The organism is Bacillus sp. B4EP4a, assembly GCF_006680105.1.
Classification (GTDB): domain Bacteria; phylum Bacillota; class Bacilli; order Bacillales; family DSM-1321; genus Peribacillus; species Peribacillus simplex_E.
The window spans coordinates 57,672-115,342 of the sequence record NZ_VHIK01000012.1 but is presented as its reverse complement, the minus strand read 5'-3'; the positions used below and the strand labels follow the sequence as shown (position 1 = coordinate 115,342).

Below are 57,671 nucleotides of genomic sequence, written 5' to 3'. Positions count from 1 at the left end.
TGGGGATTACTGATGACAATTAAAGAGTGGATTGGAAGTGAGGGAAAACCATTTTTCAAGAACCAATAGGTTAACTGTGATTCTTGGCGGCTGACTTGTATGATGGGATCTGGAAATGCCGTCTCTTTGCCTTCTATCGTTCGAATGAGCTGGTTGAAATGCGGATCAAAATAGATTGCCCCTGCAATGTTCTTCACTTCAATAATAAGCGCATATTTCTTGGAGATTAATAAGGTATCAAGTTGAAAAAATCGGGATTGATCCTGCAGCCTTAAGTCGTGGAAGATGTAATAGCTTTTCGGTTCAAGAAAGCTTAATGGAAAATCAATGGAACATTCCCCTTTATGGCCCGCTTCCCTTTTTTTGAGATCGTTCATGATTAAGGGGAGTTTAGGGTGATTCGGAGGAAGCCTGCTCGCTAATGCACGTAATTTGCGGATGGCAAGAGGAACTTTTCGCTTATTTACAATCAATTTCATCGCTCCAATCTTGGTTTCTCCCAAAGGATTCTACAGCAGATGGGAATATTCCTTTAAATGATAGCGATTGTACAATTTATCTGCGAAATCGGGATTATATCTTCGAAAATGGAGATATATCAGCGAAAACTCCTGATTTATCTGCGAATTATACGATTTATCGATTTTTCGACAAAAACAAATAAAAAAACAAATAAAAAACCACCAATATATGTATTGGTGGAGACGGTGGGAGTCGAACCCACGTCCAGACATAACGGCACTTAAGCTTCTACGAGTGTAGTCGATATATTCGCATTTCGCAAACTCATTAGCCTATCGACAGGCGGCAGAGCAGCTAGTCTGATTGGTCTCTTCCTTCATCCTCAGACGGTGGATTCCGGCGTATCCCACTTAGAGTGAGTCCCTTACCCTACCACGTGGGCCATGGAGGGAGGAACAGCTATCGACTGTTATTAAGCAGCGAAAGCTAGGTTGTTGTTTTGTTTGCCAGTTATAGGCGTTGACGTTTTAACGAGGCCGATCCCCTCGACTCGCAACTTAAGCTCGAACTATCCCTGTCGAATCCGTAACGTCCCCATGATAGAAATGGAGCGTACGAGAGAAGAATAGTCAGCAAGTTGGCTGATATTCAATTGTCATCGGTACAGGATTAATTATAACAGATTGGTTCAAAAAATCAATTGTAAGGTCTTGGCAGTTTTACATCTTCTGACGATCACGGAAAGCACGTTCAATATCACGCTTCGCTTCTTTCTTCTTTAGGTCATCACGCTTGTCATATTGTTTCTTCCCTTTTCCAAGTCCGATTAAAACTTTGGCAAAGCCATTCTTTAAATACATTTTCAACGGGACGATGGTGTAACCTGTTTCCTTTGTTTCACCGATCAGTTTACTGATTTCTTTTTTATGCAAAAGAAGCTTCCGTGTCCGCAACGGGTCATGGTTAAACTGGTTTCCCTGCTCATAAGGGCTTACATGCATATTATGAAGATAAATTTCACCATTTTCTATTTTAGCAAAGGCATCCTTCAAATTCACTCGGGCCGCACGGATTGCTTTGATTTCTGTCCCTTTTAAAACGATTCCCGCTTCAAACGTTTGTTCAATAAAAAAATCATGATAAGCTTTTTTATTTTGTGCTAGTTGTTTACCTGAGCCTTTTGGCATCTAACTCTCCCCTTTTTTACATCCAATCGCGGCGAGAGGATGAAATGATCATCCCCCGCCTCAATCTTTATCTCTTTTTTGGTTTTCTCTTGCGCTTGGCTGCTGGCGCATTTTCAAAGAATTTTTTCTTCTTTTTCGGTTTTCTATCGGAAGAAGGCGCATCTCCATTGCGGTTACCTCCGCGGCCGCCGCCTTTCCCTTCGTTACGTCCACCATTGCCGCCTCGGCCGCGTTTACGTTCACCTGAATTGGCCTTGAATATTTTCTTCTCGCCAGATGGACGCGGACGGCTTACCTTCATGCCGATGATTTCAAAATCGATGGCGCGTTCCTCTTTATTAACGTTAGAAACACGTACGTCGATCTCATCGCCAATCCGGAACACATTACCGGTACGCTCCCCGATCATTGCAAGCTGACGCTCATCGAAGCGGTAATAATCATCTGTCATGAAGCTGACATGGACAAGTCCTTCAATGGTGTTCGGCAACTCGACGAACATCCCGAAATTCGTAACCGAACCAATGATCCCGGTATATTCTTCGCCAATTTTATCCAGCATATATTCCGCTTTCTTCAGATCATCCGTTTCCCGTTCAGCATCGACTGAGCGACGTTCACGTTTCGATGTATGATCGGCAATCTCAGGTAAATTGGCATTCCATTTCTCCTTCGTAGCTTCATCCATTTTACCTTCCACCAAGTAGGTCCTGATCAACCTGTGCACGATCAAATCCGGGTAACGGCGAATCGGCGATGTGAAATGTGTATAAAACTCAGCAGATAAACCAAAGTGACCTAAGCTCTCCGGATCATATTTCGCCTGTTGCATGGAACGAAGCATGACGGTTGAAATGACCGTTTCTTCCGGTTTACCGGCAACTGCCTCAATGATTTCCTGTAACGCCTTAGGATGGACGTCATTGGCCGATCCCCGTACAATATATCCGAAATTCGTAATGAATTCGAAGAAACGCTGCAGTTTTTCCGGCTTTGGATCTTCATGAATACGGTAGATGAACGGAACGTCAAGACGGTGAAAATGCTCTGCAACGGTTTCATTTGCCGCAAGCATGAACTCTTCAATCAGCTTTTCCGCAACCGACCTTTCACGTAAAACCACATCAGTCGGATGGCCCTCTTCATCAACGATGACTCTCGCTTCATTGAAATCAAAGTCGATCGCACCGCGGTTCATCCGGTTTTTACGAAGGATGGCCGCTAACTTCTCCATGTCCTGGAACATTGGCACCAACGCTTCATAGCGTTCGAGCTGTTCTTCATCTTTATCCACAAGGATTTTGTTCACATTGCCATAGGTCATACGTTCCGTCGTCTTAATGACACTTTCAAAAATCTCATGATTGACGACTTTGCCATCTGGCGTGATTTCCATTTCACAAGAGAGTGTAAAACGATCGACTTGTGGGTTCAAGGAACAAATGCCATTCGATAAACGATGCGGGATCATTGGAATGACCCTATCCACCAAATATACGCTCGTCCCTCTTTCCAAAGCTTCCTTATCGATTGGAGATCCTTCCTCCACATAATGGCTGACATCAGCAATATGAACACCTAGCTTGTAATTGCCATTTTCAAGTTTAGAAACAGTGACGGCGTCATCCAGGTCCTTTGCATCCGCTCCATCAATTGTGACCAAAACATCATTGCGCAAATCCCTGCGGCTGCCAATTTCACTTTCTTGAATGGTATCCGAAACGGCATTGGCTTGCTCCATTACGTCTTCCGGGAACTCCATTGGCAAACCATATTTATGGATCACGGAAAGAATATCCACACCAGGGTCATTTTTATGCCCCAGAATCTCAATGACTTCGCCTTCAGCACTTATGCGTCCTTCAGGATAGGAAGTAAGCTTGACGACAACCTTATGGCCCTCTACCGCTCCATGTGAAGCGTGCTGTGGGATGAAGATATCGCTTGCGATCTTTTTATCATCAGGGATGACGAAACCAAAACTTTTACTTTCGGAGTATGTACCGACCACTTGTGTAATTCCGCGTTCAAGTATTCTGATGACCGTGCCTTCTTGCCTTGAGCCCGATGTTTCCGAAGACACTCGTACCATGACGACATCTCCATGCATCGCTGTGCCCGTTTCATTTGGCGGAATGAAAATATCATCCATTCCCGGGTTATCGTCAGGTGTCACAAATGCGAATCCCTTTGCATGTCCCGTTAATTTACCGCGGAACAAATTCATTTTTTGCGGCAGGCCGTAACGATTGCTTCTTGTTCTGACCACCAATCCCTTTTCTTCCATTTTTACTAAAGCCTTAACGAAATTCTTGAAATCTGCCGAGTCTTCGATTTTCAAAGCCTCTTCCAGTTCTTGTACCGTTAACGGCTTATACGCTTCATCCGTCATGTATGTCAGAAGCTTATTAATATGTTCTTGAATGTTATCTTCCATGAAAACCCTCCTATTCAGGGTATAATAAATTTGTTATTCGGACCAATCCAGACTTTCTAAAAATTCCAATACATCTTCATGCAACTGGTCTTTTTCTTTATCAAGAGTTATGACATGGCCGGATTCTTCATACCACTTGATTCGTTTGACCGGTGATTCAATGGAATCAATAATAATATCGGCACTTTTTGGATTGATAACATCATCATACCGGCCCTGCACGACAAATGTCGGAGCGTAAATAAGGTCGACGTGCTCTCTTACATCCGTTATCAATTCCTGAAGGGCTTTCAATGTATTCATCGGTTTATCGGCAAGGAGGTCCATTTCAAGCTCTATTTGCTCTTGAGTTTTCCCTTCATACTTCTTAAATTCTCTGGCGTACTCCAATACTCCTTTAAACATCATTTCTTCACTTTTAATATGCATAGGCGCACACATTGATACGATACCCTTTATAGGTACAGTGTAACCTAATTTAAGAGAAAATACGCCTCCTAATGAGAGTCCGGCAACAGCAATTTCTTCATGGCCTTTGCTTTTAAGAAAATCATAGGCCATCATGACATCTTTCCACCAATCTTCCGGACCCGTTTTCACCAGTTCCTCTGGCGGAACGCCATGCCCTTTATAGTGCGGGGCGTGGCAGGTGTATCCCTGTTTCTCCAAGTAACGGCCCAGCATCCGTACATCCGCCGAATTTCCCGTAAATCCATGTAAAAGTAAGACAGCCCTTTTTCCGCCTTCAAAAGTAAAGGGCTGCTGCAGCTTGATTTTCATGACTTCAAACTCCTTTATCAGTAAATAGAATTCAAAATATCCCTATCCTATAATTAAGTACTAAAATCACTATATCTATTCATGCAACTATTGTGCAAAGAAAAAAGCCTAGCTAATTAGCTAGACTCATTTTTGATCCATTACACATCAAAGAAAGCAACAAGTAAAGTTAAAGCAAAGAATAAAATCGCCAATACTATCGTTGCACGATGTAAAACTAGGTCCAAACCGCGTGCCTTTTGCTTTCCGAATAGCTGCTCAGCACCGCCGGCAATCGCACCCGATAAACCTGCACTCTTACCTGATTGAAGCAATACCGTCACAATAAGGGCGATACTGACAATCACTAAAAGCGTTATGAGAAATGCATGCATGCAATTACACCTCCTGAAGAACCAATAAACAATTACTTTAACTTTACCACACCCAATAAATATCCACAATCTTTGTTATACTATGATGGTAAGAATTCCTAAAAACCAATAGTCATTTATTTCTTTTTGAAACAAAGTTTGAGATAATTTGCATAAATAGAGAAAGAGGTGTCAACATGTTTAAGTCCATACTTCGGATTCTTGATCTCCTGACCATCCTATTCTCGGCGGTTGCCGGCTATTCTTTATGGACAGGCGGAAGCAATCTTATCAGTGTCCTATTAATCATCCTATCACCAATTTTATTGCTGCTGGCAAAGTATCACGGAAATCGATACTTATTATTTGCTGCATATATCACGACAACCGTTTATTTTACTGCTATTATTTATAATGGACTTTCCAATAGCGGTACCGATTTTTTCCAATCCAACTTCCATGTCCTCCTGATCGGGGCAGCAGCCGCCTTGCTGAGCGTCATAGCAGCGGTCATTGGGTTTGGGACAAATACCCTTACGATTCTTTGGTTATCGCTTCACGCCCTTGTCACATTCGAGACAATCAGGATGTCATCTGGTTTCCTTTCGAACTTTTGGTCTGATCCCGTAGTGCAAACCGCAGTTCGTAATGATTATCCGTTTTTATTGATGGTCGTCTGGATTGGCTTATTTCTAGATAAATATCAAAGTGAATTAACAAGGGATTACTTATCACGATAATTTTTCAAAACTACTTTTATTGGAAATCTTATATTAAAAGCAAGGGGCCTTTCAAATGTTAAAACCTATATTTGCAGCAACCGCTCTATCATCTTTCATTCTGATGGCTGGCTGTTCATCAGACCTGACAAGCGATCATGAAAAAGAGCAGAAAGAAGAACAACCGAGCTCCCAGAATACGGAGACGGAGACAGAGACAGAAACTGAAAAGAATAATGATTCAAAAGAATCGGCCCAACGCCAGGTGGAAGTTGATGAAACGGCTGAACCAGCACAGGCTGGCCTTCAGACATTAGCCAACCCGGAAAGCATACCTGTACTTGTCAATAAACAATACAGCCTGCCTGATGATTACAAACCTGATGACCTTATTTACCCAAAAGTGGATTTCATCTTTCAAGATAAAATCGAAAAAAGAATGATGCGCGAAGAAGCCGGAAAAGCTCTTGAAGAAATGTTCCAAGCTGCCGAAAAAGACAGCATGCACTTTGCCGGCGTTTCCGCTTACCGTTCACACCAAAGACAAATCGCGGTCTTTAATAATTATGTGGCTAAGGACGGGGAAGAAAAAGCGAAAACCTACAGTGCAATGCCTGGGACAAGCGAGCATGAAACGGGCCTGGCAATTGATGTCACGACCCACGATGGTGCCTGTGCTGCCCAGGACTGCTTCGGCGATACGAATGAAGCGGCCTGGCTTGCTGAACATGCACATGAATACGGATTTATCATCCGCTACCCTGAAGGCAAGGAAAACATCACAGGGTATAAATACGAACCATGGCACATCCGTTATGTTGGTGTGGCTACCGCAACTGAAATCTTTGAAGCGAAGATTACATTAGAAGAATACTATAATGCCGTACCAGTGGAAGCTGTATCGAATAAATAAAAAAAGGTGCCCGGATGCGGCACCTTTTTTTATATTAATCAAACGTTTGATTAAATCCTTTTATCAGCTCTGCGGCTAGCTTTATAAGCAAAAAAACCTCCCATTCAATGTGTATTATCACATGGAATGGGAGGTGAAAAGAAATTACTGTGCAGAATCCATCTTCTCGTCAGAAGCGGAATCCCAAAATAATTGGGTGAATGGATTTCAAAGACTGAAAGAACGAAACCTAATTTTGGAGCATTGCATATTTAAGCAACGAAAAAAGGACTCCGCATAATTGGCGGGGTCCTTCAATATTCATCGTTTTTATTTTCAACTTCAAATAGGTTGAAACTTGATGATTCATCTGGGTTGAATGCAGGTTCTTCATTTTCATATTTATATTTATGTTCTTCTACGTATTTAATTTTCTGATATTCCTCTTTTGACATACCCTCCCAAATTTTTGTTGCATTGTGGTCTTCATGGCCAGGCTGAGGATTCGTATGCGGTGTTGGGTCCAAGATAAAACTACCCAAAAAAATGGTTGTGTAGAAAAATGGCATTGCCATAATCAAAACGATTAAGCCCAATGCTCCAACTATATTTATGTATTTTTTCATTGGTGACATACCTCCCAATTTTTGAATTTTTATATTCAATTGATGTACAACCAGCATATTTTAGTCACTCCATAACCAATCACGAAACCACTTGACGGGAAGAACAGCCAATACACAAATTACAAGAAGTATGAATGCAATATACAGCATTCCTAAATCAATCAGTATGCCCATTACTACAGCTACACAGGAGATTATAATAGCGATAGAGAAACGTTCAGTCATTGTCTCACCTCCCGTTTGGTTAACTCCAGTAAATCTTTTATTAATTCATCGGTATGGATGAAAACAAACACTTGGTATTTTTTGTTGTTTCGATTGGGCATAGTATGATGAATGTCATGTCCAGCCCGTACCAGAGCCATAGACAATGATTTTTTGTAAATGTTCTTGAGCCCCATAATATCCACCTCCATTTATGAAATTGGCAAAGGAGGTAAAGTGCTTACCTCCTTAAATTCATTCCTTTTCCATCTTTTCTTTCTTTTCCATTTTATGAAGGATGATATTGGAAACAATCGCATAGACCACAAATGCCATCCAATAATAACCATAATCCTTATCGTTGCCAATGGACGAAAACATTAATATCGCAAATAACAAATATGGAATGGTCAATAACAATCGGAGTTTCCAAAGGTATCGTCCCCACATCGGTATTCCTCCTTTTAAAATCATTGGCAGTGCTTTTGAGATTTTTTCCACTCCTCAAATACTATGTCACTGGCAATAATTTCAGCATCGGTATATCCCAACCCACCTAAAGCAACTTCGATTTCATCAGCGCTCTTGCTGTCAAATAATCGTAGCTTGGGAATGAGAGCCCACGCTCGCTGTTTATCAATTTCCACAGCTACAGAGTTGATATCACCAAGCAAATCAAGGTCGTTTATATAATGGTCCAATGTGCGTTTGGCAAGAAAGTCAGTTCCTTCATTATTGTTACGGAAAAACAATCCTGTTAGCGTTTCGATGGCTGTTGATAAGATTTCTGGTTTCATGGCTTTCGTCCTCATAATTAACTAAATATTCCGTTACATCTATTACTATAGAAGTATGAAGTACCAAAATTATGCTGTCAATCTAAAAAAGACCATTCCTATTGGAACGGTCTAAAAGTTTGGCATATAAGATTTTTAGTCTGTGTTTTTAACATCCAGCTCATGACCATCTACCATGTAATCATAAACAAGCGTGGCTTGTGGGACATACTTTCCATCTATCTTTGCTTGATGTATTGCTCTGTCCACTTTACCGAAACCGTTGATTTGTCGCCTTTCTGCTAATTGCAAATTATATTTTCTAGCCACAATATCGAACACAAGTTTTGCATCATCTTGAGTTTTAGGCAGCTCTAGGCTTTCACGAACTTTACTTTCAGTTTTCGTTAAATAAGCACAGTAAGCATCATATTTAAAGCGAATGCCATAATATGCGTGGATTTCCTTGTGTTTTTTTATAAACTCCTTGGAGTTTGGATGATTGCCTTTTTTGGCTATCCAATATCCAATTCCCAATTCCTCTTTTAACAAGTTGACCTTATCGTCAATATCTTTAGCAATATCAATATCCAATGGGCCATACCATTTTGTAATTGTAGGTCTCGATAGTTCGCTTGGAATAATTTTTAATTTGTAAGTCAAATGTAAATTCTTTCAACAAGTCCTGTATTAACACGCAAAAACCCCCAATTCATAAGCGATTTCACTCACTTATAAATCAGGGGTTGATACTAAACATTTGTATTGCTAAGTTCGAGTTGATGTACTACATAACTCAAAGTGTCCAAAAGTGCCTTGTATGACAAAGTTCGGACGTATTTTATGCTTGATAATTACTTCTTCAGGTTATAGAAAGATTTCAAGCCGCCATATACAGCCAAGTCACCAAGTTGGTCTTCGATGCGAAGAAGTTGGTTGTATTTAGCGATACGGTCTGTACGGGACATTGAACCAGTTTTGATTTGTCCTGCGTTTGTTGCAACGGCAATATCAGCGATCGTTGCATCTTCCGTTTCACCGGAACGGTGGGAAACGACTGCAGTGTAGCCTGCGCGTTTAGCCATTTCGATTGCATCAAACGTTTCTGTCAGTGTACCAATTTGGTTCACTTTGATCAGGATGGAGTTACCGATGCCTTTTTCGATGCCTTCAGCCAATTTTTTCGTGTTCGTTACGAAAAGATCGTCACCAACAAGTTGAACTTTAGAACCGATGCGTTCCGTTAAAAGTTTGTGGCCTTCCCAGTCATTTTCATCCAGGCCGTCTTCGATGGAGAGAATAGGGAACTCATTCACTAGCTCTTCATAGAAAGCAACCATTTCTTCGGATGTAACGCCATTGCGGCCTTCGCCTGCAAGATCATATTTGCCTGTTTCTTTGTTATAGAATTCAGATGAAGCTACGTCCATACCAAGGTAGATATCTTCGCCTGCTTTGTAGCCAGCTTTTTCAATTGCCTCGATGATGACTTGCAGTGCTTCACGGTTTGAACCAAGGTTTGGCGCAAAGCCGCCTTCATCGCCGACTGCCGTATTCAAGCCTTTGGCAGAAAGGACAGATTTCAATGCATGGAATACTTCAGCACCCATACGAACTGCTTCTTTGAAGCTAGGAGCGCCTACAGGAAGGATCATGAATTCCTGGAAGTCAACATTGTTATCGGCATGTGATCCGCCGTTAATGATGTTCATCATTGGAGTTGGAAGTTGTTTCGCATTGAACCCTCCAAGGTAACGATACAATGGTAAACCTGAAAATTCCGCAGCGGCATGGGCAGCAGCCATTGACACGCCAAGGATTGCATTAGCTCCCAGGTTTCCTTTGTTTTCAGTGCCATCCAATTCAATCATAGTAAGGTCAAGGCCTGCTTGGTTCGTTACATCCAAACCGATGACAGCTTCAGCAATGATCTCATTTACATTATCGACTGCTTTTTGTACCCCTTTACCCAGGTAACGAGATTTATCTCCGTCACGAAGCTCAACCGCTTCGTGTTCCCCTGTTGAAGCACCTGATGGTACGATTGCACGTCCGAAGTATCCGGACTCTGTTTGGATTTCTACTTCTATTGTTGGATTACCACGGGAATCTAGCACTTCGCGTGCATATACATGTTCGATGTACGGCATTATAAATCTCTCCTTTTCCTATTCACAATTTTATTTAGATAATAGGGATTTCCCTGTCATTTCAACAGGTTTTTCGACTCCAAGCAAATCAAGCATCGTTGGAGCTAAATCGCCTAAGATACCACCTGTTCTTAATGTTACCTGATTTTTAGTGATAATGACAGGCACGGGATTCGTAGTATGGGCTGTCATGGGATTGCCTTCAAGCGTTACGACTTCATCAGCATTCCCGTGGTCAGCGGTAATGATTGCTGTACCGCCTTTTGAGACGATTAAATCGACAATCCTGCCTAGGCATTCATCCACTGTTTCAATCGCTTTAATGGTAGGCTCAAGCATCCCTGAATGACCAACCATGTCCGGGTTGGCAAAATTTAAGAGAATGGCATCAAAACGATCAGCCTCAATCTGTTCCACCAATGCATCCGTCACTTCATAAGCACTCATTTCAGGTTGTAAATCATATGTAGCGACTTTCGGAGAATTAATTAAAATCCTCTCTTCACCAGGAAACTTCTCTTCACGTCCGCCGCTCATGAAAAACGTCACATGCGGATATTTTTCAGTTTCAGCGATACGAAGCTGGGTTAGCTGGTTTTGGGAAAGTACTTCCCCTAATGTATTATCAAGATTTGTCGGATTAAATGCAACATATCCGTCAACTGTTTCCGAAAAATGTGTCAAGCAGACAAAATGGAGATGCTTCGGATGTCCAGGACCGCGGTCAAATGAGCGAAAATCCTCATTCGTGAACGTATTGGAAATCTGGATCGCCCGGTCTGGACGGAAGTTATAAAAGATTACGGCATCATCATCTTTAATCGTTGCCACCGGTTTACCGTCTTCCGCCGTTATGACTGAAGGTATCACGAACTCGTCAAATATACCATGTTCGTAGGAATCCTCGACACATTCCATTGCAGAAGAGTAAGCAGGGCCATCACCATACACCATCGAACGGTAGGATTTCTCCACACGTTCCCAGCGCTTATCACGGTCCATCGAATAATATCTTCCGGATATGGTCGCAAACTGACCAACACCGATTTCCTTCATTTTCGCTTCCGCTTCCTTAATATAACCCTGCGCCGTTTTCGGTCCGACATCACGGCCATCTAAGAATGCATGTACATATACATTTTTAACTCCTTCTTTTGCGGCCAATTTCAGCAGGGCATACATATGATCAATATGACTGTGCACGCCGCCATCTGAAAGAAGACCGAAAAGATGAAGGTCCGTGCCTTTTTCTTTGGTATAGCTCATGGCATCGACCAAAGTTGGATTTTGTGCAAACTCGCCTTCACGGATAGCCAGGTTCACACGGGTCAGACTTTGATAAACGATCCGTCCTGCCCCGATATTCAAATGCCCCACTTCCGAGTTCCCCATTTGACCTGCAGGCAAGCCGACCGCTTCCCCGCTTGCAGTTAAATGGGAATGCGGATACTGTTCCCAAAAACGGTCAAAATTCGGTTTTTTCGCATGAAAAACAGCATTTCCCTTTTCTTCGTTACGGCAGCCAAAACCGTCTAAGATGATAAGTGCCACAGGCGACTTACTCATAGTGACCAGCCTCCAGCAATTGTAAAAATGAATCGGATTTCAAGCTTGCACCGCCAACCAACGCACCATCTATATCAGGTTGTGCCATGTACTCTTTAATATTCTCAGGTTTTACACTGCCACCGTACTGAATTCGGATGGCTGCAGCTGCTTCATTTGAAAATTTGTCGGCAACAACTGAGCGGATATGCGCACAAACTTCATTTGCATCTTGAGCAGATGACGATTTTCCTGTTCCAATCGCCCAAATCGGCTCATAAGCAATAACGGCTTGTTTCAATTGATCGTCAGATAATCCTGCCAGGCCTTTTTCAATCTGACTGCCTACGAAATCATTCGTTTCGCCAGCTTCCCTTTGCTCAAGTGTTTCACCGCAGCAAACGATCGGGGTCAACTGGTGGGCAAAAGCGGCATGGGCTTTTTTATTAACGGCTTCATCCGTTTCGTTGAACATTTCCCGGCGCTCAGAATGACCAAGTATGACGTAGGATACACCAAGATCAGCCAATGCGATTGGGCTGATTTCGCCTGTGAAAGCACCGCTTTCTTCAAAGTGCATGTTTTGCGCCCCGATTTTCACATCGGTTCCTTTTGCTGCTTGAACCAGCTGATCCAAAAATAAAGCTGGAGCACATACAACCGTATCAATTACATCTTGCTTCGGAATCAAATTGCTCACTTCTTCTAAAAAGGCAGTCGCATCAGATAGTGTTTTATTCATTTTCCAGTTTCCTGCAATAATCGGTTTACGCATTTGGTTTCTCATCCCTTCTAAAGTTGAAATATGTAACGGATTGATCTTATTTATCGTTCAAGGCCACAACGCCAGGCAACTCTTTGCCTTCCATGAACTCAAGAGATGCACCGCCGCCAGTTGAAATATGGGACATCTTTTCAGCCAGGCCAAACTTTTCTGCAGCTGCGGCTGAATCCCCCCCGCCTACAATGCTGTACGTATCTTTTGCTTCCGCCAAGGCACTAGCAACCGTTCTCGTTCCATTCGCAAATTTATCGAACTCGAATACACCCATTGGTCCATTCCAAATCACTAGCTTAGAACTTTTGATTACATCCGCAAATAAATCACTTGTTTTTGGACCGATATCAAGAGCCATTTTATCATGTGGAATAGCATCGATATCGACATTCTCTGCCTCTGCATCAGGTGAAAATTCAGCCGTTACGACTGCATCGATAGGCAAATGAAGTTTTACGCCTTTTTCTTTTGCACTTTCGATGAAAGATTTGGCTAATTCTATTTTGTCTTCTTCCAATAAAGAATTACCGATTTCATGACCTTGAGCTTTAATAAATGTATAACCCAGTCCACCACCAATGATCAAGTGATCGACTTTCTCTAAAAGGTTTTCGATAACGCCTATCTTATCCTTTACTTTTGCTCCGCCAATTATAGCTGTAAAAGGACGTTCTGGGTTGAATAGGGCTTTTCCTAGTACAGAAAGCTCTTTTTCCATCAGCAATCCGGCAACAGCTGGGAGATGGTGTGCTATTCCTTCAGTTGAAGCATGTGCACGATGCGCAGCTCCGAATGCATCGTTAACATAAACATCAGCCAGTGCAGCAAATGACTTCGCCAATTCTTGATCGTTCTTCTCTTCTCCTGGATAGAAACGAACGTTTTCCAACAACAGGATCTCGCCATTTTGCATGTTATCAATGATTGATTGAACGGTCTCGCCGTAAGCTTCTTCTGCCTTTTGCACATCTTTGCCACTAAGTTCGCTTAGTCTTTCCGCAACAGGTGCTAAACGCAATTCTTCAACTACTTGTCCTTTTGGACGGCCAAGGTGGCTGGCTAAGATGACTTTAGCTCCTTGTTCTGTCAAATAGGAAATCGTCGGCAGTGCAGCTTTGATTCTAGTATCATCCGAAATCTTTCCGTCCTGCATCGGAACGTTGAAATCAACACGGCAAAATACGCGTTTCCCCTTTAATTCAATATCTCTAATCGACTTTTTATTCATAATCCAAGAACCCCCTTAGATATTGTTATCATACTTTTGATTCCTTTAGTCAAAAAGGGAGAGGGTAAATTTCCCAACTCCCCTTTTTCTCTTTTTCATTATAGTCGGTTTCCAGGAAATTATCCAAAAACAAGAAATGTAAACGCTTGACTGATTAATGACTTACTAATAATATCATCTTCTGCCAAGTTTTTTTAGAGGTGTGATAAAAAAAACCTCACCTTGGTGAGGTTTTTTTTATTATTCTAATTACAATCCTTTTTTAGCCAAATAGTCGATTAAATCAACAACACGGCTAGAATATCCAGTTTCATTATCATACCAAGATAATACTTTAACCATGTTTCCTTCCATTACCATTGTGGAAAGGGCATCAATTGTAGATGATGATGGGTTACCGTTATAGTCAGTTGATACTAGCGGAAGTTCGCTGTACTCAAGAATTCCTTTTAATTCGCCTTCAGAAGCCTTTTTGAATGCTGCATTAACTTCTTCAACTGTTGTGTCTTTTTCAAGCTCTGCAACAAGGTCGACTACAGACACGTTTGGAGTAGGTACGCGCATTGCCATACCATTTAATTTCCCTTTAAGTTCAGGAAGAACAAGTGCAACAGCTTTTGCCGCCCCAGTTGTTGTAGGAATGATATTCTCGGCAGCTGCACGTGCACGGCGGTAATCTTTATGAGGCAAATCAAGGATTTGCTGATCATTTGTATACGAGTGAACAGTAGTCATCATACCGCGTTTGATTCCGAATTGTTCATGAAGCACTTTAGCAAATGGAGCTAAGCAGTTCGTTGTACAAGAAGCATTAGAGATTACATGGTGGTTTGCTGCATCATATTTGTCTTCGTTTACACCCATGACAATTGTGATATCTTCATCAGATGCAGGAGCAGAGATGATTACTTTTTTCGCGCCAGCTTCTAAATGCTTAGCTGCATCTGCACGTTTTGTGAAACGTCCTGTAGATTCTACAACTACTTCTACTCCTAGTTCACCCCATGCTAATTGTGCAGGATCACGTTCAGCCAATACTTTGACTTTATGACCATCAACAACAAGGTACTCCCCATCAACTGTTACTTTTTCATTAAGAGATCCATGAATTGTATCGTATTGAAGAAGGTGCGCTAACATATTAGCATCCGTTAAGTCGTTAATAGCAACAATCTCTACCCCAGGATTACTCAATGCTGCACGAAATACATTACGTCCAATACGTCCAAAACCATTAATACCAACTTTTACTGCCATGAAAAATTCCTCCTTTTAAGTTCGCAAATATATTAAGGGGTGTAATTCCCCTGAATTAACTCTTGTGCCGCCGCTTCATCAGTGATCAACACTGTTGATGAAGGTGCGCCTTTCATGTAGGAACGGATAGCCTTTGCTTTAGTTTTACCACCTGCCACAGTTATCACTCGCTTTTCAGGGCTAAGATCATCTAACTGGATGCCGACTGTCAAAACTTTATGAACAACTTTACCGTTTTCATCGTAATAATAACCGAATGCTTCTCCTACAGCATTTCCATCTAACAGCTTCTTTAACATTTCTGGCGAAGAATTTCTTCTCTCAGCCATCGCCATGGCATCACCGATTCCATGAATGATCATATCGGCAGATTTGATTTGGGAAATCACTTCTTTAATTGCAGGTTCCTTCTGAAATGAAGCATAAACCTCACCGCTTAATTGATCGGGTACATATAACACTCTGTATGAGGCTTGTGCCTTCTGTGCCATTTTTTCAACAATCGTATTGGCCTGATTCTGTACTGCTTCACCAATTCCCCCGCGGGCCGGGACAAATGTCAATTTCTTCGACGCTTCATCAGGTGACAACGAATCAGCCACTTCGGCCATTGTGGATCCGCCAGTAACCGCAATGATATTCTTTGAGTTCCATTCTCGTTTCATACGGTTTGCACAAGCTTTACCCAATTCTTTTTTCACCCATGGGGTCTCATCACAATTTCCTGAGACAATAATGACTTCATCCACTTGTAACAAATCCTGCAATTGCCGTTCCATTATGTCTATACCCATTACTTCACGCATTATTCCTTCTAACTTATCCAGGATTTCAATCCCTTCATCAGTCAGCGTCATGCCAGAGCTGAATATGTTAACCAGGTTCTGACTTTTCAGAAAATCAACCTCGCCTCTAAGCGTCCGTTCTGTCAAATTAAGGCTCACGGACAGACTGCGCCTTCCAACCGGCTGCATCATTTTGATATAACGCAGGATATCATATCTTTTTTGCATAACCAGAAGGAAATCTGGTAATAATTTTCTTTGTACCTCGAGTAATGTACGCATATTTAAAACTCCTAAAAAGTTAAGTTGGACATTTAATGTCCCGCGTAGTCATTTTCTGTCCCACTTAAAACAAAAAAATATTCCTGCTACATATTTTATTCTAGCAGGAACGGAATGTTTCTTCAAATGATTTGAAAAATTATTTTTCCAAAAGCCTATTTAGAGCTGATTTATCAACATTTCCGAATTGAACGATATCATCTTTCCATTCTACGACAGGAATCATCAGCCCGAATTTTTCTAGCAAATCATCATCGGTATGGATATCGATTTCCTTATAGCCTATGCCCGACTCCGCCTTCACTTCTTCAAGTACCCGCTTGGCTTTATCACATAACGGGCATTTATCCCTACTATATAAAACAAACGCATTTGATTCCAAACCACTCATCCTTTTCAATCATATCTTTTTCGTTTAGATGAAGAAGGGATCCCTAATTGTTCCCGGTATTTGGCAACGGTTCGGCGTGCCAAGATAATTCCATGCTCCTCTTTCAACCGTTCTACCAGGTCTTGATCCGAAAGCGGCTTTTGTTTATTTTCCCCATTGATGGCTGCCTGCAGGCTCTTTTTTGCTTGCATGCCCGACATATCCTCATCAAGGCCGACTGACTGTAAAGAAGTAGTGAAAAATATCCGCATCTCTATCGTGCCAAATGGTGTCTGCACGTATTTCCCTTTAACCGCCCGGCTTACTGTGGACTCATGTATACCAATTTCGTCAGCTATTTCTTTCATCGTCATCGGCTTCAAATAGTTCAGGCCATGATGAAAGCACGCCGGCTGTTTTTCGACGATGCACTGAATGACCTTCAATATAGTTTCTTTTCTTTGTTGAATCCCTCTGGAGATCCATTGGTATTCCTGCCACTTATCCTGGATAAACCGTTGAACTCCCTGATCCTTATGGCTCTTCATTCGGTTTAAATACCCTTTATCCACATTAAGATTGGGTGTGTTACCATCATAATTCCCAACAAGCAGCATGCCATCCCGAACTTCCACGACCACATCCGGCACTATATAAGAAGGCTTTTCCTGAAAAAAGAGTGAAGCCGGACGCGGGTTCAACGTCTGGACATAATCAAAGACTTCTTGAATCTCCTTCATTGTAACACCGATTTTCTTACTTAGGTCTTTCCAACGCTTTTCAGCAAAATCGAGGAAATGATTTTCTATGATCGATTCTGCAAGCAGGTTCTCCCCTTCTGCTTTCACCTGAAGCAAAAGGCACTCTTGAAGGTTTCTCGCTCCAATGCCATGCGGCTCGAGTTCCTGTAATATCGAGAGACTCTCTTCCAAAACGGCCGGAGATATGCCTGGGACGCATATATCATCCAGTTGAGTCCTCAAGTAACCGTTTTCATCAAGGTTATGAATTAATAGAAGCATTGCCTTCTGCTGCTCACCTGAAAACTGCTGGTGATTCACCTGGGACATGATATGCTGTTCAAGCGATAAAGTATCTTCACTGATCTGTTCAATCCAATAGTTGGCATCATACGTATTTTTAAGAGTCCGTTTACCCTTTTTCCGGTCAAAAGTTGGCTGAAATATAGAAGATGTTGGCTGATCTATGGACAGTAATGGATTCTCCACCATTTTATTTTCTAGAAAAGCCGATAGCTCCTGCGAGGAGTATTGCAGCAATGTAATAGCTTGCATAAGCTCCTGGGTCATTGCCATCTTTAATGTTTGCTGTTGAAAAAGTCCTGCTTTCATATTCATACTCATCGATTCATCCCTCCCCCACTCCATTTTACATTATCAGGAGAAAATTCTACACAAAAACCCATGAAAACGCTTACGAATTTTTTCTGAATAGTTTATTTGTTTTAAATACTATATGTTAGAAACGCAAATTTAACAACTACTTTTATTGAAAAATCACCATTTTTCAATAGTGTTGGGTAATATTTTCAAGGCAGGAATAACATCACAGGATTCGATGGAATATTACGGAAAACGAGTAAATTCTCCAAAAATCTTATGGAACCGCTTAAAAATGCCCAATAAAAAATCCCCCACTTTATTAAGCAGAAGATTGGTAATGCCCTCGGCAGGAATCGAACCTGCATTTCAAGCTTCGGAGGCTTGCGTTCTATCCGTTGCACTACGAGGGCGTAATAGATAATATTTTTTTAACAGACTTCATTATATGATAGAATCCCCTTCTTTGCAAGGGTTATCAGGTTTAAAACTTTGTCTTTTGGGTATTATGGGTAATGTGGAAATTCATCCCTGTGCGGCATAATATATAAAGTAATCTATCAGGAAGGAGCCTTAGCCAGAAAATTGTCGAACAAATTATCCATTAAAGGGTTTGTTTTGTTTGACCTAAATTGACCAAAAAGTGTATCATACATACATAAAGAATTTAAATGATTCTCTTAATCGAAGGAGGAAATGAACATGAATTTAATTCCTACAGTTATCGAACAAACAAGTCGTGGGGAGCGTGCCTACGATATTTACTCCCGTTTATTAAAAGACCGGATCATTATGCTAGGAAGTGCAATTGACGATAATGTTTCCAACTCCATTGTTGCTCAATTACTATTTTTAGAAGCGGAAAACCCTGAAAAAGATATCACTCTATACATCAACAGTCCTGGCGGAAGCATCACTTCCGGTATGGCCATTTATGATACTATGCAATATATCAAACCTAATGTATCCACAGTATGCATCGGTATGGCCGCTTCCATGGGCGCTTTCCTATTGGCTGCTGGCGAAAAAGGCAAACGTTATGCATTGCCAAACAGTGAAGTCATGATTCACCAACCGCTTGGAGGAGCTCAAGGTCAAGCTACGGAAATTGAAATTGCTGCCCGCCGTATCCTTCACTTGAAAGATAAACTGAACCAAATCCTGGCAGAACGTACTGGTCAACCTATTGAAGTCCTTCAAAGAGATACGGAACGTGATAACTTCATGACTTCCGAAAGAGCTCTTGAATATGGCTTGATTGACAAAGTCATCACGCGCAGCATCCTTGATGACAAAAAAGACTCTAAATAATTATGCAACAAAAGGCTCCGGAGATCGCCTTAAGCGACTTCCGGAGCCTTTTTTACATTATAAAAGAAAAGGATGCACTTTTAGGCATCCTTTTCTTTTAACCCTCTTGCTGAACGAACTCTTCCAATGCCTCTAACGCTTCTTTTTCATCGCGTCCTTCGACGATTAACTTAACGGACACGCCAGAACTGATGGCAAGGCTCATTAACCCCATTATACTTTTTGCATTCACTTTCTTTCCTTCTTTTTCAAGAAAAACATCTGAATGAAAGCGGTTAGCTTCTTGTACAAAAAGAGCCGCCGGCCGCGCTTGCAAACCCGTCTTCAATTTTACCTCAACTTGTTTTTCCACCATCTTGATCTCCCCTATTAGCTTTATTTTTTCGCAGCAATAGCCTCTCCCCCACGGAGCCTGTCAGCTATTTCATCAATCTTTCGTAATCGGTGATTAATCCCGGACTTACTGATGGTTCCCCCGGATACCATTTCCCCAAGTTCCTTTAAGGTTATATCCTGAAACGCTATCCTAAGCTCCGCAATTTCCCGAAGCTTATCCGGTAAAATGCTTAGTCCTACCGTATCCTCGATATAATGGATATTTTCAACCTGGCGCAATGAGGCCCCGATCGTTTTGTTCAAATTGGCTGTTTCACAATTCACAAGCCGATTCACTGAATTACGCATATCACGGACAATCCGTACATCCTCGAACCTTAATAAAGCTGAATGGGCGCCAACTATACTTAAAAACTCGGCAATTTTTTCGGCTTCTTTCAAATAAATGATGTACCCTTTCTTGCGTTCAAGCGTCTTGGCCTTCAAGCCAAACTTATTCATTAGCTCACACAGGGCATCATTGTGCTCTTTATAAAGTGAGAAAATCTCGAGGTGATAGGAAGACGTTTCCGGATTATTTACCGAACCCCCCGCAAGAAATGCACCTCTCAGGTAAGAACGCTTACAGCATTTCTTCCCAACAATAGTATCGGATATATCATGGAGAATTTCAAAGCCATCGCCTAAAATTTCCAAATCGGTTAAAACCCGCTGCCCTCCGGATGACATCCTGACAATATATACATTATTCTTTTTTAGCTTCATCTTTTTACGGACCAACAGCTCGACCTGGACCTCATAACTTTTTTTCAGCAGCGTATAAATCCTTCTGGCAATCGCAGCATTCTCAGTTTGAATATCCACAACAAGCTTCCGATTAGAAAATGAAAGGGATCCGTTCATCCGGATAAGCGCACATAATTCCGCCCTACCGCAGCAATCCTTTCCCTCTAATGTAGTAAGCTCTTTTTTCGTTTCTGAAGCAAAAGACATCCATTTCACCCCCAATCGAACGCAAGTAATCTATTTTTATCAATCAAAAAACCGTCCCCGCTTAATCTACGGTATTATAGGGCTTTTAGTTTCATTTACAAGCATATTATAAAGCAAATCCGCCACTTTTTTCGTGTCATGGCGTATTACATTCCCCTCATAGCTGAAAATGCGTTCTTGTATGATTTCAAGACCCATCCGTTTTAAACTTTCCACATCATACATGACCGGTTTGGCATATTCAGCTTGATAGCGTTGCTGAATCTCGGTTGGTATTTCCTCATTATTAACAAGTATCCTGTCAATATATGCATTTCCCATATGGTCATATATCGCTTTTATATGATCGCTCGCACTATAATCCAGCGTCTCGCCGGCTTGTGTCATCAAATTGCAAATGTACACCTTCTTAGCCTTGGAACGGGCAACCTCTTCTCCTAGGCCAGGGACAAGTAAGTTAGGCAGAATGCTAGTATATAGACTTCCTGGACCTATGACAATAAGATCTGCCTGCTTGATTTCCTGGAGAGTTTCACTGAGCGGCTTTATATGATGAGGAGACAGAAAAACTTTTTTTATTTTCTTTCCTGAGAAGGGGATCTTGGATTCTCCTGTAACAATCGTTCCGTCATCCATCTCCGCATGGAGAACCACACTTTGGTTGGCAGCCGGGAGCACTTTACCGCGGACATTAAGAAATTTACTCATTTCCTGGATCGCATGGACGAAATCGCCTGTCAACGAGGTCATTGCCGCCAGTATCAAATTCCCCAGCGAATGCCCGGACAACTCATTTTTACTCTGAAAGCGATGTTGAAACATTTGTTCAACAAGGGGCTCTACATCCGATAACGCAGCCAGCACGTTACGAATATCCCCCGGAGCGGGGATATCCATATCCTCGCGAAGGCGGCCTGAACTGCCACCATCATCAGCTACCGTAACGATTGCCGTAATATCCACTGGATGCTTCTTTAACCCTCTCAACAAAACGGGAAGGCCGGTTCCCCCTCCAATGATCACAACCTTAGGTTGTTTCTTCTTATTTAACATCTGCTTTCCCCTTACTTTTTTCGATATCGCGATGTGATACTTGAACCCTGTAATCCTTTTTGAAGTGGTTTGAAATATACTCCGTCAACGCTACTGAACGGTGCTGACCGCCTGTACATCCAATCGCAACAACAAGCTGTGCCTTCCCTTCACGTTTATAATATGGAAGCATGAATGCAAGCAGATCGGTCACTTTTTCCAAGAACTTTTGCGTCTCACTCCATTTTAAAACGTAACTCGACACTTCCTGTTCCAAGCCAGTCCTTGGCCTCATATGGTCAATATAATATGGATTTGGCAGGAAACGTACATCAAACACAAGGTCGGCATCTATGGGCAGGCCATGTTTGAACCCGAACGACATGACATTGACTGTAAAACCGACACTTTTATCGGCAGAAAATTCCGAAGCGATTTTCTCCCTCAATTCGCGCGGTTTCAGTTGGGAAGTATTAAAGATCAATTGAGCCCTTCCCTTCAATTCGTCCAAAAGTTCCCGTTCCATTTTAATGCCTTCCAACGGCCGGCCTAATGGAGCAAGGGGGTGGGTCCTTCTCGTTTCCTTATATCTGCGTACCAAGGAATCATCATCAGCTTCAAGAAAAAGGATTCTTGGTGATACTGCAGCTGTATCCGTTAAATTATCCAGTGCAAGAAATAAGGAATCAAAAAACTCCCTTCCCCTTAAATCCATGACAAGGGCCACTTTATTCATCTTATTCCCGGAGTCCTTCATTAACTCCAAAAACTTTGGCAATAGCGTGGGCGGCAAATTATCGACGCAAAAAAAGCCGAGGTCTTCAAAACTTTGAACCGCCACTGTCTTACCTGCTCCGGACATTCCGGTAATGATGACCAATTGCGTTTCACTCATCTGCCCTGTACTCATAGTTTCTCCGCCCCCATGTATATCTTTTTTTATATTTTAAAATTAACCTGGATCCAATCGGTAAGAAAGTAGCTTAAATTCAGGCGTATAGGTAAATGTTCCATAGATGATCCCACTTCCATGAACCATATAGTCCAGGATGTGAAAATCACCTTCAGCCATCAACAGCTTTTTAACATCTTCAACCGGATGCCAGCTAAGTTCCCCTTCTTCACAAACATCCACATTTACACCATCGGAATCCGTTGCAAAGAAAGTGAACATCATCCATTCTGACAAAACTTTATCTCCGTCCTTCATAATGAAGGTGAAAATACCTTTGATGGAAGGGTTTTTTAAATAAACGCCCGTTTCTTCGCGATATTCCCTAATGCAAGCATCGCGTACAGATTCCCCAGGTTCCATCTTGCCGCCTGGAGCTACCCACCATCCGCGTCTAGGCTTTTTCAATAAGAGGATTTGATTATCTTTTATCAATACACAGTTTGTGACACGTTGCACGTTCTTCACCTCAATTGGATCTGCTCGACTATAGAAACCTTCCCCCCATATTGAAGAGGTTCAGTTTATATCCTTAAACCGCCGCTAGATATCCATTTAGCGATTTATAAATGCTCATAGTTCAAACAAGTTGTATTTTTCATCTTCTTACCATTATGAAAGATTATGTTTAGTATATCTTATCATTATACTATTTTTGAAATGAGCTAACAATAAAGTAAACTTCCTGCATTGGGGGAATATTCATTCGCAAGGAATCACATAGGCAAGCCTTTATCCTGCTTAACTCCTATTCTTCTCCGCTTTCGCTGCCTAAATGCAAAGGGCTGGCTTACTTCACATTAAAAACCATTTAAAAAACACCCTAAAAATTGGAACAAAAGATATAGTCTCAAAGCCGGAAAACAAAAAAAAGACACAGAAACTCAATCTGTGTCCTTAAACGTTTATAATTAAAGGGGGTCAACTTCTACCCATACTATACCCAATTATTATTTCACGCGTGTTACAACGTCGTTAAAACGGAATTACGATTGTATATTCTTGAAATCAAGCCTTTGGCTGCAATTTTTCTTGAAGTTCCTCAACAAAATGCTGAGCGGATTGAGCGGCAATGCTTCCATCGCCTGTAGCTGTAACGATTTGGCGCAATGTTTTTTCACGAACGTCACCAGCAGCAAAAATACCAGGGACGCGTGTTTCCATCCGATCATTCGTTTCAATATAGCCTGTGGAATTCAAGATGCCCAAGTTCTCAAATGGTGTAGTTAGCGGAAGCATTCCGATATAAATGAATACACCGTCTGCGTCCATCACTGTCTCTTCTCCGTTTTCAGTGGAAACTAGAGTGACACCGCCGACTTTGCCGCCTTTTTCATTGATTTCCTTCAAAGTATGATTCCAGATGAAGTTAATTTTCTCATTGGCAAATGCACGATCTTGAAGAATCTTTTGAGCACGAAGTTCGTCACGTCTGTGAACGATCGTCACTTTTGAAGCAAAACGGGTTAAGTACACACCCTCTTCAACAGCAGAGTCTCCGCCGCCGATAACGAACAGTTCTTTTTGCTTGAAGAAAGCACCATCACAAACTGCACAATACGATACACCGCGGCCGCCTAATTCTTTTTCGCCAGGAACGCCGATTTTCTTGTATTCGGCACCAGATGAAATGATGATTGAACGTGCTTTGAATTCCTTGGAACCGGCTTTGATCGTTTTATACTCTTCACCGTCAATGATTTCCTTAACATCCCCATAGGCATACTCTGCACCGAATTTCTTTGCATGATCAAACATTTTCGTTGAAAGTTCAGGTCCGAGTATTGTGTCAAATCCAGGATAATTTTCTACTTCCTCAGTATTGGCCATTTGTCCGCCCGGTACTCCGCGTTCTAACATCAATGTTGAAAGGTTCGCACGTGATGTATAGACAGCCGCCGTCATCCCTGCAGGACCAGCTCCAATAATAACAACGTCATAAATTTTTTCAGACATGTTTTCACTCCTCCATATTCCATTACAAATGGAACCTTCACTACGGTTAGTGTTCCCTACCTATTATCCTATATAACAAATAATTTTTCGTCCAAATATCTGCTCATCCCAGTAAGTTTTCAACCAACTTTACGTACTTCGATAAGGTGGACACCGATATGAAATGTTTGTCTGCGATTGCCTGTTTGCTCGCCTTCTCATTTTTAAGCTGATTCCACACGTACTCCACAGCAGATGCCCAGCCTGCTGGATTATTTAACTTCTGCTCGGATTTCACCGCTTCGATGAAGACGGAAAACCACATTAAATAGAGCCCAGCTTCATTTAATTGTATCGGTTGGAAATGCCGATATAATAACTCAGCTGTACGATCGGCAAAATCAATCGGTGTTAATTGGCGATCTTTAGCAGGAACTTGAACAAGTTCGGCATAATCACGTTCCAAATCAGTGAAATTCTGGTTTAGGTTGAGGACCTGATTTTTCAATAGCTTCTGTTTATGAACCGAATGTTTCAGAAGGAAAATGGCAAACAGCCTTTCTTCGATGAATTCACTTTCCAGTCTTTTTATAATAGAAGGAAAATGATGTTCAAAACCATCTGAAGTTGCATTCATATCTCCCCAAGGCTCCATGCCTTCCTTTTCCGGGTTCATTTCCACGACCTTTTTCCATGCCTTTTTGGCAGCCTGTTCATGGCCTAAGTGGTAAGCGGAAATGGTAAGCCAATAGTAGAAGGTTCCATCTCCCTCGAACCCTTGCTTTTGGAGTCCTTTCAGCCATTTAAATGCAGAAGCATAGTTTCCGATCAAAGCGAAGGTCGCTCCAAGCTTGAAACGATGTTCGGATAGCATCGGCCGAATTTTCTCCAGCATCTGTATGAGCTCTTCAACCTTCGCTTCATCCTGTTGATAATGATGAAAAACAACAAGGTTACAAAGCGCATGCAGGTTTCCCGGACTTTTTTCCAGTACCTCATCAAGTGTTTCAAAAGCTTCATTTACTTGACCAAGATAGAAATAGGCAAGTGCCAGGTTATTATAAGCAGACCAGTAATCCTCGTACTCGGCAATCGTTTCTTTCAGGACTTCGATTGCCTTCGGGAAATTGCCTGATTCCAGGTACTCACGGGCTTGTTCCTGTTTGGTAATGAGCCCATCATGCTTAAAGGGGTTTTCTTCTGACTCATCCGACTCAAAAGTTATCAGTTCAAGCAGATCCTCTGCGTCATCGCTGAACTCCCCGTCTTCTTCTTTATCAAGATAAGCACTGGCGTGACGATAAGCCTCCTTGAACATGCCTAAGTGGGCATAATTATTCGCCAGGAAGTAATGACATTCGGACATATAGGGATCCATCACATCCAAGATGTTTTCCAATAGGTTGTTTGAATAATTATATTCACCGATTTCCGAGCAGGTGATTGCCAATTGACAGGCTATCATCGGTTCAGCCGGTTCAAGTTCCAGCGCACGTTCCAGGTATTTTTTTGATTTAGGTAATTCTCGTCTATGATAAGCTTTTAAACCCTTGGTGAAATAATACTCACCTGTTGGGTGAAAAGTTAGAATTTTTGCCTGTTGGCCAAATTTAGAGTCTTTACTCATGTAATCCTCCATCTACAAGTTGATTAACCATAGTATTATAACATATTGGAGAATATTTGCCGAACAATTCAAGAAAATGGAAAACGGTAATTACCATGCTTTCTTTAAGAAAAAATCGGATTATATCCCTAGCCAAATGGGGATTCAGGATTAGTCGTAAATACAAAAAAAAGCCCTCCTATTGACGGAGGGCACAGTTAGTAGATAAAAGGGGTTGGAAAATATCTCTTTCATCAATGATGGTCCCGAACAAAGCAACACCTTCAAATCTCAGGTATGGTTTTCACCAAAATTTCGTTGCAGAAGTTGATTGGAGCGGGTGTGCGAGACTCCTGCGGGAAAAGCGCGTCTAGGGGAAACCCCGCAGGCACAAACCGAGGAGGCTCCCGGACCGCCCGCGGAAAGCGAGTTTCTTGAGCGGAAATCAACGTCCAAATTGAACAAGCCATTAAAAAACTGAAGACAAACTTGATTTTCATCGAGTTTGTCTTCAGTCTGAGCCCTCCTATTGACGGAGGGCAATCACCATTCATTCGGTTTCTTTCGGTTCGTCCTTATCGGCATGTCTAGCCTTCAATACATCAAGCACTGCTTGGAAAGGCAACTCCTGCTCCCGAAGAAGAACGAATAAGTGATAGAGGAGATCGGCGCTTTCCATCGAAAGTTCCTCTGCATCCCGGTTCTTGGCAGCAATGATCACTTCTGCCGCTTCTTCACCGACTTTTTTCAGGATCTTATCAACGCCCTTATCGAATAGGTAGGTAGTATATGAACCTTCAGGCATTTCCGATTTTCTTTTTTCAATCAATCTTTCCAATTCCGTCAAGAAAGACACATTCGCCTTCACGTCTTGTCCGGCTTCACTGTTTCGGTAAATCGTTTCACTAAAACAGCTTGTTGCCCCTGTATGGCAAGCAGGACCTGCAGGAGCGACCCGAACGACCAATGCATCTTGATCGCAGTCATACTTCATTTCGATGATTTTCTGGGTATTGCCGCTGGTCGCCCCTTTATGCCATAATTCATTGCGCGAACGGCTGAAGAAGACCGTTTCACCTTTTTCAATCGACAATTGCAGCGATTCTTGGTTCATGTAAGCAAGTGTCAGCACTTCGCCGGTTCCTGCATCTTGAATAATTGCCGGTACCAGGCCTTTTTCGTCGTATTTAATAGTTTCAAGATTCATCGTACAACCACTCCTTGTTGTTTGAGAAACGCTTTGACTTCTTTGACGGATGTTTCTTTATAATGAAAAATCGATGCGGCTAATGCTGCGTCGGCTTTTCCTTCTTGGAAGGCTTCCTGGAAATGCTCGGCGTTACCAGCCCCGCCTGAGGCGATGACCGGCACTGAAACGGCTTCAGATACCGCTTTTGTCAAAGCGACATTAAACCCTTTTTTCTCGCCGTCACAATCCATGCTTGTCAATAAAATTTCACCTGCACCGCGGATTACGGCTTCCTTCGCCCACTCGATCACTTCCCATTCAGTCGGTTTCCGACCGCCGTGGGTATAGACGCGCCATGACCCAAGCTCTTCATCATATCGGGCGTCTATGGCGACAACGATACATTGGGAACCAAAATAATCAGCACCTTCATTTATTAAATCAGGGCGCAGAATGGCTGCTGTATTTAAGGATACCTTATCGGCACCGGCTCGTAAGATCTTCTTCATATCCGCCAATGAATTTATGCCGCCGCCCACCGTGAACGGGATTGCCAAGCTGCCCGCTACCGCTTGAACGACGTCGACGATCGTTTCCCTGCCTTCATGTGATGCGGAAATATCAAGGAAGACAAGCTCATCGGCACCTTCTTGGTCGTAAAAGGATGCAAGTTCGACCGGATCTCCAGCATCCCTAAGGGAAACAAATTGTATACCTTTAACTACGCGCCCGTCCTTTACATCGAGACATGGAATAATTCGTTTAGTGAGCATTTAACCACGCACCTTTTCTAGTGCTTCTTCTACAGTAAAGCGATTGGTATAAATTGCTTTGCCAATGATTGCCCCTGCAATTCCTTGGGCTTCATACTCTTTGAGGGTGACAAGGTCTTCGAGTGAACTAATGCCTCCCGAAGCGATCACGTTTTTACCAGTTGCCTCCGCCATGGCCAATATACCTTTCACATTCGGACCTGAAAGCATGCCATCCGTCGCGATATCAGTCACGATAAAGGTCTCTGCACCAGCATCGGCCAGTAATTTGCCAAGATCTATCGCAAGGGTTCCAGAAGTTTGAAGCCAACCATGAGTGGCTACCCTGCCATCTTTCGCATCTATCCCGATTGCGATATGGCTTCCATATTTCCTAATCATATCTTTAGTGAAATCAGGGTCTGAAACGGCCGTGCTGCCTAGAATGACACGTTCCACTCCATTATCCAGGTAATGGGCTATATCCTGTTCCGTACGGATGCCGCCGCCGATTTGAATGCGGGCCCCTAACTCACTTGCAGCTTTAATTACGTATGAATCATTGATGCGCACTCCCTCTTTAGCTCCGTCAAGGTCGACCATATGTATCCAATCGGCTCCTTGGTCTGCAAAGCTTTTAGCCATATCGAAGGGGGAATCGCCATAAACGGTTTCCTGATTGTAATCTCCCTGGATTAAGCGGACGCATTTGCCTCCGCGCATATCAATCGCCGGGTAAATAGTAAAGTTGCTCATGCTTCTTCCTTCCCTTCTACTAATGACAGATAATTTCTCAAGAGTGACATGCCCATCTTCCCGCTTTTTTCCGGATGGAACTGCATGCCGAATACATTCCCTTTACCGACGATCGCCGGCACTTCCACATCATACGTCGCCGAAGCGGTAACGAATGATTCATCCGTATCGACGTAGTAAGAATGGACGAAATAAACATGTTCCTCTTCCAGTCCCTCATTCACTTGTGACGCCTGTTTAAATTCAAGACGATTCCAGCCCATGTGCGGCACTTTATAAACCTGGTCATTCGCATCCACTCCTTTAAAACGAACGACTTTACCTGGGATGAGGGATAATCCTTTTGCACGTCCATTTTCCTCACTTTCATCAAAGAGAAGCTGCATACCTAGGCAGATGCCTAAAAGATACCCTCCATCGGCTACATATTCCTTCAGGAATTCATCCAGCTTTTGTTTTTCCAAGAGACTCATGGCATCCCTGAAAGAGCCAACGCCGGGAAGTATGATCCCATTCGACTTTGAAAGTTCTTTTGGGTCATCGGAAATGAATGAATCGGCACCAAGGCGCTCCAGCCCTTTGCTTACGGAAAATAAATTCCCCATGCCATAATCGACGATCCCGATCATTTACAACATTCCTTTCGTCGAAGGGATGCCTTTGACACGTGGATCGATGGTCGTAGCTTCATCCAATGCACGTCCAAGCGCTTTGAATATTGCTTCGATCATATGGTGTGTGTTGTGTCCGTAATGAACGACTACATGCAGATTCATCCTGGCTTCAAGAGCGAACTTCCAAAGAAACTCGTGCACCAGTTCAGTATCGAAAGTACCGACCTTTTGCGAAGGAAATTCAGCCCGGAACTCCAGGTGCGGACGATTGCTTAAATCAATGACAACCTGGGCGAGTGCTTCATCCATAGGTACGAAAGCATTTCCGTAACGCTTTATCCCGCGCTTGTCTCCAAGGGCCTCCAATAACGTCTGCCCCAAGCAAATGCCAATATCTTCAGTTGTATGATGATCATCCACATCTGTATCCCCGTTTGCATCTACAGTCAAATCAAACTTCCCGTGTTTCGTGAACAAATCCAGCATATGCGTCATAAACGGAACGCCCGTCTTAATGGAGGAATTACCTTCCCCATCCACACCAAACTTCAAGCTTATTTCCGTTTCATTCGTCTTTCGCTCCACACTAGCAAAACGTTCCATTACAACTCCTCCTCAATTCCCAAGATGTAAAAGCATGTCAAAAGTCTTTATATCAGTGATTTCACTTATTTTAATAATTCAGGACTTTTCCCCGGATTCATTCACACCACGTGATTCAATGGCACGGGCGTGAGCCTCTAGTCCTTCCATCCGGGCAAATGCTGCGATCTTTTCTGCATTTTTGCGGAAGGCTGTTTCACTATACATGATGACGCTCGATTTCTTTTGGAAATCATCCACATTCAGCGGGCTGGAAAAACGGGCAGTTCCATTTGTAGGCAACACATGGTTGGGACCTGCAAAATAATCCCCGACGGGCTCCGAACTAAAGCGGCCAATGAAGATTGCCCCGGCATGGCGGATTTTAGCCATGATTTCAAGTGCATCTTTAGCCACAATTTCCAAATGTTCCGGTGCAAGTTCATTAATCGCTTCAACAGCTTCTGCCATATTCCCGCATACAACGATTCGTCCGTAATCCCTTATGGATGCTGCAGCAATATCATGGCGTGGAAGTAACGCCACCTGCTTGGTCACTTCTGCTGCCACTTCTTCTGCAAGTGACGTTGACGTCGTCACCAAAACACTGCATGCTCGGGCATCATGCTCCGCCTGTGATAGCAAGTCTGCCGCAACTTCTGCAGCGATGGCCGATTCATCCGCCAATATCGCTATTTCACTTGGACCTGCTATCATATCAATGGCAACATCACCGAATACTTCACGCTTCGCTAACGCCACATATATATTTCCCGGACCCACTATTTTATCCACTTTCTTAATGGTTTCCGTCCCATAAGCGAGAGCAGCTATGGCCTGGGCCCCGCCAACTTTATAGATTTCCTTCACTCCGGCAATTCTGGCAGCTGCCAAAACCGCTGGCGATAATTTCCCATCTTTTCCTGGAGGGGAAACCATAACGATCCGTTCCACCCCCGCGGCCTTCGCAGGCAACACATTCATCAATACTGACGAAGGATATGCAGCTGTGCCTCCAGGTACATAAACACCTACAGCATCAAGAGGTGTCAATTTTTGTCCTAGCATCGTTCCCGTATCATCAGTCGTAAACCATGAATTTCGAATTTGTTTCTCGTGAAACATTCGAATATTATTTGCAGCTTCTTGAATAATATCAAGCTGCTCAGCAGTTAAGGCCGCCGTCGCTTCTTCCATTTCCTGTTCCGATACAAGTAATTCCCCTGGACTGACACCATCGAAACGTTCGGTATAGGTATGTAAAGCGGCGTTTCCGCTTTTCCTGACATCATAAATAATATCCTGAACCGCTTTTCTTTGATCGGCAGTACCTGCTTCAACCGAGCGTTTCAGTGAAATCCCTTCAGCAAACCGTTCTATTTTCATACCTTCACCTCATTAGCGATTCTTTACTATTCAATAATTTCTGCTAGCCGTTCCACGATTTCGGTAATCCTTGCTTCTTTAATTCGATAGCTGACAGGGTTTGCTACCAGCCTCGAAGTCACATTGGCAATTTTCGCATATTCCACAAGACCGTTTTCCTTCAATGTCCGCCCCGTTGAAACGATATCGACGATTCGTTCGGCTAAACCGATTAACGGTGCTAACTCAATTGACCCATTCAACTTTATAATCTCAACTTGCTCCCCCTGCTCGCGAAAATAACTGGAAGCAACGTTCGGGTATTTACTGGCTATTTTGGGGGCGATGTCACTTATTTTCGTACCAGGCAATCCAGCTACAGCCAAGTAGCAGGCACTGATTTTCAAATCAAGTAACTCATAGACATCACGTTCTTCTTCTAACATGACATCCTTCCCTGCAATTCCAATGTCAGCGACACCGTGTTCCACATATGTTACGACATCCATCGGTTTTGCTAAAATGAACCGCAGATTCTCCTCTTCCACTTCAAGGATCAATTTCCGGGAATCATCAAACTCGGGAGGGAGACGAAAACCGGCCCTTCTTAACAGCTCTGCCGCTTCTTCAAATATTCTCCCTTTCGGCATGGCAATCGTTAAAAAGCTATTATTCATCTTTTCCATTCCCCCCATTCCCTACGAATAAATGAACTTCAGAAAATGTCCGTGTAAAAGCATCGACATTCTGGACGACCGTAATATCTTGAATCGTTACTATTTTCCCTTCGGCGCGTTTTTTTCTTGCAAATTGTATTGCTTCCAATCTCCGTTCGGGACTGAATAAAATGCATTCTGGCGCGACAGGCTGGATCGGCTCCCCAAGAGCTTCTGCAAGACGATCCACCCGGATTGCAAAACCTGTGGCCGAAGCATTCCAGCCGAACTTCGCAAGCAGATTATCATACCGGCCGCCATTGCCGATTGGCGAACCCACTTGCCCGGCATACACTTCAAATAAAGTTCCCGTGTAATAACTCATATGACTGACCAATGTTAAGTCGAAGCTCACATATTGTTCAACGTCAAATTCTTTCAGCTGCGCAGACAATTCCTTCAGTTCAGCCAAAGAATCTTGCCCTTTATTATTTTCAACCAACCCTAGCGCCTTGTTCAGGGTTCCTTCACTGCCCCTTAATGAGGTAAATTCGATAAGCCGTTGTTTATCAATGGATGAAAGCGGCAGTGATTTAACATGCTCGCGATAACCGACATAATTTTTTTCATACAAAAACTTCCTTAATATAGAGGCTCTTTCCTCCGTACCTAGAATGCTTAAGAAAAATTCTTGCAGAAATCCGATATGTCCAATGGAAATCTTAAATTCCTGAAGCCCTGCAGCCTTTAGAGCATCCGCAAGCAGGGCAATCATTTCAGCATCGGCACTTATAGACTTATTTCCGATGCATTCAATGCCAATCTGTTCGAATTCTGCCGGCCTGCCTCCTTCACGCTGCTGTGCGCGGTATACATTCGCGGAATAGGCCAGGCGAAGCGGAATTTGCTGTTTTAACAGTTTGGATGCTGCGACCCGTGCAATGGGAGCTGTCATCTCGGGACGGAGTACGAGCGTATGCCCCTGGGAATCAAGAAGTTTAAACAACTGTTGATCCAAGATTGCCGAAGCATCGCCAATTGTTTCATAATATTCCAAAGCAGGCGTTTCAATAAATTGATATCCCCACTTCTTGATTTCATCACTCATTTTATTTCTGGCCGACACTTTCGTTTCATACAGCACCGGCAATGTATCTCTCATGCCTAATGGTTTTTCAAACATAAATGGCTTTGTCACGACTGCACATCCTTTTGAAATTTTGATTACTATCTATATCCAATCGGTCCGCCTATGGGCAAAAACCGATGCACCCATTCCTAATTTTGTTTATCCCTTTATCTTTCCAAGGTTTCACGCTTAAATCCAAATTTCGGACAACATATAAAAATAGTATCAAATAAACTGACATAATAATATAAATAATCACAATATTCTACTAGAACACTTTAGTTCGCTAATATGGTAGTAGGTTGAAGTTATTAATAGTTTACCCCTGCCCCCACCTTACGTCAAGGAAAATATGCCTAATTCCATTACTTCAATACAACGGCGGTGTTGGATATTCTTCATGATCGGTTTAAGTCCAAATGGAAAGAGTTGTACCTTTTTACCCGAATATTTCTTACTATCTTTAGCCATTCATTGTTATTAATGTATACCTTTTGGTTTAGCTGTTTTATAATATTTAGGAGTTTGGTAATATTATAAAATTTTAGGGGGAAATGGGAGTGAAGAAATTTTTTTCATTTTTTGTGGCACTTATCGTTCTTTTTTCACTGGGTTTAAGCGGAACGAAGGCTTTTGCGGCAACTAAGATCAACCAGGATGAGCTTAATGCATACCTTTCTGAAGTTAGAATGACGCAAGAAGAATTGGAAGAGTATTTATCCTATTACGACTTATCATTGAATGAACTGAAATCGGTAGAAGAGTTGCGTGATACATTAGGACCGACCGTCACTCCTGAGACCATACAGAATCTACTTAAACAATATGAAATGACAGAAGCTGAACTTAAGGAATTATTAATAGAATACGGTGAACTGGAAGAGGGGGATTCCATCATCGATACCTTCCATTTCATTTACGACATTGAGGATATCATCGATTTAGAAATGGATTATGATGAGGAAGAGATGGAATATGATGATGAAGAGATCATCGATTTAATGGATGGTCTCTTTACTGAGATTGGCCTTACAGACGAAGAGCTGGACAGATTCATGAACCACCTTTTACCTATCGTCGAAGACCCTTCTTTTGAAGCTCGTTTAATGGCGATCTCCGATCGGATGGATCAACTCGAGTATTTTGAAACAATTGATGAATTATCTGCTGAACAAGTGGCAGAATTGCTTTCTATATATAATGATCTTCAAAGCTTGCTGCAAATTCAATTCAAATTCGCCTTAATTCAGGATGGTGTCACGACAAACCTATCCCTTGAGGCTTTATTCCAGCTTAAGGAATTGACGAATGCTAGTTTACTAGTTTCCATTTATGATTTAAACGGCAATTTTTTGCTAGATTTTACATTGACAGGTGAAATGATCGGTTCAGATTTAGTGAAAGAAACCGGTAATGACATTAAACAGTCCACTGAGGTCATTTCTAAAGTGGTTGAGGTAAAAAAAGAAAAGAAAAAACCCACAAAACCTGAACATAAAACGGAAAAAGGCGGAGTGCTTCCTAAAACGGCTGGTAATTACTTATTCGGTGCTTTAATCGGTTTAATGTTGATGGGTATCGCTTTCGGATTAATCAGAAAAGCGAGATTCACTAATTAAGATGAGCAAAAATAGGCAATCCAAGCATAAGAAAAAAACGTTACTTATCACTGCTGTTTGCATTTTAACCTTAGGTTTTTATTTTACAACGACAAATGCCTATACGCTGTTAAAAGGCTATGCCCTATATAAATGGAATAAATCTGACACACTGGAAGCGACGGCTAAGCTACCCGAACCGAAGACGAAAGCTGATATTCCCGTTGGGCTTGAACTATATGAAGAACGACCGGAGACAGGTGATTTGATGGGTGAGCTTTATATTCCAAAAATCGAGGCAACACTTCCAATTTATCACGGAACGGACGAAGATGAACTCGAAAAGGGCGTCGGTCATTATGCGGGGTCCGTCCTCCCCGGTGAAAAGGATAATTCCGTTTTATCCGGTCACCGAGATACAATTTTCAGAGATTTAGGTGAAGTCGGCGAAGGTGACTTGCTGATTGCCAAGACAGAAGCCGGTACGTTTACATATAAAGTGAGGAAGGTTCGTATCGTCGATGCAGATGACCGTACCGTGATCGTTCCCAAGCCTAAAGCCACACTTACAGTAACAACCTGCTATCCTTTTTCATATATTGGTAGTGCACCGGAACGATACGTATTGGTTGCCGATTTATTAAAATCGGAGATAGGTAAATGAGATGCGGGGCTGAAGTTATTCTGCCCCCTCTTCATAAATCTTTAATAGATGATAGGAGGACAGCTCAACATGGATGAACAGGCACAGCAAAGGTTTTTTCAAATTTTAAAAGAAACGTATGAAGCAACGGTGAACCAGGAAAATGTATCAATCAACGAAGTGATAGAGCATCTAAAGAGTGAACTGACTCCGTTATACCCAAAATGCCATTAAAAAGGACTTGCCACATATATGGGCAAGTCCTTTTTCATAAGGAAGTTTGCTGATCTCTCTCAAGCATTTCCTCTTTGGTATATATGATTTTCATTGGATTTCCCCCGACGAAGGCTCCCTCCGGAACATCCTTATGGACAAGCGTCCCCGCAGAGACAATCGCCCCATTACCAATTGAAAGTCCTGGAAGAATGGTCGAATTGGCTCCAATCAACACTTCATCACCAATGACTACAGCTCCTAAACGATATTCATGAATCAAATATTCATGAGCAAGGATCGTCGTATTATAGCCAATGACAGTATTCATTCCAACCGATATTTTTTCCGGAAACATCACATCCGGCATGACCATTAAGGCAAACGAAGTATGCTTTCCTACTTTCATATGTAAAAAAGTCTTGTATAGCCAATTCTTCATGCCCAGAAAAGGCGTATAACGCGCTAGCTGTATCACCACAAAATTCTTTACGACTTTCCAGAATGGAACGGTCTTATATACATGCCATAGTGAATTAGCCCCTTCAACTGGATAGCGGGACGTGCGTCTCATTTTCTAGCCTCCGTGAGTTTTTCAACCTCAACGATATTCAATATATCCGCCATCTGCTCAAGCATATAATCAGGGTGATAACTTTCCAAGAATTCACGGCCTTTAATGGACCATGAGACCCCTGCCGTTTTTGTACCTGTATTTTTACCGCCCATAATATCATGATAACTGTCGCCAATCATGATCGCTTCTTCAGGAACCGAACCGAGTTGATTTAAAGCTTTTACCAAAGGCTCTGGGTCCGGCTTTGCCTTTTCTACTTCATCCAGTGTGACCACCACTTCAAAGAATTGATCCAGTTTACTTAAACGCAGGCCCTTTTCGACGACATCACGCTTCTTTGTCGTAACGACTGCCAATTTATAACCGCTCTGCTTCAACGTTTGAACGGTTTCATACACCCCGTCAAATTGTGTGACAAGCAAATCATGGTTCCTCCAATTATGCTCCCGATAGTAAGCGATCATTTCATCCACTAGTTTTGGATCAATGGAAGAAAAAGTATCGACCAAAGTCGGTCCGATAAATGGAATGATATCTTCCCGATTGAACTTTCCGGGACAAAAGTGGTTTAAAGTTTCCGTAAAAGAGGCGATGATTAATTCATTTGTATTGATCAGCGTCCCATCAAGATCAAATAATAATGTAGTTATGTTACTGTTCATATACAGCTTCCTTTCTCTGTACCCTGTCAGTCCGATTCCATATATACGCAACGGCCATCGTTAAAACAATGGCAGTGAGTAGCCGAATAAGCAACAACGGCAAGACTGGAATCCCCAGCGGAATAAAAATCAGTGTGTCTTCTACAACAGCATGGCAGGCAACTAAAAAGATGAACGCAATCGTCATATCCTTCTTCGAAACATTATCTTCTTTAGCGGCTTGAATCATTACGCCCGCCCCATATGCCAAACCGAGAGTCAGGCCTGTAACGAAAGGCATGGAAGCATTCGGCTTCATCCCCAGGACCTTCATGAAGGGAGCCAGGGCTTTCGAGAAGGCTTCCAGCCATTTTAAATCTTTCATGATTTGAACCGCCACCATGAGCGGAATAACGATGACCGTCAGCTGACCGATTCCTGAAAGGGCTTGGAGGACACCATGTAGGAGGATTGCACCTGCTCCGTTAATCTCTGCAGCCTCCCCAATAGCCACTCCTTGGGCCATTTCAGATCCGCCCTGCCAGACAAGATTGATGACGATCGCTGATAAAAGGGCAAGCCCGATCCGTACTGTTAGGATGATCCACAGCTTGACACCGGTTTTCATCGCCACACCTGACTCGATCAATAAATTATGTGAAAAAGATAGCATCATAGCGATAATAAAAACTTCCTTCACAGTCAAATCAAGTGTTAATATGCCAGCGATCGCCGCGTATAAATTCAGGAAATTCCCTAACACAAGCGGAATTGCCGCATCCCCTGGAAGACCGATGAGATTCATCAAAGGCGCTATCAAGTTAATGATGAATGGCAATACAGGCGTATATTGAAGCACAGTGACGATCAAAGTGACTGGAAATATCACTTTCCCCAAAGACCAAGTTGTGTTCAAGCCTGAAAGAAGTCCCTTTTTAATCGAATCTACTATCACTATGCCCTCTCCCTTTACACATATTCCCTATGCATCTAAATATCGTTTGTTTGCATGCCCGCTGACCCTTCTATAGACCACTAAAGCAATGGCTACAACTACCAACACAATTGAGATCACTTGTGCGATACGCAGTGACTCCGTCAGCATCAAACTATCCGTCCGCAATCCTTCAATGTAATAACGGCCGATGGAATACCATATTACATAGGTTAAAAATAGTTCCCCCCTGCGCAAGTTCACTTTCCGTAAACTTAAGAGGATAATGACACCGGCGATATTCCAAATCGATTCATACAAAAAGGTCGGGTGATAGTACGTACCGTTTATGTACATTTGATTGATGATGAATTCAGGCAAATGCATATTTTCCAGGAATGACCTTGTTATTTCTCCCCCATGCGCTTCCTGATTCATGAAATTACCCCAACGGCCAATCGCCTGCCCCAACAATAAGCTCGGTGCAGCAATATCCGCCAGCTTCCAGAATGAGACTTTCTTGACCTTGGCAAAGACGATGGCAGTCAGCACCGAGCCAATCAACGCACCATGTATGGCAATTCCGCCATTCCATATTTTTATGATATCCCCCGGGTTTTGTGAATAGTACTCCCATTGGAAGATCACATAATAAATACGGGCACTAATGATCGCGATTGGGACAGCAAACAAAATCATATCCGTAAATATTTCCTTATCAAGACCTCTTCGCTCTGATTCCCTCAAAGCGATAATAAGACCCAATAACACACCGAAACCGATGATCAGTCCATACCAATGTACCTGGATGGGGCCTAGATCTAACGCGATTGGATTCAGCGGCTGTATTCCTTGTTCCATTTTGTCCCCTCTTTTCCTATAACCTTTTAAAATTCATCATGTTCCGGATCTGCAATGGCATGGTTCAAGCGATCTGAAAACTGTTCCGCAGCATTTACACCCATTCGTTTCAGGCGGTAATTCATGGCTGCCACTTCAATGATAACTGCTAAATTTCGCCCTGGACGGACAGGTACGGTAATTTTCGTCACTTCCGTATCGATGATTTTCATTTTTTCTTCATCAAGACCAACCCGGTCATACTGCTTGTTTTTTTCCCATAGTTCCAGATTGATGACAATTGAGATCTTTTTATTGCTTCGGACTGCACCAGCTCCAAAAAGTGTCATTACATTAATGATTCCCAATCCTCTTATTTCAAGAAGATGTTCGATTAAATCTGGGGCATTCCCTACTAGCGTATCTTGGTCTTCCTGCCTGATTTCGACGCAGTCATCGGCTACGAGACGATGACCCCGTTTCACCAATTCCAGGGCTGTCTCACTTTTACCGACTCCGCTTTTCCCGGTGATCAACACCCCTAACCCATAGATATCCACCAATACACCATGAACAGCAGTAGTTGGTGCCAACCTGCTTTCAAGGAAATTGGTCAGACGGCTGTATAACCTTGTTGTCTTCATATTAGATCTCATCACAGGAACGGATTCCCGCTCAGAAGCTTCGATCAATTCTATCGGCACTTCCTGACCACGCGTAATGATGATGCCTGGAGTAAAGTCCCTGCACAACTCTTCCATCCTCTGTATTCGCTCCGGTTCATTCAACCGATTAAAAAAGGACATCTCCGTCATACCTAAAAGCTGTACTCGATCCGCGGGATAATAATCAAAAAAACCGGCTATTTCAAGTCCGGGACGAGATAAATCACTCGTGACTATTGGTCGGTTAATTCCTTCTTCCCCACTGATAAGTTCTAGACCGAACGCTTCTACTATATCCTTTGTACGGACTTTTGCCATATATCTTTCCTCCTTTTGGAGCGTTGCTATTTTTCGAGATACTTTTTCTATTTTAGCATTTTTCTGTTAATAACCAAACAAAGCATTATCGATTTATTGTTTTTTTATTCACTGCACCCGGATTATGAAAGCGGGAAGGTCTCCGTGAACAGGAAAGAGATGAAACTACATGAATCCTAAGAAAGCCCGCAAGTTTATATTGGCGGGCTCACTTTGTACACAAAAGGCATCAGAAAACGTATCTTTCATCAAATGATGTTCCCAAACCAACTCCAAAGCAACACCTTCAACTCCTTAGATATAGTTTCTATCCAAATTGTACAAGCCCTAAAAAAATGTAGGCAAACTCGATTTTCACCGAGTTTGCCTACATTCAGAGCCCGCCAGTTATATCAGCGTGCTTTCTTTTTCTTCAGGAAACCGTTATCGCTGCCGTCTTGGTTTCTGCAAAAACATGGAGCACAGGAACCTCTTCCTTAACCGTCTTAAACTTAAGGACCTTCTGAACCACATCACTTTTCTCTTCGATGATGGTCATCCCTTCCAAAGTTACATTAAAGCTTCCTAAATTTGATTTCAACTCTCCTTCGATCGCCTTACCTGTTGGCAGGGTAAGCTGGACTTTTCCAGTGATTGACTTAGCATGGATCGAATCGCAATCCATCCCTGAATTCGTACAGATGATTTCCCCATTGAAAGTTTGGACATCCAATTTCTTGAAGTATCCATCGGCATTAATCGCTCCATTCAGGGTTTCGGCTTCCAAGTCATTAAAGTTGGTATCCGCAATGGTGATCATCCCGTTAGCTGTTTCAAGCTCACACGAATCACCCGTAACCTGCATGATATGAATGGCACCATTCGCCGTCTTCGCTTTAAGGTTCTCTGATTTCAATGATTCAGTCGTGATTGCGCCATTGAACATCCTTATATGGATATCCTCATATTCCTTCCTTGGAATGTACATGATCGTATCAACCTTTATGGATTTTTCACGAACCTTGAACCTCAATTTTCCATTTTCAATAGTGAAATCGACTTCTTCCAAAAAGTTCTTCCTAGCTTCTTCTATATCTTCCACACGGTATACCTTAGCTTCGCATTCAACCCTGACATCATTATGGTCCCATGCGGCGATTTTTATTTTCCCATTTGCTATATCCACATCAACTTCATTCAGGAGATCATGATCATGCTGGAAAATATGACTGACCTCCACAGATTTCCCAAAATTGAAATCAAGGTCCGTTTCTTTGATTTTCTTAAAAGCACTTTCAACGAAATCAATAATCTTTTCTTTCGATGACTGGATATTCTTCTTAAACGTATCCTGAGTGCTTCCCTCGCTTTTCTTATCCACGACTACCGTCGATAATTCATTTTGCAATTTCTGCTCTTTAGCTTCACTTTCCTGACTGGCTTTATCTAATTCTTCCAATAAGCCCATGGCTTCTTCAGCTGATAACTTTCCATCCTGAATCATTTCTAAGATTTTCTTTCTTTCCTCCTGCATGAACATTCCTCGCTTTCTTCTATCATTTTATTCATACATACGCCCAGATATCTAAAAAGTTTCATAAATACCGTTTTTCCCATCATTCGACAAAGGGAAATGACAATTTCCGAAAAGGAAGATGTATGATTTCCCCGGAAATATCTTGTTTTCCTATTCTTTAATCAAATGATTGATTAAATGCGCACCGTCATTTTTCTACAAAAAAACAAGCCTGATGGCTTGTTCCAGACTGTAGATAAACTTGAAGAAAAGCCGGTTTGCCTACAGTTTTTTATAATAACCATTCCAATTGATTTCAGAAATCCGCTCCCTTTCCGCCGACTGTCTGCCAAGCCTCCTCGACGCAAGCGCCTGTGGGGTCTTGGCTAGCCAGTTATTCGGCAGGAGTGTCGCAAATTTCTTCAATCCAATAAGGATTACAGTAAAAAAACATGAAGGATAATCTAGTCTTATCTTAAAATCATGGCTCGGGATGACGTTCCGAACCTCTGATTGTAGACAGGTTCTAAGAAAAGCCGGTTTGCCTACAGTTTTTTATAATAACCATTCCAATTGATTTCAGAAATCCGCTCCCTTTCCGCCGACTGTCCGCCAAGCCTCCTCGACGCAAGCGCCTGTGGGGTCTTGGCTAGCCAGTTATTCGGCAGGAGTGTCGCAAATTTCTTCAATCCAATGGATTACAGTAAAAAAACATGAAGGATAATCTAGTCTTTTTTTTAATGATGGTTCGGAATGAGACCGTTCCGAACCCCCTTTTTTCTACAAACAGAAACAAGCCTGATGGCTTGTTCTTTTAAGCATGTTCATGCTGAGTTTCTTTTTCTTCAATCCAATTTTCCATACGAATTTGATCACGGGTAAGTACAGGTTTTAAGTATTTTCCCGTATACGATTCGGAAACTTCACATATTTTTTCAGGTGTTCCATAAGTGACGATTGTTCCGCCCTTATCTCCGCCTTCCGGTCCCAGGTCAATAATATGGTCCGCCGTCTTGATGACATCCAGATTATGCTCGATCACCAGAACTGTATCCCCATTGTCAACCAGCCGCTGCAGAACCTGGAGCAGCCTTGCTATATCGTGGACATGAAGTCCGGTAGTTGGTTCATCCAAGATATAAAAGGAGCGCCCAGTGGAACGGCGATGCAATTCAGAAGCAAGTTTCACCCTTTGCGCTTCACCGCCTGATAAAGTGGTAGCAGGCTGTCCAAGCTTGATATAACCCAAACCAACATCATAAATCGTTTGTAGCTTCCGTTTGATTTTTGGGATATTTTCAAAGAAACTAACGCCTTCCTCAACTGTCATATCGAGGATGTCGGAAATGTTTTTCCCTTTATATTTCACTTCAAGAGTTTCTCGGTTATAACGTTTCCCATGACAGATTTCACATGGGACATAGACATCTGGAAGAAAATGCATTTCAATCTTGATAATGCCATCACCTCGGCATGCTTCACAACGGCCGCCCTTCACATTGAAACTGAACCTTCCTTTTTTATAACCGCGGATTTTCGCTTCGTTAGTCGAGGCAAATACATCACGAACATCATCGAATACACCCGTGTAGGTAGCTGGATTCGATCGTGGGGTTCTGCCGATCGGTGATTGATCAATATCAATGACTTTATCTAAATGCTCAATTCCCTTGATCTCACGGAAATCGCCTGGTCTGGCTTTTGCCCTATTCAGCTTTTGAGCCAACGATTTATGGAGGATCTCATTCACTAATGTACTTTTCCCTGATCCAGAGACTCCTGTAACGGCTGTAAAGACTCCAAGTGGGAATTTCACATTAACGTTTTTCAAATTATTTTCCTTGGCACCTTTTATTTCAATGACACGGCCATCATTTTTCCGGCGTTCCAATGGCAATGGAATGAATTTCTTCCCTGCTAAATATTGGCCCGTTAAGGATTTAGGGTTATTCATGACCTCTTCCGGAGTACCAGCGGCCACTATTTCCCCTCCATGCGCTCCTGCTCCAGGACCAACATCAATCAAATAGTCCGCAGCAATCATCGTATCTTCATCATGCTCGACAACAATCAGGGTGTTCCCGATTTCGCGCATATTCTTCAATGTTTCGATCAATCGATCGTTATCCCTCTGATGCAGCCCTATTGAAGGTTCATCCAAAATATAGAGTACTCCCGTCAATCGGGAACCGATCTGCGTAGCCAATCGTATACGCTGCGCTTCACCGCCTGATAATGTTCCCGCTGCCCTGCTCAACGTCAAATATTCCAAACCTACATTAGCCAGGAAACCGAGCCGCTCACGAATTTCACGTAAAATCAATCTCGCAATTGCAGCTTCCTTTTCAGTCAAATCAAGCTCATCGAAAAATACTAACGCATCTTCCACTGATAAAGCTGTCGTTTCACTTATATGGACCCCTTGAATGAGCACGGAAAGACTCTCTTTTTTTAATCGATGACCCTTACAGGTCGGACAGTGATGTTCTGACATATATTTCTGCATTTGCTCACGAATATAGTCTGAACTCGTCTCCTTGAAGCGCCTTTCGATGTTTCTTAACACTCCTTCAAAAGGAATATATCCTTCTTGCACTCTTCCAAAATCATTTTTATAGCGGAAATAAATCTTATCTTTACCTGAACCAAGCAAGACCTTATCCATCTTCTCTTCCGGTAAATCTTTAACGGGCACATCCATATCTATCCCATAATGGTTGGCTACCGCTTCAAGGAGCTGCGGATAATATTGAGAACTCGTCGGCTCCCATGGTGCAATCGCATGTTGGCGGAGGCTTAATTCGTTATTCGGGATGACCAGATCACGGTCCACCTCAAGCCTCGCCCCCAAGCCATCACAATCTGGGCATGCCCCAAATGGGCTATTGAAGGAGAACATTCTCGGCTCTAACTCTTCAATCGAAAATCCGCAGTATGGACAAGCATGATGTTCACTGAACAGCAGCTCTTCCTCACCCATGACGTCAATGATGACTTTGCCTTCGCCAAGCTGCAAAGCACTTTCCAATGAATCTGCGAGCCGCGCCATGATACCCTCTTTAATGACGATCCGGTCTATGATGACTTCAATTGAATGCTTTTTATTCTTTTCGAGAGTGATCTCCTCGCTGAGATCATGCATTTCCCCATTCACACGAATGCGGACATATCCTTGTTTCTTAACTTCCTCCAAGACTTTTGCATGTGTCCCTTTTCTGCCCGAGACAAGCGGTGCCAATACCTGAAGCTTGGTTCGCTCAGGATAATCAAGAATGCGGTCCACCATTTGCTCAATCGTTTGTGAGGTGATTTCAATATTATGGATCGGACAGGTCGGCCTGCCGACCCGTGCAAATAACAGCCTTAAATAATCATAGATCTCCGTAACAGTCCCTACGGTTGAACGAGGATTTCGACTGGTCGTTTTCTGGTCTATGGAAATGGCTGGTGACAAACCTTCGATCGCATCGACATCCGGTTTATCCACTTGGCCTAAGAATTGACGAGCATAAGCGGACAGTGATTCTACATAACGTCTTTGCCCTTCTGCATAAATCGTATCAAAAGCCAAGGAAGACTTTCCAGATCCGGATAATCCGGTCAGTACAACAAGTTTGTCTCTCGGTATCGTGATATCAATATTCTTTAAATTGTTGGCCCTGGCGCCTTTTATCACAATTTTATCCATTGCCATGGTTCGTCACCCTTCCGCTTTCAACTCTAGTAATAAATCACGCAGCTCGGCAGCTCGCTCGAAATCCAGTGCCTTTGCCGCTTCCTTCATTTCTTTTTCCATGCTCTCCATCACTTTTAAACGCTCTTTTTTAGGGAGCTTCGCGAGGCTTGGTGCAAGGTCTTCTTTATACTCTTCGCCTTCTTCGGCTACACGAGTCGCCCTTATGGAGTCACGGATATCCTTTTGAATGGTTTGAGGCATTATTCCATGCTCTTTATTATAATCTTCCTGGATTTCACGGCGCCGCCTCGTTTCATTGATGGCAAGTTCCATCGAATTCGTGATGCGGTCTGCATACATGATGACGTGACCGTTGGCATTACGGGCTGCACGGCCCATTGTTTGAATAAGCGAACGTTCCGAGCGAAGGAACCCTTCCTTATCGGCATCCAGAATGGTCACCAACGACACTTCCGGTATATCCAGGCCTTCCCTTAAAAGGTTGATTCCAACGAGTACATCATATTTGCCCATTCGAAGTTCCCGGATGATTTCTATCCTTTCCAAGGTCTTCACTTCCGAATGAAGATATTGGACCTTGATGCCGATTTCCTTTAAATAATCAGTTAAATCTTCGGACATCTTTTTCGTCAAGGTCGTAATGAGCACACGCTCGTTCTTTTTGACGCGCTCCTGTATTTCACCGATCATGTCATCTATCTGCCCTTCAATCGGCCGCACTTCTACCATCGGATCCAGCAATCCGGTAGGACGGATGATCTGCTGAACCATTTCTGGCGTATGTTCGAGTTCATATGGTCCCGGAGTTGCAGAAACGAATATGGATTGATGTACCTTTTTTTCAAATTCTTCAAATCTTAGCGGGCGGTTATCTTTTGCAGACGGCAGACGGAAGCCATGATCGACGAGCACTTGCTTCCGCGCCTGATCTCCATTGAACATTCCGCGGATTTGCGAAAGGGTTACGTGTGATTCGTCCACGACCAATAGGAAGTCCTCTGGAAAGTAATCCATTAAAGTGTATGGTGTCGCACCTGAGGGACGAAGGGTTAAATGGCGGGAATAGTTCTCGATCCCTGAACAAAAGCCCATTTCCCGCATCATTTCCAAATCATAACGGGTCCGCTGCTCCAAGCGCTGTGCTTCAAGGAGTTTTTCATCTTCCCTTAATTCCTTCAATCGCTCTTCCAGTTCCGTTTCGATATTTTGAATGGCTATCCGCATTTTCTCTTCGCGGGTTACGAAGTGGGAAGCCGGGAAAATCGCGATATGTTCCCTTTCACCAGTAATTTCACCAGTCAGGGCATCGACTTCACGGATGCGGTCAATCTCATCCCCGAAAAACTCGACCCGTACGCAATGTTCATCACGTGAAGCCGGGAAAATTTCGACCACGTCGCCGCGAACGCGGAAGGTCCCACGTTGGAAAGCAATATCATTCCTCTCATATTGAATATCCACGAGTCTGTGCAGCAAGGCATTCCGGTCTATTTCCATGCCTGTTCGGAGGGAAACAACCATCTCCCGGTACTCTTCAGGGGAACCGAGCCCATATATGCACGAAACACTGGCAATGATGATGACATCTTTCCTTTCGAACAAAGATGAGGTTGCCGAGTGACGCAGTTTATCGATTTCATCATTGATGCTTGCATCTTTTTCGATGAATGTATCCGTGGATGGAACATAAGCCTCTGGCTGGTAGTAATCATAATAGCTAACGAAGTATTCAACGGCATTATTAGGGAAGAACTCTTTGAACTCACTGTAAAGCTGCCCTGCCAACGTTTTATTGTGGGCAATGACAAGAGTCGGTTTATTGATTCTTTGAATCACATTGGAAACGGTGAACGTTTTCCCTGTCCCCGTTGCCCCCAATAGCGTCTGCATTTCCTTGCCTTCCTTAATCCCTTCGACCAGCATTTCAATCGCTGCCGGTTGATCTCCTTGAGGAGAGTATTTTGAGACTAACTCAAACTTATCCTTCACCAAGCATAGCCTCCTATTGAAATATTTTTATATGAAAACGGGACATGCCTATATCCCTTCTATTTATTCCGGTTTAATAAAGCATATATACACATTCTACCACATTAGCCTTAAAACAAACCAGCAATAAGCGAACATCCATTCTATTTTTTGTTTTATGGACTTCATGATGTGTTGAGGGGAATGACATGTTTGAGTACAAAAAAAGCACCTTTAGTGTCAGGCGCTCTTGGATGTACGTTTCATCATTCTTTTTGATAACCAAAATCCCACTGTCAGGGATAAGGCATCGACGATGATCAATAAGTTTGTATGCGTATAACCTTTATATGCAGAAGCTGTAATCAAGGCAACAGTTAAAACAAGGCCCACGACATTGTTATAGGTGACTCTTGAAAATAGCATGACAAGAAGACAAGGAAGGAAAAGGGCAGAAAGAATTTTAATCATTTTTTCATCTCCTTTATAAGAGAAAAATAGAGTAGTTTCAGTTTAAATGATTATCAAGTTTTTTGCCAATCAATTTCCTACTTGATTTTCAAGGCATCATCAGAAGAGCATTCCACATATCCTCCAATTATGCCCATAAAAAAAAGAGGCAAACCCCTTTAAAGGGAAGTTTGCTTCTTTTCAGCCCACTCAATATGGATCCGCTTCATGTCCTTTTCTAACGGCGTCCTCAGGGTTATCCGTCCCACCCAGAGGTTTTGAAGAGTCCGTATGTTCAGAAGCCGCGGCCAGTCCCTCTTTCAATCTGCGGCCATACTCTTCATCGGCCTCTTCGGCAAGAGCTATCATTTTTTCCTGAATGCGCTTGTCGGCAGGAGCCAATGCCGCCACTAAATTGGAAATTAAATCGTCTTTTTCCCAATCCTCGAATTCACGGAATGTTTCACCAGCCTGTTTCGTATTGTTTTGGCGATCGATTGTCTCACGAACAAGTTTCCCTTCCACCATAGGTGTATACTCCTTGCCCGTCTGCTTGGCTTCTTTCAAGCCGCCGACAGTTGATGGTTCGTAGTTGATGTGGGGGCTTTGGCTGCCTCTGCCAACTTCATATTGCATCTGTCCGCCAGTCTGATTCGTGGCTGTTGGTTTCTTTGGAGCATTAATCGGCAATTGCAGATAATTCGCACCAACACGGTGGCGCTGTGTATCGGAATAAGAGAATGTACGTCCCTGTAACATCTTGTCATCAGAAAAGTCCAGTCCATCCACTAGGACACCGGTGCCGAATGCAGCCTGTTCGACTTCAGTGAAATAGTCTTCAGGGTTTTTATTCAAAACCATCGTACCGACATGCAGCCATGGGAACTCATCTTTCGGCCAGATTTTCGTATCATCCAGCGGATCAAAATCCAACTCAGGATGATCATCATCACTCATGATCTGTACGTTGAGATCCCATTCAGGATAGTCCCCGCGTTCGATCGCTTCATATAGATCCTGTGTGGCATGATTGAAATTCGTAGCTTGAATTTCATTTGCCTCTTGCTGTGTCAGGTTCTTGATCCCTTGTTTCGGTTCCCAATGATACTTGACAAGCACCGCTTTCCCTTCCTCATTGACCCATTTATAGGTATTGACCCCTGACCCTTGCATCATGCGGTAGTTAGCTGGAATGCCCCATGGGGAAAACACAAAGGTAATCATATGGAATGTTTCAGGTGAGCTCGAGCAAAAATCGAAAATCCTCCTGCCGTCCTGAATGTTCGTGACCGGATCGGGTTTGAAGGCATGAATCAAATCCGGGAATTTCATGGCATCACGGATAAAGAAAATTTTCAGGTTATTGCCTACAAGATCCCAGTTTCCATCCTCCGTATAAAATTTAACCGCAAATCCCCTGGGATCACGTAACGTTTCCGGGGACGTCCCTCCATGAATAACAGATGAAAACCTCACGAATACCGGGGTTTTTTTACCTTCTTCCTGAAAAACCTTCGCTCTCGTATATTTTGAAATAGGCTCTTCCCCCGCTTTACCGGTCGGAACGAAATAACCATGTGCACCTGCACCACGGGCGTGCACCACCCGTTCAGGGATACGCTCCCTATCGAAGTGGCTGATTTTTTCCAGGAAATCATAGTTCTCAAGTGTACTAGGTCCTCTGTTTCCTACAGTTCTAAGACTCTGGTTATTCGTTACCGGGTGCCCTTGCCTGTTCGTTAATGTTTCTTTCGATTCATCATTTGGTTTTTTGGATTTATCAGACAAAAATATCCCTCCTCTGTTAATAAAAGCCACAATACTACTATACTTTCCCCTTTTCCCTATATTTCACTCTTCAATCTTCAAACTTAATTGAAATTAGTTAAATTCCCCCTATATATCCCTGATCATATGTTTATGCCATTAACAACTGGTGTAAATCATATAATGATAAGTAAGCTTTGAAGCATTTAGTAGAAACATGGAGGAAGCATACCCATTTTTGTATATGACAACAGCGCTCCATTATAATGAACTAAGGATAAAAAATTCAAAAAGCGGGGTGCCTTCATTGGACGAATCAATTTTAGGAAGACTTGGCAGGATGATGACTGGAAAAACCGGTCGTTGGGTTGTCATTGCTGTATGGATAATTGCAGCAATCGCATTAACCTTCACATTGCCTGCCGTAAATGATCGAACAGCAAATAATGCCGCAGACTTGCCCGAAGACTCACCTTCTGTCATGGCTGATGAACTTATTAAAGAAGAGTTTCCAAAATCCTCTGGATTACCTGCCCTCCTTACATGGCATCGGGAAAGTGGACTGACAGAGGCCGACTTGGCTGAAATCCAGTACCTTTCCAAAGAACTGACAGATAACCCATTGACACAGCAATCTTTTTCACCGCCGCTTCATGAAATTCCGTTGCCTGCTCTTCAAGGATCGGTTTCAGAAAATGGAACGACTTTCGTACAGCCGCTTTTCTTCAAAGAAAAGACCGAGACTGAAATTCTCGAAAAAAATCTTGAAAGCATTAATGAGCAAGTATCGGAACGCATTGGATCGGACCCATTCAAGGTCCCGACAGATTCAGATGAATTATCCCTTCGAGTGACAGGCCCTGTAGGGATATCCGTCGATGCAACCGGTTTATTTTCAGGTGCTGATTTCAAATTGCTATTAGCGACAATAATACTTGTACTTGTCGTCTTATTACTCATTTACCGCTCCCCGCTTTTAGCCATCATTCCTCTAATCGGAGTAGGCTTCGCCTATATTGTCACGAGCCCTATTCTTGGATTCATGGCAGACCATGGTTGGATTACAGTCGATTCACAGGCAATTTCAATCATGACCGTATTATTATTCGGTGCCGGAACGGATTATTGTCTATTTTTAATTTCTCACTACAGAAGTGAATTAAGGAATCATGAAAGCAAACGGAAAGCCATGATCGCCGCATTTAAAGATTCATCAGGCGCCATTGCGATGAGCGGACTTACGATCGTCATCTCCCTGCTAACATTGCTTGTAGCCAAATACGGAGCCTACCACCGTTTCGCTGTACCATTCAGCTTGTCCATTTTAATCATGATGCTGGCAGCTTTAACACTTGTACCGGCATTGCTTTCTGTATTCGGAAGGGCTTCCTTCTTCCCGATCGTTCCGCGTACTCCTGAAATGGAAGAAGCACGGGCTAAGAAAAAGGGAAAAGCCGTCAAAAAGCATAAAGATGGCCGCATCGGTAAATGGATTGGTCATATCGTCACGACCAAGCCATGGACTGTCATTCTTACATGCCTGATCATCTTCAGTGTTTTAGCTGGATATTCTTCACAAATAAAATATTCATATGATATTCTCTCTTCCTTCCCTGAAGATATGAACTCCCGTGAAGGCTATTCTGTCATTTCCGACTCGTACTCACCGGGCGAACTGGCACCAGCCACAGTGGTTATCGATACGGATGGTGAAGATATCGATTTAGCGCCGGCATTAGAGAGGATGAATATTGTTGAAAGTGTTTCCGATCCAGTCACAAGTAAATCCAATAAAGATCTGCAATCCTATGAGGTCACATTCAACTTGAACCCATATGCTATCGAGGCCATTGATTCCATTCCGGAAATCCGCACAATGGCGGAGAAAGAATTGAAGGCCGCCAATATATCTTCCGTTGACGAAAAGGTTTGGATTGGCGGGCAAACTGCGACGCAATTCGATAAAAAGGATACCGTAAAATCCGATGAGTTCATGATCATCCCGATCATCATCGTCCTGATTTCCCTGCTCCTCTTAGCCTACTTGCGATCTGTGTCAGCCATGGTGTATTTAATGGGGACAGTCATTCTCTCATTCTTTGCAGCAATGGGCTTAGGTTGGATAATCCTGCACTATTTCATGGGTGTCGATGCCATAGAGGGGACAATTCCACTTTATTCTTTCGTATTCCTGGTTGCGCTTGGAGAGGATTATAACATTTTCATGGTTTCAAGCATTTGGCGTAAGAAAGAAACGATGCCAATCAAGCAGGCCATCAGAAAGGGCGTTGCCGAAACAAGCGGTGTCATCACTTCGGCCGGAATAATCTTGGCAGCGACTTTTTCCGTTCTAGCCACACTTCCGATTCAAGTATTGGTTCAATTCGGGCTCATTACTGCTCTTGGTGTGTTAATGGACACATTCATTGTGCGCCCGTTCCTTGTTCCTGCAATCACCGCCCTACTTGGCCGCCGTGCTTTTTGGCCGAGTAAAGTGACCAATCAAGAAGAGAAAGAACATGTCAATTAATTAAGGTGTCAGCTTTATTCTCCTTTCTAAGAGAAAACCCTGTGCTCCATAAATGCACAGGGTTTGAGTTTGTAGACAAAAGGGTTTTACCTAAAATTTTAAAACAAAGTTGATTGGAACGGAAGGTGCGAGACTCTTGCGGGAAAAGCGCGCCGAGGAGGCTCCCGGACCGCCCGCGGAAAGCGAGTGCCTGGAGTGGAAATCGACGTTCGAGGTTTTATAAACCTTCATAAAAACTGAGACAAACTTGATTTTCATCGAGTTTGTCTACAGTCTGAAAACCCTGTGCCCAATAAAATGCACAGGGTTTTTCATGTTTTCAAAATTAAGGAAAACTTTCAGTTGACACTATTGCTTCCACCTCTTATAATTACATTAAGTTAAGATATCTCAAATTAAAGATATATAAATTCAAGATTAATAATCAGGAGGAATAAACATGACAAATACAAAATGGACAGTCGACCCGACTCACAGTGCTATTGAATTTTCCGTAAAACATATGATGATCGCAAAAGTAAAAGGAAGTTTTAATAAGTTCGATGCAAGCATTCTAGCAAACCCATTGGATCTAACAACTGCAGAAATCGATTTTACCGTTGATGTGGCCAGTATTGACACACGCAATGCAGACCGGGATAATCACTTGCGTTCCGCTGACTTCTTTGATGTAGAAAACAATCCTACTTTAACATTCAAATCAACAAAAATCGTGAAGACGGATGAAGATGAATACGATGTAACCGGAAATGTGACTCTTAATGGAATCACACAAGAAGAAACTTTCAGCATCACCTTCGAAGGCCAAGGGAAAGATCCATGGGGAAATGAAAAAGCTGGATTTAGCGGAAAAGGGAAAGTCAAACGCAGTGATTATGGGCTAACCTATAACGCGGCATTAGAAACAGGCGGCGTACTGATCGGCGATCAAATCACGCTTACCATTGAAATCGAAGCAGCTAAAGAAGCTTAATGAAAAGAAGCAGCAGCCATCCCTAGGATGACTGCTGCTTTCTACATTTATCGGATTTACGAATTCCTCGTTTTATATAGTAAATAAATGAAGTATGGTGCCCCGATGCTCGCTGTGAAGACACCAGCCGGTATTTCCAAAGGTGAGAATAAGGTCCGTCCAATTAAATCCGCCACCATAACCAGGATGCCACCAAGCAAAGCTGAAGTGGGCAGTAACACTCCAAAACTCGAGCCAACCAGCCTTCTGGCCATGTGGGGTGCCATTAATCCCACAAATCCTATTCCGCCGGCAAATGCCGTGGAACCACCAATCAAGGCCGTGCTGATCATCAATAATGCAAACCGCTGTTTTTGGACATGTCCCCCAAGCCCCGTTGCAAGGTCATCGCCTAGCTCCTGTAAATTAATATTCCTGGCATACAGGAAGGCTATTAACAGGAATAGAATCGTCCATGGTGCCAGTACAGCGATATTATTCCAGGTGGAGTTAGACACTGACCCCGTGATCCAAAGGTTGGCCTGGCTCGCTTGATAGACTGGGCCAAGAATCATCATCATCGTAGTGAGTGCCTTCATTAAAGCCATCACCCCAATCCCGATCAACACAAGCCTTATCGGGGGAACTCCATTTTTCCAGGCTAAAGAATAAACAAGAAAGGCCACGACCGTCGCCCCAATGAATGCAGCTAACGGCAGCCAATTGATGCTCACCGTTAAAGAATGATTCTTATCGCTAAAAATGGCCAGGAATCCAACGACCGCTACAGTCGCTCCTCCTGTTATCCCCAAGATATCCGGCGAAGCAAGCGGATTTCGAATCATCCCTTGAAGGATCCCTCCTGCTACTGCAAGGCCCATCCCTACTAACAGGGCAACAATTATTCTAGGCAGGCGGAAAGATTGGATAATAAGCCGATCGCTCTCCGTCCCCCCTCCGATAAAGACCTGGAGGACACTTAACGGATTTATATTCATTTCACCCACTCCAGTACTGATCACAAACACTAGTGAAGTGACTAAAAATAATATGAAAATCACGATCATAGCTTTTTTATCCATCAAGAATGATATTTTTTCATTAAATAAACGAAAGCTCTTATATGACTTCATCGGCCGCTGAACCCCTTTCTAGCTATGTAAATAAAGAATGGGGTCCCGATTATGGCTGTCATGACTCCAACCGGAACTTCTCGAGGCATCAGGATATACCTGGATATGACGTCGGCTGCAATCAAAAGCACCGCCCCGAAAAGTCCAGAGAACGGAATCAACCAGCGATGATCGATGCCAACTATAGAACGGGTAAGATGCGGAACGACGATTCCTATAAAGCCAATCGGACCCGCAACCGCCACTGATCCGCCAGCGAGCAGTATGATTGCCAGCCCCAGGACCAGTTTAAGGAAAACTATATTCAGTCCAAGGCCTTTTGCAACATCTTCACCCATTGATAACACATTCATTTTACCGGACATGATTAAGGCAAGGCCCCAACCTACGACAAGATAAGGCAGGACGGCAATTAAATTGTCTAAACTTCTGCCGGAAACCGATCCAGCAAGCCAGAACAAAACTTGATCTAATAGTGCCTCATTGGAAACAAGAAGACCTTGTGTAAGTGAAGCTACCATGGCCGTCATGGCTGCACCAGCCAATGTCAGCTTCATCGGTGTCAAGCCGCCGCGTCCCATGCTTCCAATCATATATATGCTTATCGCGGCTATGGCCGCCCCTATGAATGACAGCCATGTGAATACTTGAAGATTGCTTATCCCAAAAACGGTGACCCCAGTGACAACCGCCAATCCCGCCCCGGCGTTGACCCCGAATATATCTGGAGAGGCCAGGGGGTTTTTAGTTAGCGTTTGCATCAAAACCCCCGAGATGGCTAAACTTGCACCAATTGCCGAAGCGATCAGGGCACGCGGAAGTCTTACTGATTGAATGACAATGTGTTCATTGGTCCCATTGAAATGGGTAAAAGCATCGATGGCCATTTTCCAGGTTGTATCTGTATAACCGTATACAATGCTTGAGCACAGTAAAAACAGCAGCAAAATAATGGTAATGAACAGCCCCATCCATTTCTGCCATGTATATTTTAATAACATATCCAGTTACCTTTCCAATCACGTTTGTATAGTAATATTTTACTGGTGGTAATGGGATTATGTCAACGAATTTGAGAATCATTTTCATTTATATATTGACAGAAAAGTATATTCATTTTATGATGATGCTGTTAAGTGCGAATGATTATCATTTGCTGAAAAATTGGGAGGGATACATAGATGTTTAGATTTAAGTCATTATTAACGATTTTTACAATATTTGCAGTCTTCCTTCTAGCAGCTTGCGGGAATTCGGATGATAAAGCCGATGGAAATAAAGCTGAAGACAAGAAAGAAGATAAAAGTTACACAATTGAGCATGCCATGGGCACTACCGAGTTGAAAGAAACGCCTAAAAGAGTGGTCGTTTTAACAAATGAAGGTACTGAGGCATTGCTTGCTTTAGGAATTAAACCTGTTGGTGCCGTTCAATCATGGCTTGGTGACCCTTGGTACGACCATATTAAAGATGATATGGATGGGGTCGAAGTTGTTGGGGTTGAACATGAAGTTAACTTAGAAAAAATCGCATCACTGAAGCCTGACTTGATTATCGGAAGCAAGATACGCCAAGAGGCTGTATATGATAAATTAAGTGCAATCGCCCCTACCGTCTTTTCGGAAACGCTTAGAGGAGATTGGAAAGAAAACTTTAAACTATATGCAAAAGCCGTTAACCTTGAAGATAAAGGGAACGACGTAATTGCAGAATTCGATAAACACACAGAAGATCTTAAAGCTAAATTGGGTGATAAAGTAAATCAAGAAGTTTCCATTGTTCGTTTCATGGCTGGAACTACTCGTATTTATTACACAGATTCATTCTCTGGAGTGATTTTCGATCAATTAGGATTTAAACGTGCAGAACAACAGAAGGAACTTTTCACTGCAGACAATAAATTAGGTAACCTTGCCATTGAGGTTGGGAAAGAAGTCATCCCTAAAATGGATGGAGATATTCTCTTCTACTTCACGTACGCTCCTGAAGGGGACAAACAGGCCCTAAGCACAGCAAAAGAATGGACTAATGATCCACTTTGGAAAAACCTTGATGCAGTTAAAAATGGAAAAGCTTATGAGGTTAGCGACGCTACTTGGAATACAGCTGGCGGGGTAATTGCAGCTAATAAAATGCTGGACGATATAGAAAAAATCATGCTTGAAAAGTAATAAATTAGGATTGCGATCCTACTGAAAACGGCCTTTCTCGATATAGAATTCGAGAAAGGCCGTTTTATTTTACATTCATGCGAACTGCTGCTGTGTCATTTGTGACTTTAACCCACTTGTCCGCTTTCCTTTAATTGATCATCTACGAACAAGATGCCCAATTCGTAATGCTCCCCGTCAAAAAGAGCTCTTTGCACAAAACGTATCTGTTCATTATTATCGATGACCTCAAGCTTGCAATGTGCCCGGTTTATTTGGAGCGCCCTGTATAACTCTTCTTCTTCCCTGACGACGACCCCATTTATTTTCGAAATGACCTCGCCTTTTTGCAAGCCCATTTTATCTGCCGGAGATTGAGGGATAACGCCTAAGATCTGGACACCCAGCTTACTTTTCGAAAAATAAAAACGAAGCTTTTGATCCATTGCCTTTTGGGTATAGTGCAGGAATTCACGACCAAGGATTGCTAAAACAGCCGTTATGATTGCCAATGGTGGGTACCAGTAACCAACTGCCGCCAATATCGTAATCACAATTCCCAATGCTCCTACCTTTTTGCCTTGCGCCCTAATGGCCAGTTCCGGAAGCGTCCCATGAACTTTTTGCTTAAAGCCGATTAAAATGGGCAATACGATCGGCGATAGGGACATGTCCCCGATTGAAAAAACCGGATACCATTCGAAAGGCACTGGAAGTTGTCCTCCAGGAATCATAACGAACATGGGAATTAGCCAGATTCGCTGTGAAACATACACACCTATCGGCTGCCCCCTCTTGGATACCTCCAACTGAGGAGAGACCTTTTCACTTCCATTGCCAGCAATCAAAAACCCTTCAGCAATGAGGAATAACCCTATCAAAATAACAAGTGTCGGATATACGGACCGATCCAGCTGATTAAAGGCATCCTGAAATAAAGTCAGCTGGATATCACTATCATATAAAAAGAAAAGGATAAAGAAGGTGAGTCCCACTGTGTAAACGGGGGAAACAAACCTCTTTTTCATGGATAGCATGGACAAAACTGTAACCACTGCCATGATGAACAGAGCCGCCAAAGGAATGGCTAGTCCAGTAGCCAGCGTGACGAAGGAAAGGATCAATCCCCATATCAATCCTTGAGGTAACATGGAACGCAGCTCCATGGAAAAACTGTAAATCTTCGTATTGAAATCATGGCGTTCCCGTTTAACGCGAAGATAGCCGATGAATAAACAATAGGCAATCGAAACATAAAGCAAAGGATGAAGGAAGAGTTTTCCTAATCCCATTAAGCATGCAGTCAGCCAATCCGTTGTCAATTTCTTTCCACCATCCTCAAAAGTAATTAAAATTTTGTCAAATTTCGTTCTGGTCAGTTACCTCCTATTCTATCAAAAATGTAACCTTCATGCCTATTAAGATGCAGAAAAAGTAGCTTTATCTTAAGTTTCCCCCATACTGCCTTCATGTTCGCAGGCGGGGCTCGATCAAATGCAAAAGAGGCACCGCTCCAAGGGGAACGGTGCGATCAATTTATTTCACTAAATAATTCAAAGCCGTGCGTAACTGAATATCATTATCTTCATCCTGGATCTTATCCAGAATGGCGGATTCCAGATGTGCTGCGGTTTTAGCGTCCAGTTTACCAGTCACATCCAGGCCAAATTGTTTTTGGAATGCCTTTACTGCGATTTCTGTACTCCAATCATAATATCCAT

General features: G+C 42.8%; 57 protein-coding genes, 1 tRNA gene and 1 other RNA gene (2 of these 59 cut by a window edge). 9 read left to right on the top strand and 50 right to left on the bottom strand.

Annotation, left to right across the window (positions count from 1 at the left end):
- The 6 genes from FNK51_RS06700 to secG all read right to left on the bottom strand — a co-directional run.
- Window positions 1-473, bottom strand: partial view of a nuclease-related domain-containing protein gene (locus FNK51_RS06700; RefSeq protein WP_141992833.1) — the 5' end (the start) only. The gene continues 496 nt to the left of window position 1, outside the view; 473 of the gene's 969 nt are visible here — the first part of the coding sequence; its start codon is at window positions 471-473; its stop codon lies beyond the left edge, outside the window.
- Window positions 474-696: 223 nt separating this feature from the next.
- Window positions 697-1,058, bottom strand: a transfer-messenger RNA (tmRNA) gene (gene ssrA / locus FNK51_RS06695).
- 123 nt (window positions 1,059-1,181) lie between these two features.
- Window positions 1,182-1,649: an SsrA-binding protein SmpB gene (gene smpB, locus FNK51_RS06690; protein ID WP_057912049.1), complete on the bottom strand. Its 468-nt coding sequence runs from the start codon at window positions 1,647-1,649 to the stop codon at window positions 1,182-1,184.
- A gap of 67 nt (window positions 1,650-1,716) precedes the next feature.
- The gene (rnr, locus tag FNK51_RS06685) at window positions 1,717-4,086 is read right to left on the bottom strand and encodes a ribonuclease R (protein WP_141992832.1); all 2,370 of its coding nucleotides are present in this window, start codon (window positions 4,084-4,086) and stop codon (window positions 1,717-1,719) included.
- Between the two features lie 33 nt (window positions 4,087-4,119).
- A complete protein-coding gene (locus tag FNK51_RS06680; protein WP_141992831.1) occupies window positions 4,120-4,866 on the bottom strand; it encodes an alpha/beta hydrolase in 747 nt (248 codons plus the stop codon).
- A gap of 140 nt (window positions 4,867-5,006) precedes the next feature.
- Window positions 5,007-5,240, bottom strand: a complete 234-nt coding sequence (gene secG, locus FNK51_RS06675; RefSeq protein WP_063233970.1) for a preprotein translocase subunit SecG — start codon at window positions 5,238-5,240, stop codon at window positions 5,007-5,009.
- 176 nt (window positions 5,241-5,416) lie between these two features.
- On the opposite strand from secG, the gene FNK51_RS06670 reads away from it, so the two are divergent.
- Window positions 5,417-5,959, top strand: coding sequence for a hypothetical protein (locus tag FNK51_RS06670; RefSeq protein WP_098371540.1), 543 nt, complete (start codon window positions 5,417-5,419; stop codon window positions 5,957-5,959).
- A 55-nt stretch (window positions 5,960-6,014) separates the two neighbouring features.
- The gene (locus tag FNK51_RS06665; protein ID WP_141992830.1) at window positions 6,015-6,851 is read left to right on the top strand and encodes a M15 family metallopeptidase; all 837 of its coding nucleotides are present in this window, start codon (window positions 6,015-6,017) and stop codon (window positions 6,849-6,851) included.
- Window positions 6,852-7,144: 293 nt separating this feature from the next.
- Here the strand turns inward: FNK51_RS06665 and FNK51_RS06660 are convergent, their stop codons facing one another.
- The 15 genes from FNK51_RS06660 to FNK51_RS06595 all read right to left on the bottom strand — a co-directional run bounded on the left by FNK51_RS06660 (window position 7,145) and on the right by FNK51_RS06595 (window position 18,584).
- The gene (locus tag FNK51_RS06660; protein ID WP_141992829.1) at window positions 7,145-7,513 is read right to left on the bottom strand and encodes a hypothetical protein; all 369 of its coding nucleotides are present in this window, start codon (window positions 7,511-7,513) and stop codon (window positions 7,145-7,147) included.
- Window positions 7,514-7,516: 3 nt separating this feature from the next.
- On the bottom strand, window positions 7,517-7,681 hold the full coding sequence (locus FNK51_RS26420) for a hypothetical protein (RefSeq protein WP_157831060.1): 165 nt from the start codon (window positions 7,679-7,681) through the stop codon (window positions 7,517-7,519).
- Window positions 7,678-7,857, bottom strand: coding sequence for a hypothetical protein (locus FNK51_RS06655; protein ID WP_141992828.1), 180 nt, complete (start codon window positions 7,855-7,857; stop codon window positions 7,678-7,680). The genes FNK51_RS26420 and FNK51_RS06655 overlap by 4 nt, the downstream gene beginning before the upstream one ends.
- Before the next feature lie 58 nt (window positions 7,858-7,915).
- On the bottom strand, window positions 7,916-8,110 hold the full coding sequence (locus FNK51_RS06650; protein WP_101223709.1) for a hypothetical protein: 195 nt from the start codon (window positions 8,108-8,110) through the stop codon (window positions 7,916-7,918).
- Window positions 8,111-8,130: 20 nt separating this feature from the next.
- Window positions 8,131-8,457, bottom strand: a complete 327-nt coding sequence (locus FNK51_RS06645; RefSeq protein WP_141992827.1) for a hypothetical protein — start codon at window positions 8,455-8,457, stop codon at window positions 8,131-8,133.
- A gap of 135 nt (window positions 8,458-8,592) precedes the next feature.
- Complete coding sequence (locus tag FNK51_RS06640) at window positions 8,593-9,030, bottom strand: hypothetical protein (protein WP_141992826.1); 438 nt, start codon at window positions 9,028-9,030, stop codon at window positions 8,593-8,595.
- A 260-nt stretch (window positions 9,031-9,290) separates the two neighbouring features.
- Window positions 9,291-10,586, bottom strand: a complete 1,296-nt coding sequence (gene eno / locus FNK51_RS06635) for a phosphopyruvate hydratase (RefSeq protein ID WP_141992825.1) — start codon at window positions 10,584-10,586, stop codon at window positions 9,291-9,293.
- A gap of 30 nt (window positions 10,587-10,616) precedes the next feature.
- Window positions 10,617-12,152 (bottom strand): 2,3-bisphosphoglycerate-independent phosphoglycerate mutase, encoded by a 1,536-nt coding sequence (gpmI, locus tag FNK51_RS06630; RefSeq protein WP_098371543.1) that lies wholly within the window; start codon window positions 12,150-12,152, stop codon window positions 10,617-10,619.
- Entirely contained in the window at window positions 12,145-12,906 is a 762-nt protein-coding gene (gene tpiA, locus FNK51_RS06625; protein ID WP_141992824.1) for a triose-phosphate isomerase, read from the bottom strand. The genes gpmI and tpiA overlap by 8 nt, the downstream gene beginning before the upstream one ends.
- Window positions 12,907-12,952: 46 nt before the next feature.
- On the bottom strand, window positions 12,953-14,137 hold the full coding sequence (locus FNK51_RS06620) for a phosphoglycerate kinase (RefSeq protein WP_141992823.1): 1,185 nt from the start codon (window positions 14,135-14,137) through the stop codon (window positions 12,953-12,955).
- A gap of 249 nt (window positions 14,138-14,386) precedes the next feature.
- Window positions 14,387-15,394, bottom strand: a complete 1,008-nt coding sequence (gap, locus tag FNK51_RS06615) for a type I glyceraldehyde-3-phosphate dehydrogenase (protein ID WP_063233962.1) — start codon at window positions 15,392-15,394, stop codon at window positions 14,387-14,389.
- Window positions 15,395-15,426: 32 nt separating this feature from the next.
- On the bottom strand, window positions 15,427-16,461 hold the full coding sequence (locus FNK51_RS06610; protein ID WP_141992822.1) for a sugar-binding transcriptional regulator: 1,035 nt from the start codon (window positions 16,459-16,461) through the stop codon (window positions 15,427-15,429).
- A gap of 139 nt (window positions 16,462-16,600) precedes the next feature.
- Window positions 16,601-16,843 carry a glutaredoxin family protein gene (locus FNK51_RS06605; protein ID WP_260397945.1) on the bottom strand — a complete coding sequence of 81 codons (243 nt, stop codon included), beginning with the start codon at window positions 16,841-16,843 and terminating at the stop codon, window positions 16,601-16,603.
- Window positions 16,844-16,857: 14 nt separating this feature from the next.
- Window positions 16,858-18,195 (bottom strand): RNA polymerase factor sigma-54, encoded by a 1,338-nt coding sequence (gene rpoN / locus FNK51_RS06600; protein ID WP_353617854.1) that lies wholly within the window; start codon window positions 18,193-18,195, stop codon window positions 16,858-16,860.
- A gap of 317 nt (window positions 18,196-18,512) precedes the next feature.
- Window positions 18,513-18,584, bottom strand: a tRNA-Arg gene (locus FNK51_RS06595).
- Window positions 18,585-18,873: 289 nt separating this feature from the next.
- On the opposite strand from FNK51_RS06595, the gene clpP reads away from it, so the two are divergent.
- Window positions 18,874-19,482, top strand: a complete 609-nt coding sequence (gene clpP / locus FNK51_RS06590; protein WP_063233960.1) for an ATP-dependent Clp endopeptidase proteolytic subunit ClpP — start codon at window positions 18,874-18,876, stop codon at window positions 19,480-19,482.
- 97 nt (window positions 19,483-19,579) lie between these two features.
- Here the strand turns inward: clpP and FNK51_RS06585 are convergent, their stop codons facing one another.
- The 15 genes from FNK51_RS06585 to FNK51_RS06515 all read right to left on the bottom strand — a co-directional run bounded on the left by FNK51_RS06585 (window position 19,580) and on the right by FNK51_RS06515 (window position 33,448).
- Window positions 19,580-19,837, bottom strand: a complete 258-nt coding sequence (locus tag FNK51_RS06585) for an HPr family phosphocarrier protein (RefSeq protein ID WP_048688029.1) — start codon at window positions 19,835-19,837, stop codon at window positions 19,580-19,582.
- 20 nt (window positions 19,838-19,857) lie between these two features.
- A complete protein-coding gene (gene whiA, locus FNK51_RS06580) occupies window positions 19,858-20,811 on the bottom strand; it encodes a DNA-binding protein WhiA (RefSeq protein WP_098371546.1) in 954 nt (317 codons plus the stop codon).
- A gap of 66 nt (window positions 20,812-20,877) precedes the next feature.
- Window positions 20,878-21,864: a gluconeogenesis factor YvcK family protein gene (locus FNK51_RS06575; protein ID WP_098371547.1), complete on the bottom strand. Its 987-nt coding sequence runs from the start codon at window positions 21,862-21,864 to the stop codon at window positions 20,878-20,880.
- Window positions 21,854-22,753: an RNase adapter RapZ gene (rapZ, locus tag FNK51_RS06570; RefSeq protein ID WP_141992821.1), complete on the bottom strand. Its 900-nt coding sequence runs from the start codon at window positions 22,751-22,753 to the stop codon at window positions 21,854-21,856. The genes FNK51_RS06575 and rapZ overlap by 11 nt, the downstream gene beginning before the upstream one ends.
- Window positions 22,754-22,795: 42 nt before the next feature.
- Entirely contained in the window at window positions 22,796-23,254 is a 459-nt protein-coding gene (locus FNK51_RS06565; RefSeq protein WP_141992820.1) for an NUDIX hydrolase, read from the bottom strand.
- 549 nt (window positions 23,255-23,803) lie between these two features.
- Complete coding sequence (trxB, locus tag FNK51_RS06560) at window positions 23,804-24,751, bottom strand: thioredoxin-disulfide reductase (protein ID WP_141992819.1); 948 nt, start codon at window positions 24,749-24,751, stop codon at window positions 23,804-23,806.
- 103 nt (window positions 24,752-24,854) lie between these two features.
- Window positions 24,855-26,357 carry a tetratricopeptide repeat protein gene (locus FNK51_RS06555; protein ID WP_141992818.1) on the bottom strand — a complete coding sequence of 501 codons (1,503 nt, stop codon included), beginning with the start codon at window positions 26,355-26,357 and terminating at the stop codon, window positions 24,855-24,857.
- 529 nt (window positions 26,358-26,886) lie between these two features.
- Window positions 26,887-27,543 (bottom strand): bifunctional phosphoribosyl-AMP cyclohydrolase/phosphoribosyl-ATP diphosphatase HisIE, encoded by a 657-nt coding sequence (hisIE, locus tag FNK51_RS06550; RefSeq protein ID WP_098371551.1) that lies wholly within the window; start codon window positions 27,541-27,543, stop codon window positions 26,887-26,889.
- On the bottom strand, window positions 27,540-28,298 hold the full coding sequence (hisF, locus tag FNK51_RS06545) for an imidazole glycerol phosphate synthase subunit HisF (RefSeq protein ID WP_098371552.1): 759 nt from the start codon (window positions 28,296-28,298) through the stop codon (window positions 27,540-27,542). The genes hisIE and hisF overlap by 4 nt, the downstream gene beginning before the upstream one ends.
- Window positions 28,299-29,033, bottom strand: a complete 735-nt coding sequence (gene hisA / locus FNK51_RS06540) for a 1-(5-phosphoribosyl)-5-[(5-phosphoribosylamino)methylideneamino]imidazole-4-carboxamide isomerase (RefSeq protein WP_141992817.1) — start codon at window positions 29,031-29,033, stop codon at window positions 28,299-28,301.
- The gene (gene hisH, locus FNK51_RS06535; RefSeq protein WP_141992816.1) at window positions 29,030-29,662 is read right to left on the bottom strand and encodes an imidazole glycerol phosphate synthase subunit HisH; all 633 of its coding nucleotides are present in this window, start codon (window positions 29,660-29,662) and stop codon (window positions 29,030-29,032) included. The genes hisA and hisH overlap by 4 nt, the downstream gene beginning before the upstream one ends.
- Window positions 29,663-30,250: an imidazoleglycerol-phosphate dehydratase HisB gene (gene hisB, locus FNK51_RS06530; RefSeq protein WP_063233950.1), complete on the bottom strand. Its 588-nt coding sequence runs from the start codon at window positions 30,248-30,250 to the stop codon at window positions 29,663-29,665. It lies immediately after the preceding gene.
- 78 nt (window positions 30,251-30,328) lie between these two features.
- Window positions 30,329-31,615, bottom strand: coding sequence for a histidinol dehydrogenase (gene hisD, locus FNK51_RS06525; protein WP_141992815.1), 1,287 nt, complete (start codon window positions 31,613-31,615; stop codon window positions 30,329-30,331).
- Window positions 31,616-31,641: 26 nt separating this feature from the next.
- Complete coding sequence (hisG, locus tag FNK51_RS06520; RefSeq protein ID WP_034311625.1) at window positions 31,642-32,271, bottom strand: ATP phosphoribosyltransferase; 630 nt, start codon at window positions 32,269-32,271, stop codon at window positions 31,642-31,644.
- Window positions 32,264-33,448, bottom strand: coding sequence for an ATP phosphoribosyltransferase regulatory subunit (locus FNK51_RS06515; RefSeq protein ID WP_141992814.1), 1,185 nt, complete (start codon window positions 33,446-33,448; stop codon window positions 32,264-32,266). The genes hisG and FNK51_RS06515 overlap by 8 nt, the downstream gene beginning before the upstream one ends.
- Window positions 33,449-33,939: 491 nt before the next feature.
- On the opposite strand from FNK51_RS06515, the gene FNK51_RS06510 reads away from it, so the two are divergent.
- The 3 genes from FNK51_RS06510 to FNK51_RS26415 all read left to right on the top strand — a co-directional run bounded on the left by FNK51_RS06510 (window position 33,940) and on the right by FNK51_RS26415 (window position 35,854).
- Window positions 33,940-34,998 carry a processed acidic surface protein gene (locus FNK51_RS06510; RefSeq protein ID WP_181762199.1) on the top strand — a complete coding sequence of 353 codons (1,059 nt, stop codon included), beginning with the start codon at window positions 33,940-33,942 and terminating at the stop codon, window positions 34,996-34,998.
- A gap of 1 nt (window position 34,999) precedes the next feature.
- Window positions 35,000-35,641 (top strand): class D sortase, encoded by a 642-nt coding sequence (locus tag FNK51_RS06505; protein WP_179891062.1) that lies wholly within the window; start codon window positions 35,000-35,002, stop codon window positions 35,639-35,641.
- Between the two features lie 69 nt (window positions 35,642-35,710).
- On the top strand, window positions 35,711-35,854 hold the full coding sequence (locus FNK51_RS26415) for a YwzD family small protein (RefSeq protein WP_179891063.1): 144 nt from the start codon (window positions 35,711-35,713) through the stop codon (window positions 35,852-35,854).
- 34 nt (window positions 35,855-35,888) lie between these two features.
- On the opposite strand, the gene FNK51_RS06500 is transcribed toward FNK51_RS26415, so the two are convergent.
- The 10 genes from FNK51_RS06500 to FNK51_RS06455 form a co-directional block, all read right to left on the bottom strand.
- Window positions 35,889-36,407, bottom strand: coding sequence for an acyltransferase (locus FNK51_RS06500; RefSeq protein ID WP_141992812.1), 519 nt, complete (start codon window positions 36,405-36,407; stop codon window positions 35,889-35,891).
- Window positions 36,404-37,072 carry a pyrophosphatase PpaX gene (ppaX, locus tag FNK51_RS06495; RefSeq protein WP_141992811.1) on the bottom strand — a complete coding sequence of 223 codons (669 nt, stop codon included), beginning with the start codon at window positions 37,070-37,072 and terminating at the stop codon, window positions 36,404-36,406. The genes FNK51_RS06500 and ppaX overlap by 4 nt, the downstream gene beginning before the upstream one ends.
- Window positions 37,062-38,006, bottom strand: a complete 945-nt coding sequence (locus FNK51_RS06490) for a nucleoside recognition domain-containing protein (protein ID WP_141992810.1) — start codon at window positions 38,004-38,006, stop codon at window positions 37,062-37,064. The genes ppaX and FNK51_RS06490 overlap by 11 nt, the downstream gene beginning before the upstream one ends.
- Window positions 38,007-38,033: 27 nt before the next feature.
- Window positions 38,034-38,846 (bottom strand): prolipoprotein diacylglyceryl transferase, encoded by an 813-nt coding sequence (gene lgt / locus FNK51_RS06485; protein ID WP_141992809.1) that lies wholly within the window; start codon window positions 38,844-38,846, stop codon window positions 38,034-38,036.
- A gap of 26 nt (window positions 38,847-38,872) precedes the next feature.
- Window positions 38,873-39,808, bottom strand: coding sequence for an HPr(Ser) kinase/phosphatase (gene hprK, locus FNK51_RS06480; RefSeq protein ID WP_076368260.1), 936 nt, complete (start codon window positions 39,806-39,808; stop codon window positions 38,873-38,875).
- A gap of 412 nt (window positions 39,809-40,220) precedes the next feature.
- On the bottom strand, window positions 40,221-41,321 hold the full coding sequence (locus FNK51_RS06475; RefSeq protein ID WP_141992808.1) for a DUF4097 family beta strand repeat-containing protein: 1,101 nt from the start codon (window positions 41,319-41,321) through the stop codon (window positions 40,221-40,223).
- Window positions 41,322-42,117: 796 nt separating this feature from the next.
- Complete coding sequence (uvrA, locus tag FNK51_RS06470; RefSeq protein ID WP_141992807.1) at window positions 42,118-44,997, bottom strand: excinuclease ABC subunit UvrA; 2,880 nt, start codon at window positions 44,995-44,997, stop codon at window positions 42,118-42,120.
- Window positions 44,998-45,003: 6 nt separating this feature from the next.
- Window positions 45,004-46,989, bottom strand: coding sequence for an excinuclease ABC subunit UvrB (gene uvrB / locus FNK51_RS06465; RefSeq protein WP_141992806.1), 1,986 nt, complete (start codon window positions 46,987-46,989; stop codon window positions 45,004-45,006).
- Window positions 46,990-47,208: 219 nt separating this feature from the next.
- Window positions 47,209-47,439 carry a CsbA family protein gene (locus FNK51_RS06460; protein WP_034309928.1) on the bottom strand — a complete coding sequence of 77 codons (231 nt, stop codon included), beginning with the start codon at window positions 47,437-47,439 and terminating at the stop codon, window positions 47,209-47,211.
- A 189-nt stretch (window positions 47,440-47,628) separates the two neighbouring features.
- The gene (locus FNK51_RS06455) at window positions 47,629-49,212 is read right to left on the bottom strand and encodes a catalase (RefSeq protein WP_098371665.1); all 1,584 of its coding nucleotides are present in this window, start codon (window positions 49,210-49,212) and stop codon (window positions 47,629-47,631) included.
- A gap of 280 nt (window positions 49,213-49,492) precedes the next feature.
- On the opposite strand from FNK51_RS06455, the gene FNK51_RS06450 reads away from it, so the two are divergent.
- Both FNK51_RS06450 and FNK51_RS06445 read left to right on the top strand, forming a co-directional pair.
- Complete coding sequence (locus tag FNK51_RS06450; RefSeq protein WP_483296113.1) at window positions 49,493-51,715, top strand: MMPL family transporter; 2,223 nt, start codon at window positions 49,493-49,495, stop codon at window positions 51,713-51,715.
- Between the two features lie 439 nt (window positions 51,716-52,154).
- Window positions 52,155-52,688, top strand: a complete 534-nt coding sequence (locus FNK51_RS06445; protein ID WP_098371566.1) for a YceI family protein — start codon at window positions 52,155-52,157, stop codon at window positions 52,686-52,688.
- A gap of 56 nt (window positions 52,689-52,744) precedes the next feature.
- Here the strand turns inward: FNK51_RS06445 and FNK51_RS06440 are convergent, their stop codons facing one another.
- Both FNK51_RS06440 and FNK51_RS06435 read right to left on the bottom strand, forming a co-directional pair.
- Complete coding sequence (locus FNK51_RS06440) at window positions 52,745-53,800, bottom strand: FecCD family ABC transporter permease (RefSeq protein WP_098371567.1); 1,056 nt, start codon at window positions 53,798-53,800, stop codon at window positions 52,745-52,747.
- Complete coding sequence (locus FNK51_RS06435; RefSeq protein WP_098371568.1) at window positions 53,797-54,801, bottom strand: FecCD family ABC transporter permease; 1,005 nt, start codon at window positions 54,799-54,801, stop codon at window positions 53,797-53,799. The genes FNK51_RS06440 and FNK51_RS06435 overlap by 4 nt, the downstream gene beginning before the upstream one ends.
- A 180-nt stretch (window positions 54,802-54,981) precedes the next feature.
- Here FNK51_RS06435 and FNK51_RS06430 point away from each other — a divergent pair, with 180 nt between their 5' ends.
- Window positions 54,982-55,971: an ABC transporter substrate-binding protein gene (locus FNK51_RS06430; RefSeq protein WP_141992805.1), complete on the top strand. Its 990-nt coding sequence runs from the start codon at window positions 54,982-54,984 to the stop codon at window positions 55,969-55,971.
- Between the two features lie 107 nt (window positions 55,972-56,078).
- Here the strand turns inward: FNK51_RS06430 and FNK51_RS06425 are convergent, their stop codons facing one another.
- A complete protein-coding gene (locus FNK51_RS06425; protein WP_141992804.1) occupies window positions 56,079-57,272 on the bottom strand; it encodes a PDZ domain-containing protein in 1,194 nt (397 codons plus the stop codon).
- 214 nt (window positions 57,273-57,486) lie between these two features.
- Window positions 57,487-57,671 carry the 3' portion of a S41 family peptidase gene (locus tag FNK51_RS06420; protein ID WP_141992803.1) on the bottom strand. It continues 1,240 nt past the right edge of the window, so 185 of the gene's 1,425 nt are visible here — the last part of the coding sequence; its start codon lies off the right edge, out of view; it ends in the stop codon at window positions 57,487-57,489.

What these genes read in the sequence shown, in the direction of transcription:
- smpB (WP_057912049.1), bottom strand. Translation starts at nt 1,649, where the DNA reads ATGCCAAAAGGCTCAGGTAAACAACTAGCACAAAATAAAAAAGCTTAT.
- rnr (WP_141992832.1), bottom strand. Translation starts at nt 4,086, where the DNA reads ATGGAAGATAACATTCAAGAACATATTAATAAGCTTCTGACATACATG.
- FNK51_RS06680 (WP_141992831.1), bottom strand. Translation starts at nt 4,866, where the DNA reads ATGAAAATCAAGCTGCAGCAGCCCTTTACTTTTGAAGGCGGAAAAAGG.
- secG (WP_063233970.1), bottom strand. Translation starts at nt 5,240, where the DNA reads ATGCATGCATTTCTCATAACGCTTTTAGTGATTGTCAGTATCGCCCTT.
- FNK51_RS06670 (WP_098371540.1), top strand. Translation starts at nt 5,417, where the DNA reads ATGTTTAAGTCCATACTTCGGATTCTTGATCTCCTGACCATCCTATTC.
- FNK51_RS06665 (WP_141992830.1), top strand. Translation starts at nt 6,015, where the DNA reads ATGTTAAAACCTATATTTGCAGCAACCGCTCTATCATCTTTCATTCTG.
- FNK51_RS06660 (WP_141992829.1), bottom strand. Translation starts at nt 7,513, where the DNA reads ATGCTGGTTGTACATCAATTGAATATAAAAATTCAAAAATTGGGAGGT.
- FNK51_RS26420 (WP_157831060.1), bottom strand. Translation starts at nt 7,681, where the DNA reads ATGACTGAACGTTTCTCTATCGCTATTATAATCTCCTGTGTAGCTGTA.
- FNK51_RS06655 (WP_141992828.1), bottom strand. Translation starts at nt 7,857, where the DNA reads ATGGGGCTCAAGAACATTTACAAAAAATCATTGTCTATGGCTCTGGTA.
- FNK51_RS06650 (WP_101223709.1), bottom strand. Translation starts at nt 8,110, where the DNA reads ATGTGGGGACGATACCTTTGGAAACTCCGATTGTTATTGACCATTCCA.
- FNK51_RS06645 (WP_141992827.1), bottom strand. Translation starts at nt 8,457, where the DNA reads ATGAAACCAGAAATCTTATCAACAGCCATCGAAACGCTAACAGGATTG.
- eno (WP_141992825.1), bottom strand. Translation starts at nt 10,586, where the DNA reads ATGCCGTACATCGAACATGTATATGCACGCGAAGTGCTAGATTCCCGT.
- gpmI (WP_098371543.1), bottom strand. Translation starts at nt 12,152, where the DNA reads ATGAGTAAGTCGCCTGTGGCACTTATCATCTTAGACGGTTTTGGCTGC.
- tpiA (WP_141992824.1), bottom strand. Translation starts at nt 12,906, where the DNA reads ATGCGTAAACCGATTATTGCAGGAAACTGGAAAATGAATAAAACACTA.
- FNK51_RS06620 (WP_141992823.1), bottom strand. Translation starts at nt 14,137, where the DNA reads ATGAATAAAAAGTCGATTAGAGATATTGAATTAAAGGGGAAACGCGTA.
- gap (WP_063233962.1), bottom strand. Translation starts at nt 15,394, where the DNA reads ATGGCAGTAAAAGTTGGTATTAATGGTTTTGGACGTATTGGACGTAAT.
- FNK51_RS06610 (WP_141992822.1), bottom strand. Translation starts at nt 16,461, where the DNA reads ATGCGTACATTACTCGAGGTACAAAGAAAATTATTACCAGATTTCCTT.
- rpoN (WP_353617854.1), bottom strand. Translation starts at nt 18,195, where the DNA reads ATGAGTATGAATATGAAAGCAGGACTTTTTCAACAGCAAACATTAAAG.
- clpP (WP_063233960.1), top strand. Translation starts at nt 18,874, where the DNA reads ATGAATTTAATTCCTACAGTTATCGAACAAACAAGTCGTGGGGAGCGT.
- FNK51_RS06585 (WP_048688029.1), bottom strand. Translation starts at nt 19,837, where the DNA reads ATGGTGGAAAAACAAGTTGAGGTAAAATTGAAGACGGGTTTGCAAGCG.
- whiA (WP_098371546.1), bottom strand. Translation starts at nt 20,811, where the DNA reads ATGTCTTTTGCTTCAGAAACGAAAAAAGAGCTTACTACATTAGAGGGA.
- FNK51_RS06575 (WP_098371547.1), bottom strand. Translation starts at nt 21,864, where the DNA reads ATGTTAAATAAGAAGAAACAACCTAAGGTTGTGATCATTGGAGGGGGA.
- rapZ (WP_141992821.1), bottom strand. Translation starts at nt 22,753, where the DNA reads ATGAGTACAGGGCAGATGAGTGAAACGCAATTGGTCATCATTACCGGA.
- trxB (WP_141992819.1), bottom strand. Translation starts at nt 24,751, where the DNA reads ATGTCTGAAAAAATTTATGACGTTGTTATTATTGGAGCTGGTCCTGCA.
- FNK51_RS06555 (WP_141992818.1), bottom strand. Translation starts at nt 26,357, where the DNA reads ATGAGTAAAGACTCTAAATTTGGCCAACAGGCAAAAATTCTAACTTTT.
- hisIE (WP_098371551.1), bottom strand. Translation starts at nt 27,543, where the DNA reads ATGAATCTTGAAACTATTAAATACGACGAAAAAGGCCTGGTACCGGCA.
- hisF (WP_098371552.1), bottom strand. Translation starts at nt 28,298, where the DNA reads ATGCTCACTAAACGAATTATTCCATGTCTCGATGTAAAGGACGGGCGC.
- hisA (WP_141992817.1), bottom strand. Translation starts at nt 29,033, where the DNA reads ATGAGCAACTTTACTATTTACCCGGCGATTGATATGCGCGGAGGCAAA.
- hisH (WP_141992816.1), bottom strand. Translation starts at nt 29,662, where the DNA reads ATGATCGGGATCGTCGATTATGGCATGGGGAATTTATTTTCCGTAAGC.
- hisB (WP_063233950.1), bottom strand. Translation starts at nt 30,250, where the DNA reads ATGGAACGTTTTGCTAGTGTGGAGCGAAAGACGAATGAAACGGAAATA.
- hisD (WP_141992815.1), bottom strand. Translation starts at nt 31,615, where the DNA reads ATGAAAATAGAACGGTTTGCTGAAGGGATTTCACTGAAACGCTCGGTT.
- hisG (WP_034311625.1), bottom strand. Translation starts at nt 32,271, where the DNA reads ATGAATAATAGCTTTTTAACGATTGCCATGCCGAAAGGGAGAATATTT.
- FNK51_RS06505 (WP_179891062.1), top strand. Translation starts at nt 35,000, where the DNA reads ATGAGCAAAAATAGGCAATCCAAGCATAAGAAAAAAACGTTACTTATC.
- FNK51_RS26415 (WP_179891063.1), top strand. Translation starts at nt 35,711, where the DNA reads ATGGATGAACAGGCACAGCAAAGGTTTTTTCAAATTTTAAAAGAAACG.
- FNK51_RS06500 (WP_141992812.1), bottom strand. Translation starts at nt 36,407, where the DNA reads ATGAGACGCACGTCCCGCTATCCAGTTGAAGGGGCTAATTCACTATGG.
- ppaX (WP_141992811.1), bottom strand. Translation starts at nt 37,072, where the DNA reads ATGAACAGTAACATAACTACATTATTATTTGATCTTGATGGGACGCTG.
- lgt (WP_141992809.1), bottom strand. Translation starts at nt 38,846, where the DNA reads ATGGAACAAGGAATACAGCCGCTGAATCCAATCGCGTTAGATCTAGGC.
- hprK (WP_076368260.1), bottom strand. Translation starts at nt 39,808, where the DNA reads ATGGCAAAAGTCCGTACAAAGGATATAGTAGAAGCGTTCGGTCTAGAA.
- FNK51_RS06475 (WP_141992808.1), bottom strand. Translation starts at nt 41,321, where the DNA reads ATGCAGGAGGAAAGAAAGAAAATCTTAGAAATGATTCAGGATGGAAAG.
- uvrA (WP_141992807.1), bottom strand. Translation starts at nt 44,997, where the DNA reads ATGGCAATGGATAAAATTGTGATAAAAGGCGCCAGGGCCAACAATTTA.
- FNK51_RS06460 (WP_034309928.1), bottom strand. Translation starts at nt 47,439, where the DNA reads ATGATTAAAATTCTTTCTGCCCTTTTCCTTCCTTGTCTTCTTGTCATG.
- FNK51_RS06445 (WP_098371566.1), top strand. Translation starts at nt 52,155, where the DNA reads ATGACAAATACAAAATGGACAGTCGACCCGACTCACAGTGCTATTGAA.
- FNK51_RS06440 (WP_098371567.1), bottom strand. Translation starts at nt 53,800, where the DNA reads ATGAAGTCATATAAGAGCTTTCGTTTATTTAATGAAAAAATATCATTC.
- FNK51_RS06435 (WP_098371568.1), bottom strand. Translation starts at nt 54,801, where the DNA reads ATGTTATTAAAATATACATGGCAGAAATGGATGGGGCTGTTCATTACC.
- FNK51_RS06430 (WP_141992805.1), top strand. Translation starts at nt 54,982, where the DNA reads ATGTTTAGATTTAAGTCATTATTAACGATTTTTACAATATTTGCAGTC.